General features: G+C 66.3%; 62 protein-coding genes (1 of these 62 running past the window's edge). 49 read left to right on the top strand and 13 right to left on the bottom strand.

Annotated elements, in window-relative coordinates; all coding sequences use genetic code 11:
- The 21 genes from ACTQWE_RS05590 to ACTQWE_RS05490 form a co-directional block, all read left to right on the top strand.
- On the top strand, nt 1-1,256 hold the 3' portion of the coding sequence (locus tag ACTQWE_RS05590; protein ID WP_441856405.1) for an aldehyde dehydrogenase. 280 nt of this gene lie to the left of the window's left edge; the window shows 1,256 of its 1,536 coding nt (coding positions 281-1,536); the start codon falls outside the window, past its left edge; the stop codon is at nt 1,254-1,256.
- 2 nt (nt 1,257-1,258) lie between these two features.
- Nucleotides 1,259-3,799, top strand: a complete 2,541-nt coding sequence (gene cutC, locus ACTQWE_RS05585; RefSeq protein WP_441856403.1) for a choline trimethylamine-lyase — start codon at nt 1,259-1,261, stop codon at nt 3,797-3,799.
- Nucleotides 3,800-3,871: 72 nt separating this feature from the next.
- Nucleotides 3,872-4,816: a choline TMA-lyase-activating enzyme gene (cutD, locus tag ACTQWE_RS05580; protein ID WP_441921403.1), complete on the top strand. Its 945-nt coding sequence runs from the start codon at nt 3,872-3,874 to the stop codon at nt 4,814-4,816.
- 54 nt (nt 4,817-4,870) lie between these two features.
- A complete protein-coding gene (locus ACTQWE_RS05575; protein ID WP_441856400.1) occupies nt 4,871-5,494 on the top strand; it encodes a hypothetical protein in 624 nt (207 codons plus the stop codon).
- A 3-nt stretch (nt 5,495-5,497) separates the two neighbouring features.
- Nucleotides 5,498-6,346, top strand: a complete 849-nt coding sequence (eutJ, locus tag ACTQWE_RS05570) for an ethanolamine utilization protein EutJ (protein WP_441856398.1) — start codon at nt 5,498-5,500, stop codon at nt 6,344-6,346.
- Nucleotides 6,339-6,644 (top strand): BMC domain protein, encoded by a 306-nt coding sequence (locus ACTQWE_RS05565; protein WP_090847175.1) that lies wholly within the window; start codon nt 6,339-6,341, stop codon nt 6,642-6,644. Before eutJ ends, ACTQWE_RS05565 begins: the two co-directional genes overlap by 8 nt.
- Entirely contained in the window at nt 6,631-6,900 is a 270-nt protein-coding gene (locus tag ACTQWE_RS05560) for a EutN/CcmL family microcompartment protein (protein WP_373578380.1), read from the top strand. Before ACTQWE_RS05565 ends, ACTQWE_RS05560 begins: the two co-directional genes overlap by 14 nt.
- Before the next feature lie 15 nt (nt 6,901-6,915).
- The gene (pduL, locus tag ACTQWE_RS05555) at nt 6,916-7,854 is read left to right on the top strand and encodes a phosphate propanoyltransferase (protein WP_441856396.1); all 939 of its coding nucleotides are present in this window, start codon (nt 6,916-6,918) and stop codon (nt 7,852-7,854) included.
- A gap of 59 nt (nt 7,855-7,913) precedes the next feature.
- Nucleotides 7,914-8,201, top strand: a complete 288-nt coding sequence (locus tag ACTQWE_RS05550) for a BMC domain-containing protein (protein WP_090861210.1) — start codon at nt 7,914-7,916, stop codon at nt 8,199-8,201.
- A 66-nt stretch (nt 8,202-8,267) separates the two neighbouring features.
- Nucleotides 8,268-8,555 (top strand): BMC domain-containing protein, encoded by a 288-nt coding sequence (locus tag ACTQWE_RS05545; protein WP_090861211.1) that lies wholly within the window; start codon nt 8,268-8,270, stop codon nt 8,553-8,555.
- A gap of 385 nt (nt 8,556-8,940) precedes the next feature.
- Nucleotides 8,941-9,225, top strand: a complete 285-nt coding sequence (locus ACTQWE_RS05540) for a BMC domain-containing protein (protein WP_154540476.1) — start codon at nt 8,941-8,943, stop codon at nt 9,223-9,225.
- 45 nt (nt 9,226-9,270) lie between these two features.
- Nucleotides 9,271-10,926, top strand: coding sequence for an acetaldehyde dehydrogenase (acetylating) (locus ACTQWE_RS05535; protein WP_441856394.1), 1,656 nt, complete (start codon nt 9,271-9,273; stop codon nt 10,924-10,926).
- 53 nt (nt 10,927-10,979) lie between these two features.
- Nucleotides 10,980-11,258, top strand: a complete 279-nt coding sequence (locus ACTQWE_RS05530) for a BMC domain-containing protein (RefSeq protein ID WP_373576193.1) — start codon at nt 10,980-10,982, stop codon at nt 11,256-11,258.
- A gap of 4 nt (nt 11,259-11,262) precedes the next feature.
- Nucleotides 11,263-12,048, top strand: coding sequence for a tetratricopeptide repeat protein (locus ACTQWE_RS05525; protein WP_441856392.1), 786 nt, complete (start codon nt 11,263-11,265; stop codon nt 12,046-12,048).
- Nucleotides 12,049-12,124: 76 nt separating this feature from the next.
- The gene (locus ACTQWE_RS05520; RefSeq protein ID WP_441856391.1) at nt 12,125-13,066 is read left to right on the top strand and encodes a DUF4037 domain-containing protein; all 942 of its coding nucleotides are present in this window, start codon (nt 12,125-12,127) and stop codon (nt 13,064-13,066) included.
- Nucleotides 13,056-13,793, top strand: a complete 738-nt coding sequence (locus tag ACTQWE_RS05515; protein WP_441856389.1) for a DUF4125 family protein — start codon at nt 13,056-13,058, stop codon at nt 13,791-13,793. The genes ACTQWE_RS05520 and ACTQWE_RS05515 overlap by 11 nt, the downstream gene beginning before the upstream one ends.
- A complete protein-coding gene (locus tag ACTQWE_RS05510; RefSeq protein WP_441856387.1) occupies nt 13,790-14,647 on the top strand; it encodes a MerR family transcriptional regulator in 858 nt (285 codons plus the stop codon). Before ACTQWE_RS05515 ends, ACTQWE_RS05510 begins: the two co-directional genes overlap by 4 nt.
- 4 nt (nt 14,648-14,651) lie before the next feature.
- Nucleotides 14,652-15,743, top strand: coding sequence for a 1-propanol dehydrogenase PduQ (locus ACTQWE_RS05505; RefSeq protein ID WP_441856385.1), 1,092 nt, complete (start codon nt 14,652-14,654; stop codon nt 15,741-15,743).
- 291 nt (nt 15,744-16,034) lie between these two features.
- A complete protein-coding gene (locus ACTQWE_RS05500; protein WP_441856383.1) occupies nt 16,035-16,391 on the top strand; it encodes a BMC domain-containing protein in 357 nt (118 codons plus the stop codon).
- 7 nt (nt 16,392-16,398) lie between these two features.
- Entirely contained in the window at nt 16,399-16,833 is a 435-nt protein-coding gene (locus ACTQWE_RS05495; protein WP_154539322.1) for a BMC domain-containing protein, read from the top strand.
- A 6-nt stretch (nt 16,834-16,839) separates the two neighbouring features.
- Nucleotides 16,840-17,364: a EutP/PduV family microcompartment system protein gene (locus tag ACTQWE_RS05490; protein ID WP_441921401.1), complete on the top strand. Its 525-nt coding sequence runs from the start codon at nt 16,840-16,842 to the stop codon at nt 17,362-17,364.
- Here the strand turns inward: ACTQWE_RS05490 and ACTQWE_RS05485 are convergent.
- Complete coding sequence (locus ACTQWE_RS05485; RefSeq protein WP_441921399.1) at nt 17,351-18,220, bottom strand: class I SAM-dependent methyltransferase; 870 nt, start codon at nt 18,218-18,220, stop codon at nt 17,351-17,353. The genes ACTQWE_RS05490 and ACTQWE_RS05485 overlap by 14 nt on opposite strands.
- 236 nt (nt 18,221-18,456) lie before the next feature.
- Between ACTQWE_RS05485 and ACTQWE_RS05480 the strand changes: the two genes are divergently transcribed.
- Together ACTQWE_RS05480 and ACTQWE_RS05475 are read left to right on the top strand one after the other, a co-directional pair.
- Nucleotides 18,457-19,707: an ammonium transporter gene (locus tag ACTQWE_RS05480; RefSeq protein ID WP_441921397.1), complete on the top strand. Its 1,251-nt coding sequence runs from the start codon at nt 18,457-18,459 to the stop codon at nt 19,705-19,707.
- Nucleotides 19,708-19,751: 44 nt separating this feature from the next.
- Entirely contained in the window at nt 19,752-20,126 is a 375-nt protein-coding gene (locus tag ACTQWE_RS05475) for a P-II family nitrogen regulator (protein WP_441921395.1), read from the top strand.
- A gap of 135 nt (nt 20,127-20,261) precedes the next feature.
- Here ACTQWE_RS05475 and ACTQWE_RS05470 read toward each other — a convergent pair whose 3' ends face one another.
- Nucleotides 20,262-20,819, bottom strand: coding sequence for a ferritin family protein (locus ACTQWE_RS05470; RefSeq protein ID WP_441921393.1), 558 nt, complete (start codon nt 20,817-20,819; stop codon nt 20,262-20,264).
- Nucleotides 20,820-20,939: 120 nt separating this feature from the next.
- Between ACTQWE_RS05470 and ACTQWE_RS05465 the strand changes: the two genes are divergently transcribed.
- From ACTQWE_RS05465 to ACTQWE_RS05455, 3 genes are all read left to right on the top strand, one after another.
- Nucleotides 20,940-21,377 carry a Fur family transcriptional regulator gene (locus tag ACTQWE_RS05465; protein WP_441921391.1) on the top strand — a complete coding sequence of 146 codons (438 nt, stop codon included), beginning with the start codon at nt 20,940-20,942 and terminating at the stop codon, nt 21,375-21,377.
- Nucleotides 21,378-21,446: 69 nt separating this feature from the next.
- Complete coding sequence (locus tag ACTQWE_RS05460; protein WP_090844710.1) at nt 21,447-21,818, top strand: VOC family protein; 372 nt, start codon at nt 21,447-21,449, stop codon at nt 21,816-21,818.
- A gap of 81 nt (nt 21,819-21,899) precedes the next feature.
- On the top strand, nt 21,900-23,780 hold the full coding sequence (locus ACTQWE_RS05455; RefSeq protein WP_441921389.1) for an elongator complex protein 3: 1,881 nt from the start codon (nt 21,900-21,902) through the stop codon (nt 23,778-23,780).
- A 293-nt stretch (nt 23,781-24,073) separates the two neighbouring features.
- On the opposite strand, the gene ACTQWE_RS05450 is transcribed toward ACTQWE_RS05455, so the two are convergent.
- Nucleotides 24,074-24,589 (bottom strand): flavin reductase, encoded by a 516-nt coding sequence (locus tag ACTQWE_RS05450; RefSeq protein WP_441921387.1) that lies wholly within the window; start codon nt 24,587-24,589, stop codon nt 24,074-24,076.
- A 148-nt stretch (nt 24,590-24,737) separates the two neighbouring features.
- On the opposite strand from ACTQWE_RS05450, the gene ACTQWE_RS05445 reads away from it, so the two are divergent.
- The 8 genes from ACTQWE_RS05445 (at nt 24,738) to ACTQWE_RS05410 (ending at nt 29,796) form a co-directional block, all read left to right on the top strand.
- Entirely contained in the window at nt 24,738-25,073 is a 336-nt protein-coding gene (locus tag ACTQWE_RS05445) for a nucleotide pyrophosphohydrolase (protein ID WP_441850849.1), read from the top strand.
- Nucleotides 25,074-25,243: 170 nt separating this feature from the next.
- Entirely contained in the window at nt 25,244-25,780 is a 537-nt protein-coding gene (locus ACTQWE_RS05440) for a hypothetical protein (RefSeq protein ID WP_441921385.1), read from the top strand.
- A gap of 153 nt (nt 25,781-25,933) precedes the next feature.
- Nucleotides 25,934-26,260: an HIRAN domain-containing protein gene (locus ACTQWE_RS05435; protein WP_090861227.1), complete on the top strand. Its 327-nt coding sequence runs from the start codon at nt 25,934-25,936 to the stop codon at nt 26,258-26,260.
- Between the two features lie 350 nt (nt 26,261-26,610).
- Nucleotides 26,611-26,820: a hypothetical protein gene (locus ACTQWE_RS05430; protein WP_441921383.1), complete on the top strand. Its 210-nt coding sequence runs from the start codon at nt 26,611-26,613 to the stop codon at nt 26,818-26,820.
- 213 nt (nt 26,821-27,033) lie between these two features.
- Nucleotides 27,034-27,978: a patatin-like phospholipase family protein gene (locus ACTQWE_RS05425; protein WP_245719353.1), complete on the top strand. Its 945-nt coding sequence runs from the start codon at nt 27,034-27,036 to the stop codon at nt 27,976-27,978.
- Nucleotides 27,979-28,530: 552 nt separating this feature from the next.
- Nucleotides 28,531-28,698, top strand: a complete 168-nt coding sequence (locus ACTQWE_RS05420) for a hypothetical protein (RefSeq protein WP_157692087.1) — start codon at nt 28,531-28,533, stop codon at nt 28,696-28,698.
- A gap of 2 nt (nt 28,699-28,700) precedes the next feature.
- Nucleotides 28,701-29,177, top strand: a complete 477-nt coding sequence (locus ACTQWE_RS05415) for a YbaK/EbsC family protein (RefSeq protein WP_441921381.1) — start codon at nt 28,701-28,703, stop codon at nt 29,175-29,177.
- A 346-nt stretch (nt 29,178-29,523) separates the two neighbouring features.
- Nucleotides 29,524-29,796 carry a hypothetical protein gene (locus ACTQWE_RS05410; RefSeq protein WP_441921379.1) on the top strand — a complete coding sequence of 91 codons (273 nt, stop codon included), beginning with the start codon at nt 29,524-29,526 and terminating at the stop codon, nt 29,794-29,796.
- A gap of 146 nt (nt 29,797-29,942) precedes the next feature.
- Here the strand turns inward: ACTQWE_RS05410 and ACTQWE_RS05405 are convergent, their stop codons facing one another.
- Together ACTQWE_RS05405 and ACTQWE_RS05400 are read right to left on the bottom strand one after the other, a co-directional pair.
- On the bottom strand, nt 29,943-30,752 hold the full coding sequence (locus tag ACTQWE_RS05405) for a hypothetical protein (protein WP_441921377.1): 810 nt from the start codon (nt 30,750-30,752) through the stop codon (nt 29,943-29,945).
- A 208-nt stretch (nt 30,753-30,960) separates the two neighbouring features.
- Nucleotides 30,961-31,770 carry an alpha/beta hydrolase gene (locus ACTQWE_RS05400; RefSeq protein WP_441921375.1) on the bottom strand — a complete coding sequence of 270 codons (810 nt, stop codon included), beginning with the start codon at nt 31,768-31,770 and terminating at the stop codon, nt 30,961-30,963.
- Nucleotides 31,771-32,073: 303 nt separating this feature from the next.
- Between ACTQWE_RS05400 and ACTQWE_RS05395 the strand changes: the two genes are divergently transcribed.
- Nucleotides 32,074-33,696, top strand: coding sequence for an alpha-amylase (locus ACTQWE_RS05395; protein ID WP_090861234.1), 1,623 nt, complete (start codon nt 32,074-32,076; stop codon nt 33,694-33,696).
- 75 nt (nt 33,697-33,771) lie between these two features.
- On the opposite strand, the gene ACTQWE_RS05390 is transcribed toward ACTQWE_RS05395, so the two are convergent.
- A complete protein-coding gene (locus ACTQWE_RS05390) occupies nt 33,772-34,419 on the bottom strand; it encodes an NUDIX domain-containing protein (protein ID WP_441850845.1) in 648 nt (215 codons plus the stop codon).
- The gene (locus ACTQWE_RS05385; RefSeq protein ID WP_441921372.1) at nt 34,412-35,374 is read right to left on the bottom strand and encodes a hypothetical protein; all 963 of its coding nucleotides are present in this window, start codon (nt 35,372-35,374) and stop codon (nt 34,412-34,414) included. The genes ACTQWE_RS05390 and ACTQWE_RS05385 overlap by 8 nt, the downstream gene beginning before the upstream one ends.
- 90 nt (nt 35,375-35,464) lie before the next feature.
- Here ACTQWE_RS05385 and ACTQWE_RS05380 point away from each other — a divergent pair, with 90 nt between their 5' ends.
- Nucleotides 35,465-35,986: a low molecular weight protein-tyrosine-phosphatase gene (locus ACTQWE_RS05380; protein WP_441921370.1), complete on the top strand. Its 522-nt coding sequence runs from the start codon at nt 35,465-35,467 to the stop codon at nt 35,984-35,986.
- Nucleotides 35,987-36,079: 93 nt separating this feature from the next.
- Here ACTQWE_RS05380 and ACTQWE_RS05375 read toward each other — a convergent pair whose 3' ends face one another.
- From ACTQWE_RS05375 to ACTQWE_RS05365, 3 genes are all read right to left on the bottom strand, one after another.
- On the bottom strand, nt 36,080-36,862 hold the full coding sequence (locus tag ACTQWE_RS05375) for an amino acid ABC transporter ATP-binding protein (RefSeq protein WP_090861238.1): 783 nt from the start codon (nt 36,860-36,862) through the stop codon (nt 36,080-36,082).
- On the bottom strand, nt 36,862-37,719 hold the full coding sequence (locus ACTQWE_RS05370; protein ID WP_090844765.1) for an amino acid ABC transporter permease: 858 nt from the start codon (nt 37,717-37,719) through the stop codon (nt 36,862-36,864). The genes ACTQWE_RS05375 and ACTQWE_RS05370 overlap by 1 nt, the downstream gene beginning before the upstream one ends.
- Before the next feature lie 95 nt (nt 37,720-37,814).
- Nucleotides 37,815-38,708 carry an ABC transporter substrate-binding protein gene (locus tag ACTQWE_RS05365; protein ID WP_441921368.1) on the bottom strand — a complete coding sequence of 298 codons (894 nt, stop codon included), beginning with the start codon at nt 38,706-38,708 and terminating at the stop codon, nt 37,815-37,817.
- Nucleotides 38,709-39,018: 310 nt separating this feature from the next.
- Between ACTQWE_RS05365 and ACTQWE_RS05360 the strand changes: the two genes are divergently transcribed.
- Together ACTQWE_RS05360 and ACTQWE_RS05355 are read left to right on the top strand one after the other, a co-directional pair.
- On the top strand, nt 39,019-39,804 hold the full coding sequence (locus ACTQWE_RS05360) for a 5'-methylthioadenosine/S-adenosylhomocysteine nucleosidase (RefSeq protein WP_441921366.1): 786 nt from the start codon (nt 39,019-39,021) through the stop codon (nt 39,802-39,804).
- A 206-nt stretch (nt 39,805-40,010) separates the two neighbouring features.
- Nucleotides 40,011-41,300: an ATP-binding protein gene (locus tag ACTQWE_RS05355; protein WP_441921364.1), complete on the top strand. Its 1,290-nt coding sequence runs from the start codon at nt 40,011-40,013 to the stop codon at nt 41,298-41,300.
- A gap of 11 nt (nt 41,301-41,311) precedes the next feature.
- Here ACTQWE_RS05355 and ACTQWE_RS05350 read toward each other — a convergent pair whose 3' ends face one another.
- Genes ACTQWE_RS05350 through ACTQWE_RS05340 form a run of 3 tightly spaced genes read right to left on the bottom strand, consistent with a single transcriptional unit; the run spans nt 41,312 to nt 44,785 of the window.
- The gene (locus ACTQWE_RS05350; protein WP_441921362.1) at nt 41,312-41,830 is read right to left on the bottom strand and encodes a cupin domain-containing protein; all 519 of its coding nucleotides are present in this window, start codon (nt 41,828-41,830) and stop codon (nt 41,312-41,314) included.
- A complete protein-coding gene (locus ACTQWE_RS05345; RefSeq protein WP_441921360.1) occupies nt 41,811-43,142 on the bottom strand; it encodes an amidohydrolase family protein in 1,332 nt (443 codons plus the stop codon). Before ACTQWE_RS05345 ends, ACTQWE_RS05350 begins: the two co-directional genes overlap by 20 nt.
- A complete protein-coding gene (locus tag ACTQWE_RS05340; protein WP_441921358.1) occupies nt 43,139-44,785 on the bottom strand; it encodes an adenosylhomocysteinase in 1,647 nt (548 codons plus the stop codon). Before ACTQWE_RS05340 ends, ACTQWE_RS05345 begins: the two co-directional genes overlap by 4 nt.
- Before the next feature lie 69 nt (nt 44,786-44,854).
- Between ACTQWE_RS05340 and ACTQWE_RS05335 the strand changes: the two genes are divergently transcribed.
- The 11 genes from ACTQWE_RS05335 to ACTQWE_RS05285 all read left to right on the top strand — a co-directional run bounded on the left by ACTQWE_RS05335 (nt 44,855) and on the right by ACTQWE_RS05285 (nt 53,313).
- Complete coding sequence (locus tag ACTQWE_RS05335) at nt 44,855-45,346, top strand: S-ribosylhomocysteine lyase (protein WP_090844785.1); 492 nt, start codon at nt 44,855-44,857, stop codon at nt 45,344-45,346.
- 4 nt (nt 45,347-45,350) lie between these two features.
- On the top strand, nt 45,351-46,049 hold the full coding sequence (locus ACTQWE_RS05330) for a 5'-methylthioadenosine/adenosylhomocysteine nucleosidase (protein ID WP_441921356.1): 699 nt from the start codon (nt 45,351-45,353) through the stop codon (nt 46,047-46,049).
- A gap of 65 nt (nt 46,050-46,114) precedes the next feature.
- Nucleotides 46,115-46,987: a biotin--[acetyl-CoA-carboxylase] ligase gene (locus ACTQWE_RS05325; RefSeq protein WP_441921354.1), complete on the top strand. Its 873-nt coding sequence runs from the start codon at nt 46,115-46,117 to the stop codon at nt 46,985-46,987.
- A 203-nt stretch (nt 46,988-47,190) separates the two neighbouring features.
- Complete coding sequence (locus ACTQWE_RS05320) at nt 47,191-47,784, top strand: MarR family winged helix-turn-helix transcriptional regulator (protein WP_441921352.1); 594 nt, start codon at nt 47,191-47,193, stop codon at nt 47,782-47,784.
- A complete protein-coding gene (locus ACTQWE_RS05315) occupies nt 47,784-48,761 on the top strand; it encodes a beta-ketoacyl-ACP synthase 3 (RefSeq protein WP_441921350.1) in 978 nt (325 codons plus the stop codon). The genes ACTQWE_RS05320 and ACTQWE_RS05315 overlap by 1 nt, the downstream gene beginning before the upstream one ends.
- A gap of 123 nt (nt 48,762-48,884) precedes the next feature.
- Nucleotides 48,885-49,118 (top strand): phosphopantetheine-binding protein, encoded by a 234-nt coding sequence (locus tag ACTQWE_RS05310; RefSeq protein WP_090861250.1) that lies wholly within the window; start codon nt 48,885-48,887, stop codon nt 49,116-49,118.
- 50 nt (nt 49,119-49,168) lie between these two features.
- Nucleotides 49,169-50,113, top strand: coding sequence for a nitronate monooxygenase (locus ACTQWE_RS05305; protein ID WP_441921348.1), 945 nt, complete (start codon nt 49,169-49,171; stop codon nt 50,111-50,113).
- Nucleotides 50,101-51,057, top strand: a complete 957-nt coding sequence (locus tag ACTQWE_RS05300; protein WP_441921346.1) for an ACP S-malonyltransferase — start codon at nt 50,101-50,103, stop codon at nt 51,055-51,057. Before ACTQWE_RS05305 ends, ACTQWE_RS05300 begins: the two co-directional genes overlap by 13 nt.
- Before the next feature lie 2 nt (nt 51,058-51,059).
- On the top strand, nt 51,060-51,812 hold the full coding sequence (gene fabG / locus ACTQWE_RS05295; RefSeq protein ID WP_090861253.1) for a 3-oxoacyl-[acyl-carrier-protein] reductase: 753 nt from the start codon (nt 51,060-51,062) through the stop codon (nt 51,810-51,812).
- A gap of 33 nt (nt 51,813-51,845) precedes the next feature.
- Nucleotides 51,846-53,099 carry a beta-ketoacyl-ACP synthase II gene (gene fabF, locus ACTQWE_RS05290; RefSeq protein ID WP_090861254.1) on the top strand — a complete coding sequence of 418 codons (1,254 nt, stop codon included), beginning with the start codon at nt 51,846-51,848 and terminating at the stop codon, nt 53,097-53,099.
- A 4-nt stretch (nt 53,100-53,103) separates the two neighbouring features.
- A complete protein-coding gene (locus ACTQWE_RS05285) occupies nt 53,104-53,313 on the top strand; it encodes a hypothetical protein (protein WP_441921343.1) in 210 nt (69 codons plus the stop codon).
- Nucleotides 53,314-53,324 lie beyond the last annotated feature (11 nt).

Raw genomic sequence — 53,324 nt, 5'->3', positions numbered from 1 at the left:
TCATCCGCTCGCGCAACGGCTCCGCGGAGGTGTGCCTGCCCAAGGGCGTGGTCGTGTCGCTGCTTCCGGACTGGCTCGCGGTTCCCACGATGCTCAGCCAGCTGTTCATGGCGGTGCACTCCAAGAGCCCGATCGTCTTCTCGGCAAGCGCCCGCATCCACGCGACGTGCGAGAAGGTCATGGGCGACGTGCTGCAGGTCGCGGAGTTCTGCCACTATCCCACGGAGGCGCTCGGCTTCCTCTCGATCTTCTGCCCCGAGGGCGAGGAGTGGGTCTGCTCGCAGCCGTGCGTCCGCGTGGTCATCGACTCCCGCGAGGAGTCGAACGCCCACGACTTCGACGCCGCCGGCAGGGACGTGTACCACGCGACGCTGGGGAACAACCCTGTCTTCGTGGAGTCGACCGCGGACCTCGCGGCGTGCGCGGACGAGGTCGTGCTCGGTAAGTCGTTCTGCTACGGGATGCTTCCCGGCGCGGAGCAGAGCGTCGTCGTGGAGCGCGCCGTGGACGAGCGCTTCCAGGAGGAGCTTCGCCGGCGCGGGTGCTACTTTCTCACGGACGAGCAGGCGGACCGCCTCGTCGGAACGTTGTTCATGCCGGACGGCACCCCGTACAGGGAGCTCATCGCGAAGAGCGCTTTCGACCTGGCCAGGCGCGCCGACATCACGGTGCCCGAGAGCACGAGGGTGCTCGTCGTCGAGAAGCCGTACGTGAGCGAGTACAGCTTCTTCTCGAAGGCGAAGTTTGGGCCCGTCCTCTCGTACTACGTGGAGGACAGCTGGCGCACGGCGTGCGAGAAGTGCATAGAGCTGATCCTCAATAGCGGCCACGGCAACGCGCTCTCGATCTTCTCGAAAGACCCCGAGGTCATCCGCCAGTTCATCCTGAAGAAGCCCGTCGGCAGGGTCCTCGTGAACGTCAGCACCGGGCTTGGCTGCATAGGCTGCCACAGCGACCTTCCGAAGACGCTCACGGTCACCGGATGGGACTGCGCCACCACGTCCGAGCTCGGGGTCACCTACGGGGACTTCGTGCGCCGCAGGCAGGTGGGAATCGGGGAGGGTCCCGACGCACGGGGCCTGCTCGACAAGGCGAGCTCGTGCGACCACACGCCGGTCGCGGTGAGGGTTCGGGTTCCGGACTCCGGGGACGGCGAGAAGAGCCGCCCTGCGGGGCCGAGGGATACAGGCAAGGAGCCGGGGGACTGGTTCTCCGGCGTAGTACAGGCAATCCGTAACGATTCCGAAGAGGAGTGAGAATGGACATCAAGGAGTTTGCGAAGGAGCTGTCCGAGGCGACGAAGGACATGTCCGACGAGCAGCGCGCTACCGTCCGCAAGATGTTCGAGAAGGTGGCGGACCAGCTCGACGCGCCCGTCGCCTCCACCCACGCGCAGACGGGCGACGAGCCCTACGACGTGCCCGACGGCCCCACCGACCGTCAGGTCCGCCTGAAGGAGAACTTCCTCAAGCAGGTGCCGACGATCACCATGTTCCGCGCCCGCGCGGTCACCGAGCTCACGAAGGCCAACCCCGGCATGCCGAAGATCGAGCTTCGTGCCAAGGCGTTCCGTCGCTGCTGCGAGACCGCCCCGCTCGTCATCCAGGACGACGAGCTCGTAGTCGGTGCGCCGTGCGGCGCGCCTCGCGCCGGCGCGTTCTCGCCCGACCTGGCATGGCGCTGGCTCCGCGACGAGCTCGACACCATCGGAGAGCGTCCCCAGGACCCGTTCTACATCTCCGAGGAGGACAAGCAGTACTGCCGCGACGTGCTGTTCCCGTTCTGGGAGGGCAAGTCCCAGGACGAGATCTGCGAGGACCAGTACCGCGAGGCCGGCGTCTGGGAGCTCTCCGGCGAGTCCTTCGTCTCCGACTGCTCCTACCACGCCATGTCCGGCGGCGGTGACTCCAACCCCGGCTACGACGTCATCCTCATGAACAAGGGCATGCTCGACATCCAGGCCGAGGCGAAGCAGCACCTCGCCCAGCTCGACTATGCCAACCCCGACGACCTCGACAAGATCTACTTCTACAAGAGCGTTATCGACACCACCGAGGGCGTCATGATCTACGCGAAGCGCATGAGCGACTACGCGGCGAAGCTCGCCTCCGAGTGCCACGACGCGAAGCGCAAGCACGAGCTCGAGCAGATCTCCACGATCCTCTCGCACGTTCCCGCCCACAAGCCCAGCACCTTCTGGGAGGCCGTCCAGTCCGTCTTCGTCATCGAGAGCCTGCTCCCGGTGGAGGAGAACCAGACCGGCATGTCGCTCGGCCGCGTCGACCAGTACATGTACCCGTTCTACAAGGCCGACATCGAGGCCGGTCGCATCACGCCGTACCAGGCGTTCGACATCGCGGGCTGCATGCTCATCAAGATGTCCGAGATGATGTGGGTCACCTCCCGCGGCCAGTCCGAGTTCTTCGCCGGCTACCAGCCCTTCGTCAACATGACCCTCGGCGGGGTCACGCGCCAAGGCCACGACGCGACGAACGAGCTGACCTACCTCCTGATGGACGCCGTCCGTCACGTCAAGGTGTACCAGCCCTCCATCGCGTGCCGCATCAACAACAAGTCGCCCGAGAAGTACATGCGCAAGATCGTGGACATCGTCCGCTCCGGCATGGGCTTCCCCGCGTGCCACTTCGACGACACCCACATCAAGATGATGCTCGCCAAGGGCGTCAGCGTCGAGGACGCGCGCGACTACTGCATGATGGGCTGCGTCGAGCCGCAGAAGTCCGGCCGCCTGTACCAGTGGACCTCCACGTCCTACACGCAGTGGCCCATCTGCATCGAGCTCACCCTCAACCACGGCATCCCCCTGTGGTACGGCAAGCAGGTCACTCCCGACCTGGGCGACCCGGCGCAGTACCACACCTACGAGGAGTTCGACGCCGCCGTCAAGAAGACCATCTACTACGTCACCAAGTGGACTGACGTCGCGACGGTCATCTCCCAGCGCGTCGCCCGCGACGTCGCCCCGAAGCCCCTCATGTCCATCATGTACGAGGGCTGCATGGAGCACGGCAAGGACGTCTCGGCCGGTGGCGCCATGTACAACTACGGCCCCGGCGTTGTCTGGACCGGCCTCGCAACCTATGCGGACTCCATGGCCGCCATCAAGAAGCTTGTCTTCGACGAGCACAAGTACACGCTCACCCAGATGTTCGAGGCCATGAAGGCCGACTTCGAGGGCTACGACCAGCTGCGCAAGGACTGCCTCGACGCCCCGAAGTACGGAAACGACGACGACTACGCGGACGATATTGCTGCCGACATCATCGACTACACCGAGCACATCCACCTGGACTTCAAGACGCTGTACTCCCACATGTCCACCGGCACGCTCTCCATCTCCAACAACACCCCGTTCGGCGAGATGACCGGCGCCACCGCGAACGGCCGCAAGGCCTGGACGCCGCTGTCCGACGGCATCAGCCCCACCCAGGGCGCGGACTTCCGTGGCCCCACCGCCATCATCAAGTCCGTCTCGAAGCTCTCGAACGACTCGATGAACATCGGCATGGTTCACAACTTCAAGCTCATGAGCGGCCTGCTCGACACGCCCGAGGGCGAGAACGGCCTCATCACCCTGCTGCGCACCGCCTCGATGTTCGGCAACGGCGAGATGCAGTTCAACTACCTCGACAACAAGACGCTCATCGACGCCCAGAAGCACCCGGAGAACCACCGCGACCTCGTTGTCCGCGTCGCAGGCTACTCGGCGTTCTTCAACGAGCTGTGCAAGGACGTCCAGGACGAGATCATCAGCCGCACCATGCTCAACAAGTTCTAGACGAGAAGAACCGCAATCGGAAGACCAAGGGGGTGCCACGCCGTGGCACGTGGAAAGAAGGGAGAGGCTGCAATGAGCCGCGAGCAGAGTGGTGTTGAGCGCAAGGCGCGCATCTTCAACCTTCAGAAGTACAACATGTACGACGGCCCCGGCGTGCGCTCCATGGCCTTCCTCAAGGGCTGCCCCCTCCGCTGTAAGTGGTGCTCGAACCCCGAGAGCCAGCTTCGCGGGCACGAGGTCATGTTCAAGCGCGCCAACTGCGTCGACTGCGGCGCGTGCGTCGCGGCATGCCCCGTGGGCGTCCACAAGATGGCGGACGGGAGGCACGTCGTCGACCGCGACGTCCAGTGCATCGGGTGCCGCAGGTGCGAGAAGGCCTGCATGTACCATGCGCTGGAGGTCATGGGGGAGGACCGCTCCATCGACGACATCATGGACTTCCTGGACGAGGACGCCGACTTCTACCGCATGTCCGGAGGCGGCATCACGCTCTCCGGGGGAGAAGTGCTCGCGCAGCCGGAGGCGACCCTCTCCATCCTGATGGCGGCGAAGGCCCATGGCTACCACACGGCCATCGAGACCTGCGGGTACGCGCCGACCCCCACCATCATGAGGATCGCGCAGTACGTAGACCTGTTCCTGTTCGACATCAAGCAGATGGACCCCGTGAAGCACAAGTACTGGACGGGCGTGAACAACGAGCAGATCCTGTGCAACGTCAAGGAGCTCCTGGAGAACGGCTACAACGTGCGCGTCCGCATGCCCCTGCTCAAGGGCGTGAACGACTCCAAGGAAGAGATCGACGCGGTTATCGCGTACTTCAAGCCGTATCGCTACCAGAAGAACTTCGACGGCGTCGACCTGCTTCCCTACCACAAGCTTGGCGTCGGCAAGTACGCATCGCTCGGCCGCGACTACGAGATCAAGGACGACCCGTCGCTCGGCGACGACGACCTCAACAGGATCGAGGGTTGGATCAAGGACGCCGACTTCAAGGTGAGCCTGGTCAGGCACTAGAAGACGATGCGCCACCCGCATCCGTGGGACACGAGAGACTGAGAGGAGGATGAAATGCACTACGTCACCGAGGACGAGCTCCGCGAGGCATACGGGGCGCGCCCATTCGAGAAGTACGAGCTTCCCGAGTGTGCTCGCCTCACGCCAAGCGCAAGGCAGTTCCTGATTGACTTCAGGATCGAGTTCGAGGACGACGAGCAGGGGCCGAGGCCCCGCGGCGACAAGCGTGGCGCCCATGGTCGCCCGCATCGCGAGCCGGCGGCGGACCTGGGCGCGCTCGTATTCGACGCGAACCTCCTTGGCGCACGCCTGAGGCTGCTCGCCCGCAGGGCGCTTGGCGTCGACAACACCGTCGCGCGCCGCACCGAAAGGGTCGGTCGCAAGTGGCAAGAGGCGCGCCACGCGTCAGACCTCGTTGCGGACGACGGGCATGCCGACCAAGGCGGACCTCCGCCGGGACCGGCGCCCATCCCGACGTTCGACGCGGGCATACATCCGATCTTCTTCGAGATGGCATGCGTGCATGCGCAGATAGGTCGGTACGCCCGCTCCTGGGCGAGGGCGAAGGAGGGCCTGGGACCCGACGAGGCGAGAATCGCCGCGGCGTGGGTCGGCGAGGCGACGACGGTGTGCGAGCTGCTCGAAGAGGCAATCGGCAATGCGGAAGAGGAGGTGTAGAGGATGGTCGATCTCAAGAAGGCGAACGACAGGCTCGAGGAGCTCCTGGACTGCGTGGACCATCCCAGGAAGGTAAGGGAGGGGCAGCGGCTCTACTGCGGCCTCGACCTGGGCACGGCCTTCATCGTCCTCGTCGTCCTGGACGAGGACGGAAACCCCGTCGACTGCAAGTACCAGTTCGCCAGCGTCGTGAAGGACGGCATGGTCGTCGACTACGTGGGCGCCTGCGACATCGCGAGACGCCTGAAGGAGCAGGTTGAGGGCGAGCTGGGCGTCGAGCTCGAAGAGTGTGCGGTCGCGATCCCGCCCGAGACCGAGGCGCTCGACGGCGGCGTGGTGAAGAACGTGGCCGAGAGCACGGGCCTGGAGTGCACCGCGGTCTTCGACGAGCCCACGGCCGCGAACCTCCTCATCGGCACCACCGACGGCGCGGTCGTCGACATCGGTGGCGGCACAACCGGCATCTCCGTCTTCAAGGACGGCAAGGTCGTGGAGTGCATCGACGAGTCGACCGGAGGGACGCACTTCTCGCTCGTACTTGCCGGCGCGAAGGGGATGACGTTCGACGACGCGGAGGTCTACAAGCGCAACCCCGAACATCACCGGGAGGTGCTCCCCATCGTGTCGCCGACGATCGACAAGGTGACCACGATCATCGAGCGCGCGTGCCGGAACTACGACGTTCCGGAGGTCATCCTGGTCGGCGGAACGGCCGAGCTCACGGGCATCGAGGACAGGGTGCAGAAGCGCCTGGGCATCGAGGTCCACAAGCCGAGCCACCCCATGTTCGTGACGCCGATGGGCATCGCGCTCGGGTGCGTCAAGAAGGCGAGGGAGCGCGACGATGCTTGACGTGAAGGTCATCAAGGCGCCCGCGCCCGGGACCATGCAGATCATCAGGCAGCGAAGCGGCGCCCGCTGGGGCGAGGACTTCAGGCCGGCGGCGGTCGGGCTCGTCCAGGGCAAGCTGATCGAGATGGTGGTCGCGAGCGACATCGCCGAGAAGACCGCGGGGGTCGTCGTGACCGACGTGAGAGGGTCCTGCCCACAGAACATGGTGATGCTCGCCATAGCTGGGGAGACGGCAGAGGTGATGGAGTGCCTCCGAAAGATCCAGGACGGAAAGGACGCGTCCCATGATTGTCGGTAGGCTCATCGGCTCGATCTGGGCCACTCGCAAGTACGACGAGCTGAGTGGGATGAAGCTCATGCGCGTGGAGGTCATCGCGGGCGACGAGGCGGGAAAGCAGCTCATCTGCGTCGACACCATAAGCGCCGGGGTGGGGGACCGGGTGATCGTGACCACGGGGTCTTCCGCATACCACTTCGTGAAGGACGAGTTCCAGAAGAACGCCCCGGTAGACGCGGTGATCGTAGGAATCATAGACGAAGACGTGAATCTGTAAGGAAAGGAGGACGACATGAAGAGACTTGTAAGCGCGAAGGACGTCGTCGCGGCGGCGGCACGACACGAGGACATCTACGTGGACGAGAACACCATCGTGACCGCCCAGGCGAAGGACGTCGCGCGGGAGAAGGGCGTACGCATCACGTGCGGCCCGAAGCCCGAGGAGCCCGCGGCCAAGGAGCACGCGGCATGCGAGAAGGGCGCGGCTGACCACGCCGCGGTCGAGTGCCACAAGGTCGACCTCACCCACGAGGGCAAGGGCGCCGAGCCCGCCCTGACCGCAGCCGAGCTCGAGCATCTTATAGCCGCCGCGTTCGAGAAGGGCATCTGGACGAAGGACGACATCGAGACGCTCCTTGGGAAGAAGGAGTCGGCCATCGACCCGAACGTCGTTCCGGTGGGGGTGTCCGGCCGCCACATCCACCTGTCCCAGCACGACCTCGAGGCGCTGTTTGGCAAGGGCTACGAGCTGACGAAGCTCAAGGACCTGAGCCAGCCCGGCCAGTTCGCGGCAAAGGAGTGCGTCACCCTCGCCGGTCCGAAGGGCGTCATCCAGAAGGTGCGCGTGCTTGGGCCCGTTCGCTCCCAGACCCAGGTGGAGGTGCTCGCGGGCGACACGTTCAAGCTGGGCGTCCCGCAGGAGATCCGCCTTTCGGGACACCTTGAGGGAACCCCGGGCATCACCGTCATCGGCCCGAAGGGGACGGTCGTCCTTCCCGAGGGCGTCATGGTGGCTGCCCGTCACATCCACATGAGCCCGTCGCAGGCCGCGGAGCGCGGCTTCCACGACGGTCAGGTCGTGTCGCTCAAGATCTGCGGCGAGCGTGGCGGCATGCTCGACAACGTGATCGTGCGCGTCACCGAGACCGGAAACCTCGACTGTCACATAGACACGGAAGAGGCGAACGCGTTTCACCTCAAGACGGGCTCAAAGGTCCAGGTAGTTAGATAGCAAGAACAGCCAGGTAGCAAGTACAGCCAGCAGGCAAGTCGACCCAGGGAGGAACAAGCATGGCAAGCACCACTGAGGCTCTCGGCATGATCGAGACCAAGGGCATGATCGGATCCGTCGAGGCGGCGGACGCGATGGTGAAGGCGGCAAACGTCCGCCTCATCGGCAAGGAGCGCGTCGGCGGCGGCCTCGTCACCGTCTTCGTGCGCGGCGACGTGGGCGCCGTCAAGGCCGCGACCGACGCGGGCGCCGCAGCCGCGCAGCGCGTGGGCGAGCTGCTGAGCGTCCACGTGATCCCGCGTCCGGACGGAATGGTGGAGTCCATCCTGCCGCACGCCGCGGAGTAGCGAGCGCGCCCTACCAGACACGAAGAGGCGGGCCAGAGGACCCGCGCATCCCAGGGAGGAAGCAACATGGCAAGCATGACTGAGGCACTCGGCATGATCGAGACCAAGGGCCTGATCGGCTCCGTCGAGGCGGCGGACGCGATGGTGAAGGCCGCGAACGTGAAGCTCGTGGGCAAGGAGCTCGTGGGCGGCGGCCTGGTGACCGTCTTCGTCCGCGGCGACGTGGGCGCCGTGAAGGCCGCGACCGACGCGGGCGCCGCAGCCGCGCAGCGCGTGGGCGAGCTCCTGAGCGTCCACGTGATCCCGCGCCCGGACGGAATGGTGGAGTCCATCCTGCCGCACGCCGCGGAGTAGGCGCATGGCGGCGAAGAAGTCGGGGCAGGAGGGGGAGGGCGCCACGACGCCGACCCCCGGCACCACTCGCGGCCAGGCCAAGGCCGTCGAAGGCGCCAAGGCTTCCGCAGCGACCGGGGCCGCAAAGGCCCCGGCCCCGGCCGGAGGCGAGAAGGGCGTTGCGGGCCACATGAAGGCCGTTGCCAAGAGGCCGGGCCCAACTCGTCCCGCCGCGTCGCGAAAGGCGGGGGCCGCGCGCTCCGAGGCCCCGAAGGACTCCGCGGAGAGTTCCGCGGAGGCCACCGAGAAGACAGAGACGGCGTCCGAGGAAAAGCACCTCGGCGCACCAAAGGAAAAGGCCGAGCCCAAGAAGGCCGCGCCTGCCATGAACAAGGAGGTAACTGCGATGTCGAACACCGTTGAGGCACTCGGCATGATCGAGACCAAGGGCCTGATCGGCTCCGTCGAGGCGGCGGACGCGATGGTGAAGGCCGCGAACGTGAAGCTCGTGGGCAAGGAGCTCGTGGGCGGCGGCCTGGTGACCGTCTTCGTCCGCGGCGACGTGGGCGCCGTGAAGGCCGCGACCGACGCGGGCGCCGCAGCCGCGCAGCGCGTGGGCGAGCTCCTGAGCGTCCACGTGATCCCGCGCCCGGACGGAATGGTGGAGTCCATCCTGCCGCACGCCGAGTAGCGAGGCGCAGCACACCCATTCGTCAGCTAGTCGGAAAGAGGCATCATGCAGGAATTCGATTACGATCTTCAGAGCATCCAGGCCGCGCGTGACCTTGCGCGCAAGGGCCAGGTTGCCGCGAACCAGATCGCCAACTACAGCGTCGAGCAGATCGACCGCATCCTCCGCTCCATGGTCGAGGTTGCCGAGAAGAACGCGAAGCAGCTTGCCGAGATGGCCGTCGAGGAGACGACCTTCGGCAACGTCCACGACAAGATCTACAAGAACCATATGGCCTCCGGCCTGCTGTACGAGCAGATCAAGGACGCGAAGACCATCGGCGTCATCGACGTGGACGAGAAGAAGCAGGTCATCACGATCGCGGAGCCCGTCGGCCTTGTGATGGGCATCGTCCCCTCCACCAACCCCACCTCGACGGTGCTCTACAAGTCGATGATCGCGCTCAAGTCGCGCAACGCCATCGTCTTCTCTCCGCACCCGAAGGCCGCCAAGTGCACGAACCTCGCCATCAAGCTCATGAACGACGCCGCCGTCGCCGCGGGCGCCCCCGAGAACATCATCCAGGGCGTGAGCCTGGCGACGATCGCCGCGACGAACGAGCTCATGCACGCGCCCGAGGTCAAGATGATCATCGCGACCGGCGGCCCCGGCATGGTGAAGGCCGCCTACAGCTCCGGCAAGCCCGCGCTGGGCGTCGGCGCCGGCAACTCGCCCTCGTACATCGAGCGCACCGCGAACGTGCACGACGCGGTTCGCCAGATCATGGCGTCCAAGACGTTCGACAACGGTACCATCTGCGCCTCCGAGCAGAGCGTCATCTGCGAGACCTGCAACCACGACGAGGTCGTCGCGGAGTTCAAGAGCCAGGGCGGCTACTTCATGTCGGAGGAGGAGTGCGGGAAGGTCTGCAAGATCCTGTTCCGCAACGGCCACTCCATGAGCCCGAACTTCGTGGGCCACGCCGCCCTCGACATCGCCAAGGCCGCCGGCATCTGCGTCCCCGCCGACACGAAGGTGCTCATCGGTGAGCAGCATGGCGTCGGTCCCGAGTGGCCGCTCTCCTACGAGAAGCTCACGACGGTCCTGGGCTTCTACACCGTTGCCGACTGGCACGAGGCGTGCGACCTTTCCATCGCGCTGCTCCAGAACGGCATCGGCCACACGATGAACATCCACACCGAGGACAAGGAGATCGTCCGCAAGTTCTCCGTCAAGCCGGCCTCGCGCATCCTCATCAACACCGGCGGAACCCAGGGCGGCACCGGCCTCTCCACGGGTCTGGACGTCGCGCTGACCCTTGGCTGCGGCACCTGGGGCGGAAGCTCCGTCTCCGAGAACGTTGGCCCGCAGCACCTCATCAACGTGAAGCGCGTCGCCAACGGCATCGTCGAGCCGGACATGGTTGCCGCCGCCGACGAGACGTTCGCGAAGTGGCACCCGGAGCTCGCCGCCGAGTACGGCTGCACGTCGCACGCGACGACCGGTTGCACCGCGACGTCCTGCGACGAGGGCGCCAAGAGCGACCTGGGCATCGACATGCCCGTGGGCCACGGCGTGAGCGGCATCAGCTACTCCGTGGGCTGCAACAGCTGCGGCGGCCACGCGGAGCCGGAGCCGCAGGAGCACAAGGGCGACACCATCGACGCGGCCGAGCTCACGAAGATGGTGAACGAGCTCGTCGCAGCCTTCCGCGGCGAGTAGCGCCCGCGGAACGGCATGTCCGCACTTCTCTTAACTAGTCAAGGAGCTTAGTCATGAACGAGGCATTGGGAATGGTCGAGACCATCGGCTGCGTGGGCGCAGTCGAGGCCAGCGATGCCATGGTGAAGGCCGCCGAGGTCACCCTGGTGGGCAAGGTCAACGTGGGTGGCGGCATCGTCACCACCTTCGTGCGCGGCGATGTGGCGGCCGTGAAGGCCGCGACCGACGCCGGTGCGGCCGCCGCAGAGCGCGTGGGCGAGCTTCGCTCCGTCCACGTGATCCCGCGCCCGCATGCGGACGTCGAGAAGATCGTCCCCCACCAGACGGCTTAGGGCGTTGGAGCTCGGGACGTTCTATAGCGAGCTCGACCGCCTGTACGGCGAGCCGGGGGCCGACGTCGAGGGCTTCCTGAGGGAGGCCCTCCGGCGCGCCCGGCTCGTTCGCGACGAGCGCGCCGTCGCCTCTGTCGCGAACGAGCTGGGCAGCGTGCTGAGGCTGCGCGGGGAGCTGCGCGAGTCCGAGGGGCTGTACGACGAGGTGCTGCGCGCGCTCGAGGCCACGGGCGCCGACGAGCGGGACGTGGCGCGGGCGCTCGTGAACCTGGGCGACGTGTACGTGGCGCAGGGGAGGAACGCCGCCGCCATCGAGGCGTTCGACCGTGCGGAGCGGATGCTCGGCGACGGTGACGAGAACCGCCTTGAGCTGAGCGCGATCTGCAACAACCGGAGCAGCGCCTATCGAGGCCTCGGGCGCTTCTCGGACGCGAGGGCAGACCTGCGACGCGCGGGCAGGCTGCTGGACGGGGTGCCCGGAACCGAGGGAAAGCGTGCGACGAACGCGATCAACCTCGCGCAGGTGCTGACCGACGAGGGGAGGATCGAGGAGGCGGCGGAGGTCATCGCCAAGGCACTCGTCACGTACGAGACGCTGGGCGGCGGCCGTGACGTCCATCGCCCCCACGCCCTCGCGACCGCGGCGCGCATAGCGTACCTGCGCGGGGACTACGCGGCGGCCGAGGCGCACTACCTCAAAGCCGCTGAGGTGCTGCGCGAGAAGCTGGGCGACTCGCCGAACGCGGACGCGCTCGAGCGGCGGGCAGGGGACATGCGCGCGCTGAGGTAGGGACGCGAGATCGGCGCGACGGCGCGTAGAGGACGCGGCGCGTAGAGGCGGAGACGACACGAAGGAGAGGTGGGACATGAGGGGCTTGGAGCTGGCCGAGAGGTACTTCGGGACGTTCGCCCCCGTGCTCGTGTCCGGGCTTCCGTACTCCGTGGAGTCGCGCCTCGCGTTCGGCCTCGTCGGGCCGGGCTCGGAGTGCCTGGGCTTCGACGACGAGCTCTCGCGCGACCACGACTTTGGGCCCGGGTTCTGCGTGTGGGTCCCGGCGGACCTGTGGGATTCGTACGGCGGCGAGCTCGCGCGCAGGTACGCGGCTCTCCCTCGCGAGTTTTTGGGCGAGAGGCGCGAGGAGAGCGAGCTTGCGGGCCAGCGCGTGGGCGTGTTCCGCACGGAGTCGTTCTACCGCACGTACACGGGGCTCGAGCGTGCCCCGCAGGGCGTGGCGGAGTGGCTGCGGATTCCCGAGCAGCTGCTTGCCATCGTGTGCGGCGGCGAGGTCTTCCGGGACCCAAGCGGCCAGTTCACGCGCGTTCGCAACGCGTACCGGGGCTTCTATCCCGAGCCCGTCGTGCGCAAGAAGCTGGCCGCGAACATGGCGGTCATGGCGCAGTCCGGCCAGTACAATCTGGGACGCTGCCTTGCGCGGCACGACCTCGTGGCCGCGGACGTCACGCGCGGCGAGTTTCTGTGCGCCGCCATGGCGTCGCTGCACCTGCTCGCCCGCACGTACATGCCGTTCTACAAGTGGTCGTTCAGGTCGTTGCGCGAGCGCGCGCACGTGCCGGCGCCCATCTGTGACGTGGTGGGCAGGGTCGCGGCGGCCCCCGTCGCCAAGGTTTCTTCTGAAGACGTGGAGCTGCTGTGCTCCGTGGTGCTGCGCGGCGCACTTGCGCTAGGCTGGGCAACTTGCGGCTCGGACTTCCTTCTGGACGCGGCGACGTCCATGTGGAGGGGCATACCCAACGAGTATCTCCGCGGGCGTCCGTTGAACGAGGGGGCGTTTTCCCATGGCATGTAGCAGGTGCGGTTGCGCCGCGTGCGCCGGAGGCGGCGACGCGAGGAGGCCGTCGTACGGCCGCAGGCTCGAGCGTCGCGGCGACGTGCGGAGGTTCTTCTCGCTTCCCGCCGTGCGGGGCGTTGCCGCGGAGCGGGGCGTGAGGGGAGACCTGCTCGAGGAGCTCGAGCGCGTCGTCGCGTTGGAGTGGGAGCAGTTCGACGCCGTCCTCGGCATGAACGGCCGGGCGGGCTGCCAGGACGACCTCAGGCGCTTCTCGGCGTATCGCTGCGCCCAATACCTCGCGTTTCCGCACGGGCTCATACCGCGGGTGCTCGCCGAGCTCGAGCAGGCCGAGCTCGGCGGCAGGAACCTTGTGGAGGAGAAGTACGCGCGCATGATGGCCGCTACCGACCCCGCCGAGTTCGACAGGACGTGGGCGAACGCCCTGCCCCTGACGTCGCCGGTGAAGAGGGGAGCCCTCGCCCAGCTGCGCGAGCTGCTTGCACCCGCGCTTGCGCAGGCGGCGCGCGACCTTCCCCAGGCGCACCGCCACGCGCGCCCGGACGTGTCTTCGGCCGGCACGGTCTCGGCGCTGGACTACTTCCTGGCGGAGCTCGAGGGCTACTCGCTCTCGACGATCTTCTACCTTCGCGACGCGCTTGCGCGTCCGGGCGGGGGCGGCAACCCCATCGAGATGAGCTACGTGCTGGCCGCGAGGCTTCTTGAGGCAACGGAGGTTGGTGCATGAACGCAAACGAGCGCGCACGCAGGTGCGGACTGTATCAGATAGGCGAGGTCAGCAAGATCGGGGGCATATCGCAGCGCACGCTGCGGCACTACGACGAGCTTGGGCTCATGCGGCCCGACCTGGTGGGCGACAATGGGTACCGATACTACAGCCTGCAGACGATGCTGAAGATCCCCGTGATCAACTACCTCAAGATGATGGGGCTCTCTCTGGAGGAGATCGCATCCATGATGCAGCACTCCAGTCTCGGGCAGGCGCGCAAGTTCCTGTCCAAGCACCTTGCGGAGTGCGACGAGCAGGCGCGGCTCCTGGCCGAGAAGCGCGAGGCCATCGTGGAGTGGAGCGAGCTCGTGGACGAGGCCAACATGGTGCTGCGCGCGAAGCCCAAGAACGTGAACGTGAAGTACCTGCCGCGGCAGGAGCTGCTTGGCCTGAAGACCAGGTTCTCGGGCAGCTTCGCGGAGTCCATCGTGAGCCTGGAGTTCGCCTCGTACGTGCAGGACGTCGAGAACGCGATCGCCGGCCCCGTGATCCTGCGCTTCCCCTCGGTGGACGACGCCGTCGGCGCGGCGTCGGATGGCGCCGAGTGCGACGTGTGGCTGCTGCAGAAGCCCATCAGGCCGATCGACTCCAAGATCGCGTTCGTGCGCCCGGAGGGCATGTACCTCTCCACGTACCACGTGGGGCCGTTCGAGAAGCTGGACGAGGCGTATCGTCGCCTGACCGACTTCGCGCGCGAAAACGGCTACAAGGTCGCCGGCCCGGCGATAGAGCGCTTCGTGTCGGACTACTGGACCACGTACAACTCGGACCTCTTCGTGGTTGAGGTCCTCCTGCTAACGGAAACGGAGTAAGAAGATGAACGAGTTCTCTCTCAAGGCAAAGCTGTTCTTCGGCCCGCAGGCGGTGGAGCACCTCTCTTCCCTTTCGTGCACCAACGTCCTGGTCGTGACGGACGGCTTCCTGCAGGAGTCCGGCATGGTCAGCAAGATGACCCAGTACCTGCCGTCCGGCGCGCACGTGAGCGTGTACTCCAACGTGCGCCCCGACCCCAGCCAGGAGCTGGTGGACGCCGGCGTCGACATGATCTTGGGCGCGAGGCCGGACGTGGTCATCGCGTTCGGCGGTGGCTCCTGCATCGACGCGACGAAGGCCATCCTGTACTTCGCGGAGCAGAAGGGCCTCGCCCACCCGTACTTCCTGGCGATCCCGACGACGGCCGGCACCGGCTCCGAGGTCACGAACTTCGCGGTCATCACCCGCGGCGATACGAAGGTCGCCCTCATCGACGACGCGCTCGCGCCGGACGGGGCGCTCCTGGACGCGAGCTTCACGCGCTCCGTCCCGCCCAAGATCACGGCCGACACCGGCATGGACGTCCTGACGCACGCGCTCGAGGCCTACGTGAGCAACAAGGCGACCACCTTCACGGACGCGCTCGCCGTCAAGGCGCTGCGCGTCGTGTTCGAGGACCTTCCCGTCGTCTTCCACGACGGCGACGCCATGCGCGCCCGCGGCCGGATGGCCGAGGCCTCCTGCGTGGCGGGCATCGCGTTCACCAACGCCGGGCTCGGCATCAACCACAGCCTGGCGCACGCGCTTGGCGGCCGCTTCCACGTGGCGCACGGCCGGCTGAACGCCATCCTGCTGCCGTACGTGATGCGCTTCCACATGTCTGACGCCAAGTACCGCGAGCCGTACGAGCGCTGCGCCCGCGAGCTTGGCATGGCGGACGCGGAGGACCTGCTGCGCCACGTCACGGACCTGCGCGCCGAGCTGGGGGTCGAGGACCGTCTGGCAGACCTCGGCAGCATCGACGCCACCGCGTTCGAGGAGCACGTCGGCGACATGGCCGAGGCCGCGCTCGGCGACCGCTGCACCCCGACGAACCCCCGCCCCGTCTCGAGGCAGGACCTCGTCAACCTCTATCGCGACGCCTACAACGGCTAGCTAGAGATACCGCCCCTGGCCTCTCTTCCCTGGGCTCGCATGGGGCGGCGGCGACGGCGGCCGTCCTTCTCGCCCGTGGGCACCTGCCCCGGCGCGGGAGGGTGGCCGCCCGCCGATTCCCTGCTTGACACTCACGGTGCGTGAGCGCCTACAAAGAGGTTTGGCAGGCATTCGCAAAATGGGCCCGCGCGATGCCGGCGACCGGCGGGCGTCAGCGCGCAGGCAACCGCAAGATACGTGCCAAGGTGCGGTGGAGAAGGGCTGCCGCCGCACGAGGCTGTGGGAGTGGACATGGAACAGGACCAGATTCGCGTTGTTCAGGAGACCGTCTCGGGCAAGGAGATCACCCTCGCCCACGTCATCGGCGGACCGGAGCCCATCATCTACACGAAGCTGGGGCTGAACCCTTCCGTGGACTACGGCTCCAGCGCCCTTGGCATCATGAACATCACGCCGCCGGAGTCCGCGGTCATCGCGTCCGACATCGCCATCAAGAGTGCGGACGTCTACCTGGGGTTCGCGGACCGCTTTACCGGCACCATGATCATCAGCGGCGAGATCGCGGACGTCACGACGGCCATCACGGAGGTCGTCCGCTTCTTCCACGACACGCTGGGGTACGTGACCTGCAGGGTCACGAAGCGCTAGGCGCGCCATGGCAAGGCAGAGGGTCACGAGGCAGCAGTTCTTCGACGAGGTGTTCCACGGCAACCCACCGCGTGGGGAGAACGGCGAGATTCGCATAACGCGCGTGCGCGTTCCCGGACGCGAGGTGGACCTCGCGCACGTGATGGGGACGTCCGCGCGCCGCACGTGCGAGACGCTTGGTTTGGACATCGGCACGCACGAGGGCGAAGACCACACTGGCGAGGCATTGGGCTTCATGCGCTTCACGCCGTGGGAGGCCGTCGTGGTGGCGGCGGACATCGCCGTGAAGCACGGGTCGGTCGAGCTGGGATTCATGGACCGGTTCAACGGATCGCTCATACTGTGCGGGCAGATAGCAGAGATCGAGAGCGCGGAGCAAGAGATTCTGGATTACTTCGACCACGAGCTCGACTTTCATGTGTGCAAGATGACTCGCAGGTAGGTGGGTATGAAGCGACTGTTTCTGATGGGCAGGAGCGAGGCGGGCAAGACCTCGCTCACGCAGGCCCTGCGCGGCGAGAAGCTGCACTATCACAAGACGCAATACACCTACGCCGACGGTGACACCATCGACACGCCGGGCGAGTACTCCGAGTCGAAGCAGGTGGGCGTCGGGCTCGCGTGCTTCTCGTTCGAGTCGGACGTCGTGGCGATCCTCATCGCGGCGAACGAGCCGTTCACGGTGTTCGCGCCCAACTGCAACGCGTTTCTGAACCGCCCGCTCATTGGCATCATCACCAAGATCAACGAGCCGAACGCGAACGTCCCCATGGTGCGCCAGTGGTTGGAGGAGTGCCGCTGCGAGCGCATCTTCCTGGTGGACAACGCGACGGGGGAGGGCATCCCGGAGCTGCGGGCCTACCTCGAAGAGGACATCCCCTCGATCTCGCTCGAGGAGGCGAAGGCCCGCCAGCGCCGTGGCCTTACGGACTGGGAGAGCGCCTCGCGCCCGACCTTCGTTACGGGCGCCTGAGGACCACGTATGCGTTGAGGTCTCCGGAGCGCCCGTCCGAGGCGAACCTCGCCACGGGACGAGCGACTCCGCCCAGGTCGGAAAGCAGCTCGTCCACCTCCGCATCGTCGAAGCTGTGGCAGTAGCGCCACGCTCCGGGCGCGCCCTGCCATCCAAGCAGGTAGTCGCTCGTGCCTAGGTCCCCTTTGGACATGTCCAGCGCTGCCAGGGCCTCGTGGGTCGTCGCATTCGCCTTCGTGGCAAGCCGCTCGTCCGACATGAACCTCCAGAACGATACGCAGCACATACCGCCCGGACGCGTCGCCGCAAGCATCGCGCGAAGCAGGGCGAGACGCGCCGCGTGCGTCGGGACGTGGTGGAGAAACCCAAAGGCAACCGACAGGTCCGCCTTCGCGGGCCCCGCCGCCGTGCCGCCCCACGCCTGCGCAATGGCAGTGCCCAACTCGTCTTGCAAGTCTCCTGCCAGAAGGGCGTCCACGATGTCCAGGCGCCGTAGGCTCACGTCCCACGTACTCGGAAGCGATGCACCCGCGGCGAGCTCTGGGCAGTCGTCCGTTCCCAGGTAGGAGACGCCCTCGAGGCCGGCGTCCGCAAGGAACCGCGCGAAGCGCAGGTTTCCGCACGCAAGGTCAAGCACGTGACACGTCATTTCGCACGGGGCCGAATGCAAGTCCGTGGCGGCGCCCTCCCTACGCCCGAACTCTTCCAGGCAGCGCTGCCAGCCAGGCCAACCCGACCGCCTCGTCTGCGAGAACGATGCGGCGTTCTCGCGATAGAACCGCGCGTTCAGCGCGTTCATGCGTCGTGCCACGTCGATTCCCATGTCGCGGTGCGCGCCGTCCTCTTGCAGCTGCATGGAGCCTCTCCAGTCGTGCCGCCGTCCTTCTCGCCCATAGCGGCGTTTTTCCTTTGCCCCCCCCCGCACGGACATGTGTCGCGGGTACGCACGCTAAAGGTTACCGCAAGGCTTGTGCCTGCGTCGCCGCGCGATGGTCACAGCATGGGCGTCTCGTCGCAACGGACGCGTCACGTCCTCGCAATGTGCGCGGGCCATCATCTGTGTGCCTTACACCATCGGCGTTAGGGGGATACATGAGTGCCGCAGACACTGGGTTCATGCTCATTTGCGCTGCTCTGGTGCTGTTTATGACACCTGGGCTCGCGTTCTTCTATGGGGGCCTTGGCAGGCGCAAGAACGTGGTCAACAACATCCTCGCGTCCGTGTGCACCATTGGGCTTGAGACCGTGCTGTGGGTCGTCGTGGGCTTCTCGCTCGCGTTCGGGCAGGACCATGGAGGCATCATCGGCGGTCTCGAGTACGTGATGATGAACGGCGTCGGTGCCGCGAAAGCGGGACCGTATGCACCCAGCATCCCGTTTCTTGCATATGCCCTGTTCCAGATGATGTTCGCCATCATCACCCCGGCGCTCGTCACGGGTGCCGTCGCCGGGCGCATGCGCTTCAAGTCGCTCGTACTGTTCGTGCTGTTCTGGACGTTCGTGGTGTACTATCCCGTCGCCCACATGGTATGGGGCCAGGGCGGTGCGCTCGCGGCGATCGGCTCTGTCGACTTTGCGGGAGGCAACGTGGTCCACATTAGCTCCGGCGTATCCGGCCTGGTGCTCTGCATTGTCCTGGGTAGGCGCATCGGGTATAAGAACGTGAACTACAGAGTCCATAACGTGCCACTGGTGGCAATCGGAGCGACCATGCTCCTGCTTGGTTGGTTCGGCTTCAATGCCGGCAGCGCGCTCGCGGCAAACGGGCTCGCGGTGCACGCATTCGCCACGACGGCCCTCTCGTGCGCCGCCGCGGAGCTCTCGTGGATGATGATGGATGTCATTCTCTCCAAGAAGCCCACCCTCGTGGGGGCCTGCACAGGGCTCGTAATCGGGCTGGTTGCCATCACGCCCGGCTGCGGCTTCGTCGCGCTGTGGGCGGCGATTCCCATCGGGTTCGTGGGCAGCGTCATCTGCTATCTCACATGCTCGCGCATGAAGCTGCGCTTCGGCTACGACGATGCGCTCGACGCGTTTGGCTGTCACGGCATCGGCGGCATCTGGGGAGGCGTCGCGACCGGCCTCTTCGCGAGCAAGGCGGTCAATCCGGCGCTGCGCTGGGACGGCTTGCTGTACGGAAGCGCAAGCCTCTTCGGCGCGCAGCTGCTCTCCATCGTCGTCACCATTGCCTGGGCCGTCGCCGGTACGTTCGTCTGCGTCGCCATCGTGCGTGCATGCTGCGGCGGACGCCTGCGCGTGAGCGAGCACGAGGAGCGCGTCGGCCTCGACGTGTCGGAGCACGGCGAGCGCGCCTACCCCTCGTTCGCGGGTCTTGACGACTAGTGCGACCGGGTGCAGATTGGGCGTAACCCAAGGGAGGACACAACATGATCAAGGTTGAGGCGATAGTGAGGGAAGAGCGACTCGAGGACGTGAAAGAGGCCCTGCGAGAGATCGACGTGCGCGGAATCACTGTCAGCCAGGTCATGGGCTGTGGTACGCAGCTTGGCTACACGCATGTTGTCCGTGGCAGCAAGGTCTCGATGAACATGTTGCCCAAGGTGAAGTTCGAGATAGTGGTCTCCAACGAGGACTGGGCACAGCGAGCGACGAACGCCATCGTGAAGGCGGCGCGGACGGGCGAGCCCGGAGACGGCAAGGTGTTCTGGTTCCCCGTGGCCCGTGCCGTCAGGATACGCACGGGCGAGAGGGACATGGAGGCCATCACCCCCGCACCTTCGCAGACGGAGGAGGAGCTGTAACCAGAGCCATCAGTAAAGCCGACGGCTTGTGCAGCGAATTCCATTCGATAGGCGTGGCGCAAAAGGGAAGGGGGCCGCGGCACATGTGCCACGGCCCCCTTCGAACATCAGGCGTGCTTTGCCTCTCGGGCGATCCTAGCCGAAGTAGCGCTTCAGCAGACCGGCGAAGGCCTTGCCGTGGCGAGCCTCGTCACGTGCCATCTCATGGACGGTGTCGTGGATGGCATCGAGGTTTGCGGCCTTGGCGCGCTTGGCAAGGTCGAACTTGCCGGCGGTGGCGCCGTTCTCGGCCTCGACGCGCATCTCGAGGTTCTTCTTGGTGGAGTCGGTCACGACCTCGCCGAGCAGCTCGGCGAAGCGAGAGGCGTGGTCGGCCTCCTCGAAGGCTGCCTGACGGTAGTACATGCCTACCTCGGGATAGCCCTCGCGCATGGCGACGCGGCTCATTGCGAGGTACATGCCGACCTCGGAGCACTCGCCGTTGAAGTTGGCGCGCAGGTCCTCGATGATGTCCTCAGAGACGCCCTCGGCCTTGCCGACGCCCACGACGTGCTCGGCGGCCCAGGTCAGCTCTCCCTCCTGCTTGGTGAAGCGCTCACCGGGGCAACCGCACTGGGGGCACTTGTAGTCGGCGGGCAGCTCGTCGCCGTCGAACTCCTCAACGTAACCGCAAACGGGGCAAACAAACTTCATGTTGGTTCCTCTCCCTAGGTCTGACGTTTTGTCTGTTGCGTTCTTAACAACAACGATTATCATTATGGACAGACGAGGGGTCGTGTCAACGGCAAATCGAAAGTTTTTTGGGAGTCGGTGATGGAAGAGAGAAGAACGCGATCGAGCGCCCCCGTGCGGCGCAACACGAGGCAGCGCCAGATGGTTCTGGAGGAGGTTCGCTCTCGTTGCGACCATCCCACCGCAGAGCAGATATACCAAAGCGTCCACGAACGTGACCCACGCGTGAGCCAGGCGACTGTCTACCGCAATCTTCATCTGCTTGCAGAGGAGGGGGAGATTCTCTCCATCAAGGCCCCGGGCGTCGAGCACTTCGACCTGCGAAGGGACGTTCATCCCCATATGGTTTGCATCCGGTGCGGCTCGGTGGTGGACGTGCCGCTTCCGTTGGGTGACACAGGCCTCGATGGGCGAGCGGCAGATGCGACCGGCTGGAAGGTCCTAGACCATGCGGTATTATTCCGCGGCATCTGCCCCGCGTGCCTGAAGCGAGAACGTGACAACAAAATGGCCTCGTGAGCGCGCCCGCATGCGTTCGCGCTGCCATGGGTATCATGTGACGGTAAACCTCGACGGAAGGAAACCGCCATGCAAGCCAGGTTCGTGCATCGCTGCACCCACGTAATCGACAAGCAAAGGACCATCGAGTTCTACGAGAAGGCGCTCGGCTTTCACGTGGTAAGGGAGAGCGGTCCTGCGGATGGCTCGTGGACGAACACGTTCATGGAAAGCGACGCGTGCCCGTTCCAGCTTGAGCTCACGTGGAACCGCGGCCGCACCGAACCCTACGACAACGGTGGACGGGACCAGCACATCGCGTTCGTCGTGGATGATTTCGATGCCTATCACGAGCTGCACAGGCAGATGGGGTGCATCGATTACGAGAACGTGGCGATGGGACTCTACTTCATCTGCGACCCGGAGGGCCAGCGCATCGAGATTCTGCCGGAGAAGCGCTAGCATCGCCAGCCCGCCGCCATGTCGCCACCGCGTTGTGGACGTGCGTGGTGACATGGTGCTGTGGGCATATAATTGCGACCTATGGAAGAACTGCTGACCGACATACTGGACGAGCTTCGACGCCTGCCTGACAAACCAGGTGAGGGCGCGCTCGGACCGCTCGAGCTTGACCGGATAGTCCGCAGGCACAATCGCGGCATCAGCAACAACTCGAAGCATCTATCGAAGCGCTACATTCTGCTCTTCTACCTACGCGTGAAGCAGGAGGACCCCGCCCGCTGGAAGGGGTGGGCCGTGGACCCTGGGTTGGAGCGGCGCCTACTGCGCACGCTTCGCATGAAGCCGCGTCGCACGGCGTCTGGCGTGGCTACGATTACGGTGCTCACTCGTCCGCAGCCGTGTTCCAGCAACTGCGTGTATTGTCCCAACGACCTGCGCATGCCGAAGAGCTACCTCTCCAACGAACCCGCCTGCCAGCGTGCCGAGCAAAACTTCTTTGATCCATACCTGCAGGTTATGACGCGCCTTACGGCCCTGTACCAGATGGGACACTCCGTGGACAAGGTCGAGCTCATCGTGCTTGGGGGCACGTGGAGCGACTATCCGCGTAGCTACCAGCTCTGGTTCATTCGCGAGCTCTTTCGTGCCCTCAACGACTGGCCCGTCCCCGAGGATGTTCTTGCCCTGCGGCAGTCCCATTACCGCAACCTCGGCATCAGCAACGACCCGCAAGAGATTGCGCGATTCGTGGCGCCAGAGCAGCGTCTTGTCAACGCGGGGCTCGAGTCCTACAACCAGGGGTTTGCGAGGCTGTATGGTGAGGTTCCTACGGACGAAGACCCTTGGGGCGAGAAGAGCGAGCGCTTCCGGCAGGCACAGAGCATTATGCAAGCGACCGAAGAGGAGCTCGCGGCAGAGCAGGCGAGAAACGAGACGGCCGCGCATCGCGTCGTTGGACTGGTCATCGAGACGCGCCCCGATACCATCACGCCAGAGAGCCTCACGCTTTTCAGGCGCCTTGGCTGCACCAAGATACAGATTGGAATCCAGTCCACGCGTCAGGAGATCCTGGACGCAAACCATCGCGCAACAACCATCGCCCAGGTGAAGAGGGCCTTCTCTCTCATAAGGCTCTTTGGGTTCAAGATTCATGCGCACCTCATGGTCAACCTTCTGGGCTCTACGCCGCGGGAGGACAAGGCCGACTTCAAGACGTTCGTGTGCGACCCGGGCTTCCTGCCGGATGAGGTCAAGCTCTATCCATGCGCCCTCGTGGCGGGCACGCGGTTGGTTCCGCGTTACCATTCGGGGGAGTGGCGCCCCTACACGGAGGAGGAGCTCCTGGACGTCCTCGTTGCCGACACGCTTGCGACGCCTCCTTACATGCGTATAAGCAGGATGATTCGCGACATCGGCGCGGATGACATCCTTGTGGGCAACAAGAAGACGAACCTTCGCCAGATGGTGGAGGGACGCATACGTGAGCTCGGCGCTGCGGGACGAGTACGCGACATCCGCTTCAGGGAGATAGCGCGTTCCGAGGTGGACCTGGGGACGCTTGCGATTGACGACGTCTGCTACCAGACAACCGTCACGTGCGAGCACTTCCTCCAATGGGTAACACCGGACGGCCGCATAGCGGGGTTCCTCAGGCTGTCGCTTCCGAAGTGGGATGCTCTGCAGAGCGGTGTGACGGACGTGCGCGCAAGCGAGCTTCCCACGCACCCGGGGGATGCCATGATCCGTGAGGTGCATGTGTACGGACAGGCTGCCCACCTGGGGAAGGCGGACTCCTCCTCCCAGCACCAGGGGCTTGGTCGCGGACTCGTGCGCCGTGCGTGCGAAATCGCTCGCGAGGAGGGCTACACGCGCATACACGTGATCAGCTCCGTGGGAACTCGCGAGTACTATCGCAAGCTGGGCTTCGTGGACGCAGGACTGTACCAGAGCATGAAGCTTTAGCAGACAGAGCACTACGATCACCCCTTCTGCCCGTCATGCCGTGAGGTGCTACATAGGCGGGTGCGCCGAATTGCGGATGGTCTGGCAAGTGTGGACACTCTAGCACAAAAACAGAACAGGTGTTCGTAAAAGGTAAGAATAAAGCCAAGCTAAGGCTTGCGGGCGAGAAGGACGCGTCCATCTCGCCCGCGGGATGTTTCTGGTAGCACGATTGTCGTGCGACACGAATCTCTTGGTTGCGTGCGCGACATCGCTGCGCTGCGCGTGGCACTGGCGTGACGCCGATGCGGCGGCTAGTCTGCCACGAGGACGTGCTCGACGTAACCCACGTACATGGTGTGGTAGTTGCCGGCGTCCGCGCCGGAGTAGTTGCGGGGCTCGACCTCGGGGTCGCAGATGCCCTCTGGCGCGAGCGGGCCGACGTACGCCTTGCGGCACACCAGGATCACGCGCGCCTGGTCGATCACCGGCGTGCCATCTACCAGCGACTGCGTGAGGTCCGTCTTCGCGAGCTTGTCACCGTCGCGTCCAGACACCTTGCCCAGGACGCCCAGCGCGGGGCGCTCCGTTCCGTCGAACAGGTTGACGGAGAACGTGTCGCTGCCATCCAGGAACTGCTTGGTGTAGCGGCTCTGGCGCACGTACGCGGTCGCGACGGGCTTGTTCCACAGGGTGCCGAGGCCGCCCCAGCTGATGGTCATGCAGTTGGACGCCGCATCGTCGCCGGCCGCCAGAAGTGCCCAGCCCCGGTCGAACGTGTCAAAGGGCCTGAGCGTGAGCTCATGCGCGTCTACCTCGTGAAATGCCATGTTCTCCTCCTTGTGCCTGAGCCCGCGCGGGGGCGGTTTCATCTGGCAACACTGTACCCGCTTTTTGGCCGGCGCGGCGGGGGTTTGACGTGCGGCATACAATGGGCAGGTGCCGCGGGGCCGCCGTGGCAAAGCGGGGGAGGCCAACATGACGTTTGACGAGGTAAGGCGCGACATCCTAAGGTTTCGCGACGAGCGCGACTGGGCGCAGTTCCACAATCCCAAGGACCTGGCGATATCCGTCTCGCTCGAGGCGGCAGAGCTTCTGGAGTGCTTCCAGTGGTCTGGGGCGGACCTTGAGTGCGCCGAGCGCGCGCCGCGCATGGAGGAGGAGCTTGCCGACGTGCTGATCTATTGCATAATGCTGGCCGACCGCCTGGGCGTGGACCCCGTGGAGGCCATGCGGCACAAGCTGGAGCAGAACGCACGGAAGTATCCCGTTGAGAAGGCTCGCGGCAGGTCGAGCAAGTATACGGAGCTGTAGGCCTGTCGGCGCCGCGAGCGAGACTTCGAGCAGGAGCCGCGAACGGTTGGATATTGCCTGTGAGCGGTTGGTGCCGGAATTAATGTCCACTGGCCTTCATACCATGTTCCCGTGGCGCACGCTGCATTTGGCGGCGCGGCGTGCGATGACAACGGCATAGGGGGCGGTAGATGTTTACCACTGGTGACTCCGAAGAGGCCTGCGCGCGCCGCAAGCAGGAGATGCTGGCATTTCTGCGGGCGGTGGACGTTCCGCTGGATACGAGCTACCTCAAGCGCGGGAGCTGGGAGTGGTTTGACGACCTGGGACAAGTGGTGGCGCTCTGCATGACGAAGGAGCCGTACGCGCGCGGGGTGGTGCGCAGCGAGGAGGACTGGCGCGCCCTGCTCGACCTTACGGTGAGCATCGTAACGAGCGTGATGAAGACCGCGGCCGACGAAGAGGTCTCGTTTCTAGAGATGGTCATGCTGGCGGTCTTTGCGGCCTCGTGCAAGGCGTATGACAGCCTTTACCAGGGCAAGGTTCCGCCCGAGCTTGCCCGGCGCATGGCGGAGGCGAACCGTTGCATGTACGAGACCGGCAAGGAACTCCGGAAGTTTTCGCAGGAGCTCGAGGACTTCGAGGGCTTTGGGCCCGAGGGTGCAGGTGGCGGCGATGCGGGAGACGGCGCGGATGCGGCCGAGAAGAACGCGGGGCCTGATCGATAGGTGATGCTTCGGCCCGATGGGGCCATGGTGGGCGAGCGGCATGTTTTGGACCGCAAGTGGCGACGATGTGGGGATTAATGTCCACTGAAGCCGATAGAGTGCATGGCAGAAGGACGGACGTGAACGTCGTCACCACGTTGGAAAGGGGATGCCATGTACAAGCGGAGCAGGGAATACATAAGCTGCAACATCGCCGGCCAGTCGCACTGGGACATTGCGGAAGTCTTTGGCGAGTTGAAGCCGGGCAGCAAGCTGAAGTTGAAGGCGGAGTCGGACAACCCCTATGACCCCAACGCGGTTGCCGTGTACTACAAGGGCGTGAAGATCGGCTTTGTGCCCAGGGCGCAGAACGAAACGATCAGCCTGCTTCTGGCCTATGGACACAAGGATGTTTTCAAGGCGTACGTGCTTGCCGTCGACCCGTCGAGGGACCTTGAGCACCGCGTTACCATGCGTATCAACGTGAGGGACGCACGCTAGGAAGCAGTTCTTCTCACAAAATCGCACGTGAGACATGTAGGTGGGGTGCAGGGTGCGTGGCGGAGCGTTGTCGTGGGGGTGCAGATTGTGTGCGCGGCCTTCGCCAGGGCGCCGAAATGCTTCCCGTCATACCGAATTTACTTGACGAATGGCGCCCCTGCTGAGGTGCTGATTTCTTGCCACGAACACATTTCTGAGCGGATTTTGAAGGTAAGGATGTTGTTTCCGCAGATAAATGCGGAGTTAGGAGGGGGATTCTGGCGCGTTCCTCCGGACTCTTCTGGGTAAGGTGTAGTTGTCCCTTACGACGAGTTTGGAAGGAAGGTGTAAGTGTGTTGAGGATCAAGGATATGAGCAAGCAGCAGAGGCGCGTGTTTGACGCCTGCAGCAACGGTTGGTTCGTCAGCGGCGTTTACACCGCCATGTTCGACGGCCACAAGCGTGACTTCGCCGTGGATAGTCTGGGCATGCTCTATGGTGGCGTCGAGAACTGGTTTGGCGAGCATGCTGCCGACCACGGCGACTCTCACCTGTTGGTGAAGTGCGTCAAGGCGCTTTAGTACCTGCGGGTACTCCGCAGCGTTCTGGCGTGGCCACGAGGCGGAAGGCGTGATCTTCTCGCCTGCAAAACTTTGAAATAGAAATTCTGACAACCAAGATCGGCCGTCCTGCGGGGCGGTCGTTCTTATGTCGCGCGAAATGGGTACCAGAACAGGAAGGGCACGACTGCCCGGACCGGTTTGCTTACGACGAAGGGGGTCGTCTTGTCCAAGGTGGATGGGGTTGGCATCGCGTTCTGCGGTGGCGGTTTCAGGTCCTTTGCCGAGGTTGCGGCGATTGAGGATATGCAGAGAAGCGACGTGAGGTACGGTGCCGTGGCGGGAACGTCGATGGGATCATTGGTGGCGGCGCTTGCAGCATCGGGCGTGAGCACCGACCGCATGGCGGAGCTGCTTGTTGCGATGGACAAGCGCACCGTTGAGGAGGGCGTGCTCAGGAACATGCCCCTGAAGGTGCTGAACGTGATATCGAACAAGGGCATGGTGGACAGCGCCATCCTTGAGGACTATGCGCGGGAGGTTCTGGAGGGTGCGGGGATCAGGACGTTTGCCGACTTCGTGATGCCCGTTGCCATTACGGCCGTCGACATTGTGAGTGGTGAGCTCTTTGTGTTTACGAACGACGAGGAGCTCTTTGCGGCGGATGGTGGTAACTGGAACACGGTGTGCGACCTGTCGCTGGACGTTGCGAAGTGCTGCGCGTGCTCGGGCTCGTATCCGCTAGTGATCACGCCGACTAAGTACCTTGGCCGGACGTTCATGGACGGTGGTTGCCGCATGAACCTGCCAACGCCCCTGTTCGACAGGAGCATGGTGGACGCCGTGGTAGGCGTGGGCCTTATCAGGAAGCCGCGACTGGTGGAGGACATCACTCCGCTGAACATTGCCATGCGAACGATGGGCTGCGGGGCGAACCAGCTGGACCGCATTCATGCGAACGCGGCGGACCTTTACATTAACCTGCCCGTGAGCGGCGACGACGCATTCCAGGCGGGCACGGGTGCCCAGGTGATAGACGAGGCTCGCCAGATGCTGCGCGACAATCCACCCGACTGGAACGCCGTGCGCCCGAGCATGCTGGAATCCATCCGCAAACGTGCGGTGGACGCGTTCTACAACATGGTCAAGACGGTGCCGAAGAGCGTGAAGATGTCCTGAGCCACGTGTGGCGAGCGCCCATAACATGTGTGGGTCGTATGAAGATGACTGACAGAATAGCGCCCGGAGGAAGCGGGCGGTGCGCGTGCTGCGAAGGCAAATGGAAGAGAGCTGTCGCACGTTAAGCGCGCGGAACTTCTTTAGGAGCTGCGGCAGGGGAAGAAATGCGCGCCCTATTTCTGAAAGAATATACAGGTAGCTGAAATACACTCAAATATGAGATGGAAACAGGGATGTATATGCACGCACCTGGATGAAACAACATGACTTGGGAAGAGAAATCAAGACAAGTGCAAGATAGGCGAGAACATCGTAACATTCGATTTTTAACCGAAATACGGGAAGGAAACACAAGGTAGTTATTTTGATGTGCCTGCTTCCAGAGGGGCAATCGAGTCGTGATACGAAAGTGACAATAATAAAATTTCAAACCTATTAATCGGCTAGACTTTGCATCTCCGGCGGTCATAATTGTCCGTATGCGACGCTGGGAAACGCCCTGCGCGCGAAGCAGCCTGACGAGCGCGACCCAAATAAGGACGGAGAGACGCGATGGCAGAAGACAAGTTTGTACTTCCCCCGTTGGACACGAAGTATCACTGCACGAACCCGGACCGCGAGATGACGCTGGGGCAGATGCTTGACGGTGTAGATCCCGACATGTGGCCGACGAACGAGGAGATGCTCGAGACGCTCCTGTTCTGCATGGACGCTGAGTAGCCTTGTCGGCGGAATCGACGCGCGCGTACCTGGCTCGCTATGGTCTGGACGAGAAGATCATCACGTACGACGTGCTGACGGCGACCGTGGGGCAGGCGGCGGAGGCATCTGGCCTGGAGCCCGGGCAAATTGGCAAGACGATGGCCTTCGACGTGGACGGCGATGCGGTGCTTGTGGTGTGCGCCGGCGACGCGAAGGTGTGGAACTCCGCGTTCAAAAGGCAGTTTCACACGAAGCCGACCTTCATAAAGCCGGAACAGCTCGAGGAGCGCGTGGGACATCCCATGGGCGGCGTATGCCCGTTTGACGTAAAGCCTGAGGTCAAGTGCTACTTAGACGTATCGCTCAAGCGCTACGACTTTGTGCGACCCGCCGCCGGCAGCGAGAACACAGGCGTCGATACCACGATGGAAGAGCTTGAGCAGGCAAGTCACTCCCTGGGATGGGTGGACGTGTGCAAGGGCTGGCGTGAGGAGTAGGCCCTAACGCCGCGGTGGCGTGACGCTTTGGTGCCACGGTGGACCCACGACGAGAAACGAAGGTGTTTCTCGGCGGAAAAAGGCGGAAATAGTGGCGCCGTAATGTTTGCTGCAACGTTAACAGGAGGAAGACGGATGTCCCTTGCAGCCAACAACATCGTGAGTGCAGGCACCCAGGTGCTCGCTGGCACATGGTGGTGGACAAGGACTGATGGACTTCCGGACTAGCGACGGCCGCCTAACTATACGCATCAAAAGCCCTCGGACTAGCTCCGGGGGTCTTTTTGTATGCCGAGGCGGCATGACACCGCGCGTGCCGCAAGAGACGGGTCACCATTAGACGGACGTGTTCGCTGCGGCGGAGCAGTTCGCGAAGCTCGATACCATCCTGTCCGCGCCGGAGAGCTCGCACGCCATCCTGCAGGCAATCCGCGAGGCAGAGCGCTGCCGCGAGACCGGCGAGGCAAAGACCATCCTGTTTGGCCTCACGGGAACCGGCTACTTCGACATGGTGGCTTACGACAAGTACAACAAGGGCGAGCTCGAGGACCACATCCCCACGGACGAGGAGCTTCAAGTGGGCTTCGATACCATCCCGCACATTCCCGGCCTGCAGTAGGACGCGGCAGTCGGACGGTTACGGCGGCGTAGGGCAAAGAGGCGAGAAGGACGCACGGCCATGGCCACACGTCCTTCTCGCCTGCGTCGCACTAATCGTGACTTGCGCCTTGCTGGGTGGTGCGGATGCTCACCTGCGTGCCGGTGCTACGAGAGCGAGGACACGATCTGCGAGAGTGCGTCGTTCGCTTTCTGGCGGGCGGACTCGATGTCCGAGGACGACACGTTCTGGAAGTCGATGTTGGGCAGGTTGTCGGAGTCGATGGTGATGCCGTCGACGGAGAGGCTGCCAAGCAGGTCGTTCGCGGCGTCCTGGGCGTCCTTCACCTTGGACTTGTCCACCTTTACGTCGTCCGGGACGACGGTCTTGTCCAGCACCTTGCCGTCCTTGCCGACCAGCGTGACGGCGCACTTGACGTCCTTGCCTGTGACCTGCTGGTAGGCGCAGACGGGCAGACCGACGGCGATGGCGTCGTACATGTCCGCCATCTTGAGCTTGTCCGTGCCGAGCGTGATCGTGACCTTCGAGAAGTCCTTGCTGTGCTCCACCTTTGTGACGTTGGGGAAGGCATCGGAGTTTGCCATGGCGTCGAGCGCTGCCTTCACGCTCTTGCGCAGCTTGGACGAGAAGGACTTGTACTGCTCCTTGGTCATGGTGACCGTCCAGCTGCCGTTCTTGTTCTTGACGGCCTTCGTGCCGATGGTCTTCTCGAGCAGCTTCTTGATCTGCTTCGTGGACTTGCCCGCGTACTCGCTTCCCTGGAAGTAGTAGCTGGGGATGGTGACCTTCATGGTGTCGGAGGATTCGTCCTTCTGGCTCTTCTTTGCGGAGCTGACCTCCGTGGCGTCGACCGCCTTGCCGTTGACCGTGCCGCAGGCGACAAGGCCGAGCCCCATGGTGAGCGCGCATGCGACCGCAAGGCCCTTGCGCGCGATGCTGTGAGTGCGCTTGAGCATGTCATCCTCCCGATGTGCCTATGACGTGCTGATGCCGAATGCCCACATTCTACCCATTTGGGGCGGGTTGTGGCCGATGTGCCCACGATGGTGACAAACGTCACGGGTGGCTGAACGAAACGTGAACGGCCCGCCGCGTGTTGTCGCGACGGGCCGTGGAAGGCTTTGCGCATGGGGAAGTTGCGTATGGGGACGTTGTGCGCGCCGGTTAGATGCGATGCTCCATCCAGGCGATGTAGTCCACGATGACCTCGTCGCGGCACCACTCGTTTACGACCTCGTGGTAGCAGTTGCCGTAGATCTTCATCTGCTTGTCCGTGCTCGCGACGGCGGCAAACAGGTCGTAGGTGTCCTCGTAGGAGATGAGGCCGTCCTTCTCGCCGTGCGTGAGCAGCACGGGATACGCGAACTTGCGCTTGTTGTCCGCAAACCACGCAAGGCCGTCCTTCAGGGCATATACCAGGCCAATCGCGAACGTCTTGCGGTTGAGGGGATCCCTTGCGTACCAGTCGCGAACCTCGTCGACGCTGCAGACGCCGCTGCCGAGCTCGTTGGGGAGCTGCGTGTGCGGGTCGACGCCCGTGGGCGTGCTGGCAAACATGCCCGCCTTGTCCTCCGTGAGGCCGCCGTTACAGATGATGCCGCGGAGGTTCTTGTTGGGATACTTCACTCCGTAGAGCGCGACGCAGTAGCCACCCATGCTGTGGCCGAAGAGGAACACGGGACGATCGGGGTTCTCGGCGATGGCGCGGTCGACCACGACGTTGGTGTCGTCCAGAATCTCATCCCAGCGGGAGTAGTATGCGCATTCGCCCTCGCTCTTGCCGTGGCCGCGGTGGTCGAAGCGATACGTGCCGATGCCGGCCTCGTGCAGCTTCTGGGCCATGTAGTCGTAGCGGCCCTGGTGCTCGCACAGGCCGTGCACTATGACGCATACGGCCCTGTCGTCTGCGGTGACCTCTGGGTTGTAGAAGAGCCGCGTGCCGTCGAACGAGGTGATGAACTGGTCGTCTGTCATGGGTGGCCTCCTTGTGGTCGCGTGCGTGGCTCGCGGGCGGAAGCGTCGTGCGCGCTGGGCGTCGGTGGCGCACACGGCGACGCCGCCCGCGAGACCGTTGCATGTTTGATTGTAGGCCGGTCGTGTGGGGTGTCGTGGCCTTCTGGGGAGACGGTCGCGGGCGCGCCGTGGGCGGAGGCGCGGGGCTGTCGCGCTGCCGCGGGAGTGGGCTGCGCGTGCGGCGACGTCGCACTTCTAGAAGTGCGATATGTGGGGACACCTGAAGCGAGCGACTGGGTACGAATTACGAGGGAGGCGGAACTGATGGACAACGGAACCATGCTGCAGGGGTTCAGCTGGTACCTTCCGGCTGACGGCGCGCACTGGAGGCGCCTTGCGAAGAGCGCGCAGCGCCTTGCGGACGAGGGGGTCACGGCGGTGTGGCTGCCGCCCGCGTACAAGGGCCAGGCTGGCGGGTTTGACGTGGGCTACGGCGTGTACGACACGTACGACCTGGGAGAATTTGACCAGAAGGGCACCGTCGCCACCAAGTACGGCACGAAGGACGAGTACCTTGCGTGCATTCGGGCGCTGCAGGCCGCGGGCGTGCAGGCGCTGGGAGACGTGGTGCTGAACCAGCGCATGGGCGCGGATGCGACGGAGGACGTGGTTGCGCGCGAGGTTGCCGCCAACGACCGCAACCGCGTGGTTGCGGGCCCACACAAGATTCGCGCGTGGACCAGGTTCTGCTTCCCGGGCAGGCGCGGGAAGTACTCCGCGTTCACGTGGGACTGGCGCTGCTTTCACGGCGTGGACTGGGACGACGCCACACGGCGCGGCGGGATCTACCTGTTTGACGGCAAGAGCTGGGACAACGAGGTGGATCACGACGACAACGGCAACTACGACTACCTGATGGGCTGCGACGTGGACCTTTCGTACCCGCCCGTGTACGACGAGCTCGTGCGCTGGGGCAAGTGGTACCTGGACACGACGGGGCTCGACGGGTTCCGCTTCGACGCGCTCAAGCACATGGGTCGCGAGTTCTACCAGCGCTGGCTTCCCGAGATGCGCGACTACACCGGGCGCGAGCTCTTCTCGGTGGGGGAATACTGGACGCCGCGCGTGGACGAGCTGGTCTCGTACATAAACGACATGCCGACGATGAGCCTGTTCGACGTGCCGCTTCACTATCACTTCTATAGCGCGTCGTGCTCGAACGGGGACTTCGACCTGTCGAAGCTGTTCGACCGCACGCTGAGCACGTGGAACCCCGTGCGTGCGGTCACGTTTGTGGAGAACCACGACACGCAGCCCGGGCAGGCGCTGCAGTCGCTCGTGCTGCCGTGGTTCAAGCCGAGCGCGTACGCGTGCATCCTGCTTCGCGAGGCCGGCTACCCGTGCGTGTTCTACGGCGACCTGTACGGCATGCCAAACGACGGCAACATCCCCGCGGTGGTGGAGCTGCCACTTTTGATGGAGATCAGGCGGCGCTTCGCGTACGGTCGCCAGCGCGACTGGCTGGACGACGCGGACACCATTGGCTGGACGCGCGAGGGCGAGCGCGGGCGCGAGGGCTCCGGCGTGGCCGTGGTGCTGACGGACCGCGCCGGCGGCGCGAAGCGCATGCTGGTGGGCGAGGGGCACGCCGGCGAGCTGTGGCACTGCGTGATAGGGGAGGAGAAGGACGTTCGCATTGGACCGGACGGCTGGGCGGAGTTTGGCTGCGGCGGCGGGCGGCTGTCCGTGTACCTGAGCGACGCGGCCGCCGGCGTGCTTGAGCACGACTGGGTGAACGCCATCCACACGCCCGACGCGGACCCGTACACGGACGACGACCCCGTGCGCGCGGAGACCGAGGAGGCCGTGCGCGAGCATCCGGAACTCGAGGGCGAGGTGCGGCGACTTGCACGGGAAGGCCTCGACGGCGAGGGCGTCGCGGGCTAGCGTGCGGCCGGCGCCGGCCCGTGCCGGCATTGCCGTCAAGCTCGCTGGCGCTGCCGGTATCTGGGCGAGAAGGGCCTAGAGTCCCTGCAGCGCCAGCCACGCGTCCGCAACGATCTGCGCGTGGTCGAAGGCAAGGCCGTCGCCCTTGACGTCCTGCGCGCGCAGGCGGTGCGTGATGGGCTGCTCGCGCGCCGTGAACTCGCTCGTGAGCGTCGTGCCCTCGTGCGCGAGCGCAAGCGTCACAGAGTCGCCGTCGCTCACGGGCCCCACGAGCGTCGCGGCAACGTCAAACCACGCGGCGCGAGCGGCGTCGTCTGCGGCAACGGGGATGGAGCCCGCGTCGTCCAGCGCGACGAACGCGTACGAGATGGTCCAGCCGCGCGGGTCGCGGCCGGGGGTGCTGTACAGGCCTATGGGCTCGAGCTTCAGGCCTGACACGCAGGTCTCCTCCTCAAGCTCGCGCGCCGCGCAGGCGTCTGCGGTCTCGTCCGGGTTGCAGAAGCCGCCGGGCGTGGCCCAGCGTCCCAGGTAGGGGTGGCCGCCGCGCTGCACCAGCAGCAGCTGCAGACCACCGTCATGCCGACGGAACACGCAGATGTCTGCCGTGAGCGAGGGTTGGGGATACTTCTTCGGCGTGTAGCTTGCAAGGAACTCGGCCTCGGTCAGGCCGTTTTTGTCCCGCAGTTCCGCGCTCTGCGCGGCGCTGGCAGCGTCTCTAGGCATTGGGCTCACCGTCCTTCTCGTCCTGGGCGGCCTTGGCCAGAAACTCGTTCGCCCTGTCGCGGCGCTCGTCCGCGGAAAGGCTCGCAAGCTCGTCCAGCTTGTCGAGCAGCGTCTTCCAGCCGTCGAAGTGCGTGATCGCCCACAGACCCGCTGCCACGTAGCGCGCGTCGTCGAACTTGCCGGCGTTCAGCGTGTCGTTCAGCAGCTCCTGCATGGTGTCGACCGCGAGCTTGGACGGGCCGTAGTTCTCGCCCGCGCGCTTCAGGCGCTGCGCGGCCTCCGCGCTGGAAAGGTGGGCGAGCTTGTGCCCGCGGCCGCTTGCGTGGGCAAGCTCGTGCAGCTCCGCGTGGGGGTCTGCGTAGGCGTCGTCCGGATCGAAGTCCTCGTACACGGCGTAGTGCGCGGCTGCGAGCTCGTACTTGCCCTGCGTCACCAGCACGTTTGCGCGGAACGCGTGGTACCGTGCGAGGTCGGTTGCAATAATGATGAGCGGCCATGCGGTCTCGATGTCGCGCTCCACCGCGTCGAAATCGCCCATGGCCTCGTGCGACATGGCGCGCTCAAGGTAGAGGCCGGCGTCGGCCGTGTTGAAGCGCAGCGCGTTGTCGATGGCGGCCGCGGCGTCCTCGTAGCGCCCCAGCGCGTACAGCAGCGCGGAGTGGATGCCGTACGCGTCCGTGTACGGCGCAACGGTGGGCTTCACGGCGTTGGGGTCGACGTCCGGGTGCGCGTTGAGGTACAGGTACGCCTGCGCGGGGTCCGTGAAGTCCAGACGGTCGGGCAGGCAGTCTGGCTCCTCCTGCGCAGACTTCTGCAAGCGGTCCAGAAGCGGTGTCAGCATGCGCAGCGCCTGATCGGGGTGCTTCATCTGCAGCGCAAACTGCACGCGCCTGAACGTTGCCTGCGCGTCGTCCCGCAGCTTCTGCTGCTCTGCCGTCAGGTCGGTGTCTGCCATGGTTCCTCCTTGTGCGGGACGCGCCCGCCTCGACTTTGCTCCGTTCAGTATAGACTGTGTCTGCAACGTCCGCGCACCGATGGGAGCCCCATGCACAAGCCCGCACACAGCATTCTGTTTGTCTGCCACGGCAACATCTGCCGCTCGACCATGGCGGAGTTCGTGATGCAAGACCTCGTGCGCCGCGCCGGCCTTGCGCAAGACTTTCGCATAGACTCCGCCGCCACAAGCAGGGAGGAGCTGGGAAACGACGTCCACCCCGGAACCCGCGCGAAGCTTGCCGCGGAGGGCGTGCCGTGCGGGCATCACCTTGCGCGCCAGATGGGTCCTGCGGACTACGCCGCGTTCGACCACATCGTGGGCATGGACCAGGACAACATGGACGGCATCTGCCGGCTGCTTCTGGGCGAGAAGGGCTACGGCTTCAGCTGGCGCCCCACCTCCGCGCGCGAGCGCGCCGCGGCCGACCCCGACCACAAGGTGTCGCGCCTGCTTGACTGGGCGGGAGTCGACCGTGACGTTGCGGACCCGTGGTACACCGGCAACTTCGACGCGACGTACGACGACGTGCTGTTGGGGTGCACCGCGATGTTGGACGCGCTCACGCGGTAGGCGCTGCCCAGGTGTCGCGCTCTTCTCGCCCAAAGCAAGAAACCGCCCCACGCGCCAAGGCGTGAGGCGGCTTGCTAGCGGTTGCGCCCGGCGCTACGAGTTGTAGCTGTGGAAGAACGCGCGCGTCTCGGGGTCGGTCGCGTTGTCCATCACGTCTGCCGGGGTGCCGTTCTCCGCGACCTTGCCGCGGCGCAGAAGCACGATGCGGTCCGCGGCCTTGTGCGCGAAGCTCATCTCGTGCGTGGCCATCAGGATCGTGGCGCCCTGGTCCTTCAGCTCGGACACCATCTCGAGCACCTCGCCCACCAGCATGGGGTCGAGCGCGGAGGTGACCTCGTCCAGAAGCAGCAGCTCGGGGTCGCCCATCAGAGCACGGCAGATGGCGACGCGCTGCTGCTGGCCGCCGGAAAGGCGGTCCGGGTACTCGCGGGCCTTCTGGTCCATGCCGATGCGCTTCAAGAGGGCCATGGCCTTCTCCTCCGCGTCCGCGCGGTTCCACTTGAACACCTTGCGCGCGGCGAGCGTCACGTTGTTGAGGACGGTCATGTGCGGGAAGAGGTTGAACTGCTGAAACACCACGCCAATGCGCTTGCGGCACTCGTCCTGGTTGATGCGGGGGTCCGTTATGTCGGTCTCGCCGAGCCAGATCTGGCCGTCGTTCACGCGCTCCAGCATGTTGACGCACTTCATGAGCGTGGACTTGCCCGAGCCGGACGGCCCCAAAAGCGCGACCACCTCGTGCTTGTTCACGTCGAACGAGATGTGGTCGAGCACCACGTTGTCGCCAAAGCGCTTCACCACGTTGTCGATGCGCAGGACCTTCTGCGGCGCGCCACCCTGGGTGGCCGCGGTTCCCTCGTGTGCGATGTCTGGCATTAGACCATGCCTCCCGTCTGCTCGCGGCGGCGCAGCTTTGCGGAGTACCAGTCGTTCAGCAGGATGAACGGCACGCTCAGCAGGATGAAGAGCACGCTTGCGACCACGTACGGCGTGAAGTTGTACGTCTTGGCAACCATGATCTGGGCGGCGCGCACGGCGTCGACGGCGCCCAGGGTCGATATCAGGCCCACGTCCTTCTGCATGGATATGAAGTCGTTCATCAGGGCGGGAGCGATCTTGCGCAGCGCCTGCGGAATGATCACCAGGCGCATGGTCTGGCCGGACGTGAGTCCCAGCGAGCGCGCGGAAGCACGCTGCGACGGGTGCACGTCCTGGAAGCCGGCGCGCAGCACCTCCGCGATGTAGGCGGAGTACGACATGATGATGGCGACGGTACCCAGGATGGCCGGGTCTATGCGGCCAAAGATCCCCAGGCCCGGGATGCCAAAGCCAATCAGGTACAGCACGACCAGCATGGGGATGCCGCGCATGATGGTGGTGTACAGCCGCGCGACCACGCGCAGCGGAAACATGACCGCGGACGTGGTGATGCGGCACAGCGCCAGCGCCGTGCCCAGGATGGCGACGCCGATGACGGCGACCACCAGCACGCGCAGGTTAAGCAGCAGCCCGTCAAGCACCTGCGGCCACGCCTGCGCAAAGTACTCGGGCGAGAAGAACGACTGCTGTACTCGAGGCCAGCCCGGGGAGTTTGAAAGTCCAAACGCCACGAGGCCCACGAGCACGAGGGACGAAACGACGCTCGTGAGGTGCGAGCGTACGTTCTGCTTCCTGCGGTACTCCTCGCGTTCCAGCTCGACGTCGCTCACGGCGTCCTTGGTAGAGCCAGACATTCGGGAAGCCCCCTTCCTTGGGGTGGGTTGCCAAAACGGTTGACGAAAAACGGCCGAGACCAAGGTCCCGGCCGTCGGATGGCGGCGCTTCGTCCCTACTTCTTCAGCGTGGGGATGTCCGTCGTGTACTCTGCAAGCCACTTGTCCTGCAGCTTCTTGACCGTGCCGTCCTTGGTAAGGGCGTCCATGGCCTTCTTCACGTACTTCGTGAGCGGGGAGTTCTTCGCCAGGGTGATGCCTAGGCCCTCCTTGTCCTCGGTGCCGGGGATCTGGCCCACCACAAGGCCGTCGTCGATCTGCTTGGACTGGACCATGTACACGGCCTGTGGCGTGTCGGTCACCAGCGCGTCGCACTGGCCGGAGGTCACGGCCTGCGCCGCGGCGGAGTTGTCGTCGAAGATGCTGATGCCCTCGTCCTTTCCGTCCTTGATGATGTCCTTCACGTAGTCGTACGCGGTGGTGCCCACCATCACGGCGATGTTGGCGTCCGCAAGGTCGGAGCACTTCGTGGCGCTGGCGTACTTGCTGCTCTTCTGCAGGACGACGGCCTGCGTCGGGCGGAAGTACGCGGGCGAGAAGTCCACGGCCTTCTTGCGGTCGGAGTTGATGGACACCTGCTGGATGTTCAGGTCCCAGTCGTGCTCGCCGGGGGCGTATGCCTCGTCAAACGTGGTGCGTACCCACTTGACGTCCTTCTTCGCAAAGCCCATCTCGTCTGCGAGAGCGTAGACGAGGGCGGCCTCGAAGCCCTTGCCGGTCTGGGGCTTGTCGTCGATCACCCACGGGGTGTAGGCGGGGTTGCCGGTCGCGACGGTCAGCTTGCCCTCGGTGTGGGTCAGGCTCTTCACGCCGCCGCTCTTCTTGCTGGAGCTGCCGGAGTCGCTCGAGCTGGACGATCCGCAGGCCGCGAGGCCCAGCGTGGCAAACGCGGAGGCTCCCAGTGCGATGGCCTGGCGCCTGCTGATGGCGGTATCGGTGATGGACTTCATCGCTGTTCCTTTCACGCGTCCCCAAAGGGGGAGGCTCTTCTCATGCGTACGCCCCCACACTAGCAAATGGCGGATTACGGGCCGTGCAATGGCATATAAAACTCGGCATCTTGTTACGCAATGTTGTTATTTCGGGCCTCCTCCAGACTGCATGGTGACGTGCCGTGCGTCTTGGCTTCGCACCGTCCGCCTTGGCGCCGCCCTTGGCTATACTTGCAGAGTCACATTGCAAGAGCCGCATCGCAATCCCATTGGGGCAAACGCCATCGCAGCGCCCGGCGGCGTCCGGGCACATCGTCAGGGGGCTTACATGGTCAAGACCGTCGCCGTGCTCAGCGCGCTTCGCAAGGAGTCGCTCGCGTTCTTCGAGCTTGGGGGAGAAGAGCCGCGCCGTCGCTGCGGCGTGGAGCTTGCGCGCCGATCCGTCGCGGGCCTCGACGTCGTGGCCGCTGCCGGCGGCATGGGCACCATCAACGCGGCGGCCTCCGCCCAGCTGCTCATCGATGCGTGCCAGCCGGACGTCCTGCTGTTTTGCGGCATCGCAGGGAGCCTCAACCCCAGGATCGGCCAGGGAGACGTGGTCGTGGGCGAGCGTCTGGAGTGCCTCGAGGCGGACATGGACATCATCGCGGAGTCAGAGCCTCACCTCACGTCGTTTCCCTCCGACGCGCGGCTCGTGCGCCTGGCGAAGGAGGAGCTGGAGGCGCGGTCGTTTGAGCGCGTGGACAACGTGCGCGAGTCCGGCTCTGACGCGAGCGCTTCTAAGTACGGCACGCTTGCGCCGCACGCGCCGCGCTACGTGTGCGGCGCCATCGCGACGAGCGACCTCTTCAGCACGGCGCCCGATGTGCTGTGCGAGGTGCGCGGCCGCTATGCCGCGGACTGCGAGGAGATGGAGGGCGTGGCGGCGGCCCAGGTGGCAGCACGTGCCGGCGTGCCGTTCCTTGCGATCCGCTCCATCAGCAACGTGTGCGGCGAGCCGTACGAGGAGCTGGACGGCCGCGAGGCGGACCTCGTGGCGACGGCACGCCTTGCCGCGGACGTGACCATGGGCGTCATCGCGAGGCTTGCGGCCGAGGGACTTGGCTTACGGTAGCCAGCGGCAATCTGGGTGGAAAATCCACATCGAGTAGGGTGGAAAAACCACATCGGGTAGGGTGGAAAATCCACATAGGATAGGGTGGAAAATCCACATCGGATAGGGTGGAAAATCCACATCGGACAGGGTGGAAAAACGGTACCATTGGTCTTAGCAGGGGAGATGTCCCCCGTGTGGAATGACCTGATTCTGGAGGGTATCGAATGTCCATCACGCCCGAAGGGTATCTGCCGCGCCTTGTTGACGAGAAGGTTGAGCGGTATCTGCGGATATTTGGCGCAGTGGAAATCGGCGGCGCGAAGTGGTGCGGCAAGACGTGGACGGCCCTTAGGCACGCGAACAGCGTGAGCTACGTTGACCAGAGCCTGGCACTTGCCACGGATGACCCGAGCTCGATGCTCGTTGGAAAAAGACCGCACGTCGTCGACGAGTGGCAGCGTGTCCCAACGATATGGGACTACGTGCGTCACGAGGTAGACAGCGCGAGGGGGGCCAGGGGCTCCTTCATACTCACGGGGTCCTCCTCACCTCTTGTGCGCGAGAAGGACGGTCTGCCGCAGCATAGTGGTGCGGGTCGCATTGGCAGGGTGCGTATGCGGCCTATGTCACTGTATGAGAGCGGGGATTCCGTCGGAAGGGTGTCGCTCGCCGGCCTTTTTGCGGGCGAGTTCGAGCCGGTGCAGGTGAAGACGGACGCGCAGAAGTTGGTGGACCTTGCCTGTAGGGGAGGCTGGCCGGAAGCGATTGATCTTTCTGCCGCGGACGCGCAGCAGATAGCACGAGAGTACCTGCGGCTGTTTCGCATGTCGACGGTGCCCGACCAAGGCAAGGATCCCGAGCTGATGAGGAGGATGCTCTTCTCGCTTGCGAGAAACCTGGGCCAGGCAGCGACGTACAGGACTATTGCCGCGGATGCGGGGGACTCCTCTGCGGGCGAGCCCTTGAGCGAAGGCACCATCTCCTCATACCTCGGCTTGCTGAGGGCGGCATACCTGCTGGACGAGGTTCCGGGGTGGGTTCCGCCAGCACGCTCCGCGAAGCGCGTGAACACGAAGCCGAAGCGCTATCTGGCGGACCCTTCCCTCGCGGTGGCGCAGCTGGCCCTGCTCCCGGGTGCGCTGCTTGCCGACTGGCAGACGTTTGGCCTTGTGTTCGAGAACCTCTGCATGCGCGACCTTCAGGTGTATGCGGAGGCGCAGGAGCTGTGCAGCGACGTGCCCGTGCGGTACTACCGTGACTCCGCAGGTCTCGAGGTGGATGCCATAGTGGAGCTTGCGGACGGTAGGTGGGGCGCGTTCGAAATCAAGACGAGCGAGGCGAAGGTGGAGGAGGGCGCAGCGAGCCTGAGGCGCCTGCGCCGCAAGCTGACGCAGAACCCGAGTGCCCGCGTGAGGCCGCCGGAGTTCATGGCGGTGATAACGGGGGTGTCTGAGTACGCGCACCGCGTGGAGGATGGCATCTACGCGATACCGATTTGCGCACTTACGGCATAGCGCGAAAGCCGTTAGCGGTCTTCCAGCCTGAAACCCGCGTACACGAAGCCCGGGCTCACGACGCATGACACGAGGGCGTCCTCGCCTGAGGGGACGGTGCGCTGCCACACGCCGGCGGGGACCACGAGCTGCGTGAGGGCTCCGTCCTGGTCCACGCGCAGCGTAGTGGCCCTAAGCTGGGCGGGGTCCGGCGCCGCGCCCGAGCCGGCGAGCTCGATGGTGACGGCGCCGGGGCCGTGCCAGAGCCAGAGCTCGTCCGCGTCGACGACGTGCCAGTCGCTGGAGTCGCCGGCGGGCAGCAGGAAGTAGATGAGCGAGGCCAGCGGGCGCGCGGACGTGGAGTTCTCCGAGAGGTCTGCGGCGCCGGCGACGTTGGCAGCGGTTGCTGGCGCGTCGTCGGCGGGCGTGCCGGTTGGCGCCGCGATGGGCGACTGCCACGTGCGGCGGTACCAGCCGCCTTCCGGGTGCGGTGCCAGGTCCAGTGCGTCGATCAGGCGCTGGGCGTACGGGCTAACTCCAGATGCGGTCATATGCGAGCCTTCCCTCGATGACGGTGGCGCGGCAGGTGCCGGAGCCGTGGCGGACGAAGCGCTCCAGCGTGTCCTCGAGCGCCTGAGGCGACGTGACGTCGACCGGTACATCGAAGAACGCGAGGTCGGCGGACGCGCCGACGTTTATCTGGCCGATGCGCTTGGGACCGCAGTTGAGGCCCATGGCCTCCGCGCCGCCGAGCGTCATCATCCTGATGAGGCGGTGCGAGAGGTCGAGCTCCTCGTAGCCCTGGCTGATGGCGAGGTCGTACAGGAACGCGACGTCGTCCAGGACGTCGAGGCTCGGGCTCGAGGAGAGCGAGTCCGTGCCGACGGAGAGGGGGTTGCCCTCCTCGAGGTAGCGCGCGATGGGGGCGTCCGCCTCCGTGCAGGTGATGCGGTTGGAGCGCGGGCAGAGCGCGACCGAGACGCCCCTCTGGCGCAGGATCCTGCGATCTTCTCGCGATGCGTGCACGCCGTGTGCGATGTGGACGTCCGGCCCGAGGACGGCGAGCTGGTCGAGAAACTGGATGGCGCTCGCGCCGGCGCCGGCGCGCTTGAGGTCGTTGAAGCTCTGCCACTCCGTGCGGTTCCACGCCCACGACGTCTGGTTGGTGAGGCGCGACGGCAGTTTGCCGGCCTCGGCCGGGGTCTCGCCCAGGTGGATGTGGAGCCTCATGCCCAGCTGGCGCGCGATGTCCGGCAGGTCGAGCAGCGGGCCGGAGCCAAGCGAGTACGGCGCGTGCGGGCTGATGCCAAGCTCCGTCACGCCCATGGCGCGGATGGCGCGGATCTGGTCTAGCAGGTCTTCCGGACCCTTGCGCCGCCAGTCCTCGTTGTTCCAGTCCATCACCTCCCAGTAGGCGATGCCGTGCATGCCCTGGGACGCGAGCGCGTCGGCCGCCTCCACGTCTGACACGATGTCCGCCGCGGCCGTGGTACCGGCCTCCACCATCTGGCGTGCGCCGTCGTGCGCCCACTGGCGCCACGGCTTGGGCTCCGGGCTGTCGTATATCTTGTTGAACGCGAGCTCCCAGTCGCGAAAGCTTGCGTACGTGCGCGAGCCGACGGACGCCATGCCGGTGTACTGCAGGTGGGTGTGGGCGTTCACCAGGCCGGGCGTGACGAGGCCGCCCCAGCGGCGGAGCTCCACCTGCGAGGGGTCGTCCACGTCCTCCGCGAGCTTCTGCCGCACCCAGTCGCGCGTGCCCACGTGCAGGACGCGGCCGTCGCGCACCGCGACGGCGCCGTCGCAGATGACGGGGCCGGTGACGGGGATCACCAGCGGGGCTTCGTACAGGGTGACGCTCATGCGTGCCTCTTCCGGTTTGTTGGGGAGGTGGTGCCGGCGGTGTCGGCGTAGCGGGTGACGCGCCAGTCCGGCACGAAGGTGGGGGTGGACGGCGCGCTCTCCGTGCGGATGCCGCGCGTCTCGAGCGCGATGGATGCGATGCGGCGGTCTACCTCGGGACCCAGCCGCAGCACCTTTGCGGGAAGCGACCCCGCGTGGCGCAGCAGGTGCTCCACGGCGGCAAGCTGTACGGCGAAGCTCAGGTCCATGATCTCGATGGGGTTGCCCGGGCCGGCGGCGTAGTTCACGCCGTCCCCGGACGCGAGCAGCCTGAGCGTGGGCCCCTGGGGCACGTCCAGCCACGAGACGCCGTCCTTCTCGCCCGGGCGCAGGGTACCGCCCTGGGAAAGCACCTGGTCAAGGGCCACCTCGTTTGCGATGCCGCCTATGACTGCGACGGTGGCGCCGTCTGGCAGCAGGCGGAGAGCGTCTGCGGGGAGCGTGTGGCGCACGCCCGTGGCCGAGACCGCCATGTCCGTGGCGGGAAGCGCGCTGTCGAGCGGGGCGACCGCGAAGCCGGCGAAGCTCGCCTCAAGCGCGCGGACGGGGTCCGCCTCCGCCACGGTCACGCGCGCGCCCAGCGCCCGCACGCGACGGGCGAAGCCCTCGCCAACGGGGCCAAAGCCCACCACGGTGACGCGTGCCCCACCGGCGGCGGAGAAGAACGACGGCCCTACGAGGGACATCGTCGTGGCGGCGCAGGTCTCTCCCGTGCCGTGGCGGTTGTCGAAGCCGGTCTTCAGGCGGGAGTCGTTGACCGCCACGACGGGGAACGGCAGCTCGCCTTCCTGCTGCATGGCCGCGAACGCGCGGACGCCGGAGGTGGTCTCCTCCGCGACGCCCACGAGCCTCGCCGCCAGGGTCGGGCGCTCCATCACCATGAGGCGCGAGAAGTTCGCGCCGTCGTCGATGACGACGTCGGGCCGTATGCGGTCCATGAGGCGGAGCGACCCCTCGCGCTCCTGCGCGGGCGTCCACGTGGCGTCCGCCTCTATGGCGTAGCCGCGGGCGCGGATCTGGTTGGCGATGGCCTGGTCGCATTCGTGCGCGTGGCAGTACACGCCCACGGTGGCACCGGCCGCGGCAAGGCGCTCCACGAGGACGGCCGTCTTTGGCTCCACGATGAGGCTGAGCGCGATGTGGACGCCCGCGAGCAGGCCTTCCGCCGCGATCCGGCGCGCGAGCTCCGCCGAGACGGGCATGCCCCTCTCGGCGCGCGCCCAGGCGTCCGCGGCGGTAAGGTCCTGGCGTTTGGGCAGGTCGGGGTAGGTAAAATCCGCCTGTGCGGCATCGTTCGTAGGGACGAGGCCCCACTCCGCCATGCGCAGGGCAAGCACCCCGCCTCCGCGCGCGAGGTCCTGCGCGTCCACGAGCACGCGCGAGCCCGCAAGCGATGAGTTTGTGGCCTGCGCCCACGCGCAGGCCCAGTGTGCGAAGGTGTCCGTGGTTCCTCCCGGGTCGCATTGCGGCGCGTCCTCGCGGCGCGCGCCGACCGTCGTGGAAACATGATATGCGAAACCGGATGGCGTGGGTTTCTCCCGTGTTTCGGACCGCGTGTGATGCCTTTGGAGAACGCGCGGTCGCACCGCCTGCGGCGGGTACATGAAGTATCGTCACTACGAACGCAAACCGCTCCGCGGGACGACCCCCGGAGCCCAACGACAGGAGACACCATGGAGCAGATCGCAAGCTTCACCATCGACCACCTTCGCCTGGAGCCCGGCGTCTACGTGAGCCGCGTCGACCGCGACCCGGCGTCCGGCGCCGTCATCACCACCTTCGACCTGCGCCTGACCGCACCCAACCGCGAGCCGGTCATGGACACGGCCGCCGTGCACGCCATCGAGCACCTGCTGGCCACGTTCCTGCGCAACGACGAGGAGTGGGCGAGCCGCATCGTGTACTTTGGGCCCATGGGCTGCCGCACCGGCTTCTATCTCATCGTGTTTGGCGAGTGCACGCCCAAGGAGGTGCTGCCGCTGGTCACGCGCGCCTTCGAGTTTGCCCGCGACTTCGAGGGGGAGATTCCCGGCGCAAAGCCGGCGGAGTGCGGCAACTGGCACGACGCGGACCTGAACCAGGCGCACTGGTGGGCCAGGCGCTACCTGGACAACACGTTGTACGCGATCGACGACGCGCACATGACCTACCCCGGCGCGGAGTAGGCGCGTGGCGCTGGGAATCATTGGCGCGATGGACGTCGAGGTGGAGCTGCTGAGGGCCCACCTCGACGGCGTGCGCGTGACGTGCGTGGGTGGCATGGAGTTTAGCGAGGGCCGCCTGGGCGGTACGGACGCGATCGTGGTGCGTTGCGGCGTGGGCAGCATCAACGCCGCCATGTGCGCGCAGACGCTCGCCGTGCGCTTTGGGGCGGACCGCGTGGTGAACACGGGCGTGGCCGGCTCGCTGGACGCGCGCGTGGACATAGGCGACGTGGTGGTCTCAACGGACGCAGTCAACTACGACATGGACGTGCAGAACCTGGGCTACCGGCCCGGCCAGTGCCCCGGCATGGACACGCTTGCGTTTGCGGCGGACCCGACGCTGCGCCAGGCCGCCGTTTGCGCGGCGCGCGCCGTGGCGCCGGAGGCGGGCGTGTTCGAGGGGCGCGTGGCCTCCGGCGACAAGTTCGTGCACGAGGACGCCATGCGCCGGTTGATCGTTGAGGAGTTTGGCGCGCTGTGCTGCGAGATGGAGGGTGCCGCCATCGCGCAGGCGTGCCACGTGAACGGCATCCCGTTCGCGATCGTGCGCACCATATCAGACGAGGCGAACGGAGCCTCCGCCGCGGACTACCCCGCGTTCGAGCGCAAGATGGCCCTGCGCTGCGCGGCGATCGTGGAGCGCATGGCCGCCGGCTTGGCGTAGGCGCCCGCCACGGATCACGTGGCCGCGGCGGCCTTGGCCGCGGCTGTGCCAGGAAGGGGGATCGCATGGCGAGAAGAACGGGCCTCCCGGCCGTGGAGGTGCTTGACGCGTGCGAGTCAACCAGGGCCGCGGCCCCGCGCCGCCCCCCCCCCGGCGCCCCCCACGGCGCGGCCGTCGCCGCGGTGAGGCAGACGCTGGGGCGCGGCCGCAGGGGACACGTGTGGGTGTCCCCGCCGGGCGGGCTGTACCTCTCCGTGGCGCTGCGCCCTGGCGTTGCGCGTGAGTGCCTGCGCGCCATCCCCGTGGCCGCCGGCCTGGGGGCGCTTGACGCGTGCCGTGCGCTCGGCGCGACGACGCCGCGGCTGAAGTGGCCAAACGACCTCGTGGTTCCAGGGCCCGGCGGCGCATGCAAGCTCGGCGGCATCCTGGTGGAGCTCTGCCTGGGGTCGCAGCCTGGGGGCTCGGGCACAGCGGCGGACGGGGTCGCGGGCGTGGGTGACGCCGCCGTGTGCGGCATCGGCGTGAACCTCTCGCGCCCGCAGGGCGACAGCATCCGCCCGCAGGCGGTGCGAGACGGCATGCCCGCCCCGCTTCCCGCCGCGTACCTGGACGAGTGCGGCGCCCCTGCCGCGGCCGGCGACTACGCGGCCGTGGCGACGCTGTTTCGCGACGCCATCGTGCGGCGCGTGGACGCATGGGCCGAGGGCCTCTCCGGGGGCTGCCCGGCCGAGCCGCTCGCGCCCGTGCTGGAAGAGTACCAGGCCAGCCTCCACGGCCTTGGGGGCACGGTCGTGGCCGTCACCCCCGAGGGCGCCGTCGTGGGGCGGGGCACGTTCTTCTCCGTAGACGGAACCGGTCGTGCGGTGCTTGCGCTTCCGGGCGGCGGTACGCTTTCGCTTGCCCCCGAGCAGGCGTCGCTGAGGCCCATTGGGCGCTAAGCGGCGCTACAAACCACCAATTTACGCAATCTGCCTGCAAAAACGTAAGAGCCTGAACCAGAGTGCCCCCGTGTGCGCAATGTGTGTGCCCGGGGGCAAATTCGTCTTTCTCCAAAACTTTATGTTGACACGTCAACATACGTCGCTACACTCGAAATAGTTAGACAGGCTAACTAAATTGGCGACGGGAGGGGAGCGGACCCATGGCTGCACCACAGGAACGCGGCGCGAGCGGCGCACGCGACGGCGCTACGGCGCCCACGCCCGCCCGCGACATCGACGTGAGCGACGGCTACGCGTTCATGTCAGAGATCTCGAGCCTCCTGGGCAGCACGTACGAGTCCATCGACCAGCTGGAGGAGCTCACGCGCCGCGCGCAGGGGATCGACCTCACCGTGGCCGAGCTGAACCTGGTTGAGGTCGTGGGCCGCGCGACGCTGCACAAGGACGCGACCATCACCGTGTCCGAGGTGGCCCGCGCGCTCGACATCCGCGTGCCCTCCGCCACGGCCGCCGTGAACCGCCTGGTGCGGAAGGGCTACGTCCGCAAGCGGCGGGACTCCAGGGACGCGCGCCGCGTGAACGTGGGACTCACGCGCGACGGCGAGAAGGTCCTCCGCCTGCACGTGGTCTTCAACCAGCGCATGGCGGAGGAGGTCTCCGGCGGGCTCTCGCTCGACGAGCGCCGCGTGCTGCTAGACGGCATCAGGCGCCTGGAGCAGTTCTATGCGAAGGCGCAGCAGAAGCAGCGCGACTACCTCAGGCGAACGGCGGGTCAGAAGGGGGGCAGGTCATAGTGGCGTACACCATCGTGGGAACGGGCTCGGCGCTGCCGACGCGCAGCGTCACCAACGACGAGCTCTCGGCGTTCCTGGACACGAGCGACGAGTGGATCCGCACGCGCACGGGCATCCGCGAGCGCAGGGTCTGCACCACGGAGTCGCTGGACCAGCTCGCGGAGGAGGCGTCCCGGCGCGCGCTCGAGTCCGCGGGCGTCGACGCGTCGCAGCTCGACCTCATCGTGTGCTCCACCACTACGGGCGACCACCTGATGCCCGCGGAGGCGTGCGCCGTCGCGGAGCGCCTGGGCGCCGCGTGCCCCGCGTTCGACGTGTCCGCCGCGTGCTCCGGCTTCGTGTTCGCGCTCGACGTGGCCGACGGCTACCTCTCGCGCGGGCGCGCCGCCACGGCCCTCGTGCTCTCCGCCGAGAAGTGCTCGCGCATCATGGACTGGGCGGACCGCTCCACCTGCGTGTTGTTTGGCGACGCCGCCGCGGCCGTCGTCGTGCGCGCCGGCGGCGAGTCGCCGCTGTGGTGCCGCCTGCGCACCATACCCAACGTGGCCGCGCTCGACGTGCCGGGCGTCGCGGGCACGAGCCCGTTCGATGCCACCGCGGGCACGGCCCCGGCAAGCGCGCTCTCCATGCGCGGCAGGAGCGTGTACCGCTTCGCCGTGACGGAGGTCGTGCGCGAGCTCCGCCAGATGGAGCAGGCCACGGGCATCCCCCTGGGCCAGGTGGACCACTTCGTGCTCCACCAGGCAAACGAGAGGATCGTGGACGCCGTGGTCGAGCGCCTGGGACTGGACCCGTCCCGCGTGGTGCTGAACTTGGCGCACACGGGCAACGTCTCCAGCGCGTGCATCCCGCTCGCCCTGGACGGCCTCGCCCGCGCGGGAAAGCTCGCGGAGGGTCAGCTCGTCGCCCTCGTCGGCTTCGGCGCGGGTCTGGACGTGGCGTCCACGCTCCTGCGCTGGGAGGCCGCGCCAAGCTAGGCGCCCGGCGCTTCTCGCCAGCCGCGGCCCCCGCGTCGCGCGTGGCGTCAACAAGGTATCCCGGGTGCCGGATGGCACCCTCGTTCGCGCCGGTTCCCGGCGCCAGAAGATAGGAGATAAACCATGGCAGAGTCCACCTTCGATCGCGTCGTCAGCATCCTCAAGGACCAGGAGGGCCTGGACGACGTCGAGCTCACCCGCGACACCAACCTCGCGAGCGTCGGCCTCGACTCCATGGCCACCGTCGAGGCGGTCATGGCGTGCGAGGACGAGTTCGGCATCGAGATCGACCCCGAGGCCAACCCCCAGACCGTGGGCGAGTTCGTCGACCTGGTCGACGGCCTCCTTCAGAAGTAGGCCGGCTTCCACACTTCCGGCAAACCCCAAACGCTAAGGACCGAACGCACATGATCAGGACCCCCATCTGCGAGCTTCTGGGAATAGAGAAGCCCCTGTTTCAGGGCGGCATGGCGTGGATCGCGGACGCGAGCCTCGCCGCCGCCGTCTCCGAGGCCGGCGGCCTCGGCATCATCTCGGCCATGAACGCCGGACCCGACTGGGTGCGCGAGCAGATCCGGGACGTCCGCACGCGCACGCAGCGCCCGTTCGGCGTGAACGTGATGCTCCAGAGTCCGTTCGCGGCCGAGGTCGCGGACGTCGTGGCCCAGGAGCGCGTTCCCGTGGTCGTTACAGGCGCGGGCAACCCCAGCAAGTACATGCGCGCGTGGAAGGACGCCGGCGTGAGGGTGATCCCCGTCGTGTCCTCCGTCGCACTCGCGCGCCTGTTGGAGCGCGCCGGTGCGGACGCAATCGTCGCCGAGGGCGGAGAGTCCGGCGGGCACGTGGGCGACCTCTCGACCATGGTCCTGGTGCCGCAGGTTGTGGACGCCGTCAAGGTGCCGGTGCTCGCCGCGGGCGGCATCGCGGACGGCCGGCAGGTCGCGGCCACGTTCATGCTGGGCGCGCAGGGCGTCCAGGTGGGCACCCGCTTCCTCGTCGCCACGGAGTGCACGGTGAGCCAGGAGTACAAGGACCGCGTCATCAAGGCGAAGGACCTGTCCACCATCGTGACCGGCCGCAGCATCAACGGCGCGGTGCGCTGCCTGAAGACGCCGTTCTCGCAGGAGTTCGCGCGCAGGGAGCGCGAGGGCGCCACGGCGGAGGAGCTCGCGAGCCTTGGGGCGGGGTCGCTGCGCAAGGCCGCGAAGGACGGCAACTACCAGGAGGGCTCGTTCATGGCCGGCGAGGTTGCGGCCATGGTGCACCAGGAGCAGACGGCCGCCCAGATCGTGGACGACCTCATGGACGGCGCGGAGCGCTGCCTGAAGGGGGCGACGGCATGGGTGTGCTAGGCGCGGAGGCGACCCCACGGCCAAACGTCGCGTTCCTGTTTGCGGGCCAGGGCTCGCAGCGTCCCGGCATGGGGCGTGCGCTGGCCGAGAAGAGCGCGGCTGCCAGGGCCGTGTTCGATGCGGCGGACGCGGTGCGTCCGGGCACGAGCGCCCAGTGCTTCGACGGCACGAAGGAGGAGCTCGCGCTCACGGCGAACACGCAGCCGTGCGTGCTGGCAGTGGACCTTGCGTGCGCGGCGGCGCTCGCGGAGCGCGGCGTCGTTCCGGCCGCCGTCGCGGGCCACTCCCTCGGCGAGCTCGGCGCACTCGCGTTCGCGGGGGCGTTCGACGTCGAGGCGGCCATGCGCCTGGCCGTGGTGCGCGCCTGCCTCATGACCCAGTGCTGCGACGCTCACCCCGGCGCCATGCGCGCCGTGATGAAGCTTGCGCCGGAGCGCGTGGAGGAGCTCGCCTCCCAGGCGGGCGAGGCGTGGGCCGTCAACTATAACAGCCCGCTCCAGACCGTGGTCGCGGGCGCGCCGGACGCGTGCGAGCGGCTGGACGTGCTCGTGCGCGACGCCGGCGGCCGCAGCATGAGGGTCGCCGTGTCCGGCGCGTTCCACAGCCCGTACATGGCGGACGCCGCGACGGGTCTTTCGGCGCACCTTGCGCAGCACGCGCCGGCGTCCCCGCACATGGCATGCTGGGCAAACCTGACGGGGCATCCGTACCCGACGGAGCCCGCGAAGGTGGCGGCAACGCTCGCGAGCCAGGTGAAGAGCCCCGTCCGCTGGGCGGACGAGCTCCGCGGCATGCAGGCGGCCGGCATCGACACGTTCGTGGAGGTGGGCCCCGGCCACACGCTCACGGGCCTCGTCAAGCGCACGCTCGACGGCGTCCGTGCCATGAGCGTGGAAGACCCTGACCAGCTCGAGGCGGCTCTTGCCGCGATTGCGGAGGGCTAACAATGGACGAGAAGGACACCACGCGCCGCTGCGCCCTGGTGACGGGCGGCTCGCGCGGCATCGGTCGCGCCTGCGCGGAGCGTCTCGCACGCGCCGGCTTCGACGTGGCCATCGTGTATGCCGGTAACGCGGAGGCGGCCGCGGACTGCGTCGTCGCGCTCGAGGCGCTTGGCGCGCGCGCGAGGGCGTACCGCTGCGACGTGTCGGACGCCGCCGCCGTGAAGCAGACGGTGAAGCAGGTGACCGACGACTTCGGCCCCGTGTGGGCGCTCGTGAACGACGCGGGCATCACGCGCGACGGCCTGTTTGCGCGCATGCGCGACGAGGACTTCGACCGCGTGCTCGACGTGAACCTGAAGGGCACGTTCAACATGGTGCGCGCCCTCGCGCGCAACTTCGTGCGCCAGCGTGGCGGGCGCATCGTGAACGTGAGCTCCGTCGTCGGGCTCCACGGCAATGCCGGCCAGGTCAACTACGCCGCGTCGAAGGCGGGAGTCATCGGGCTCACGAAGTCCGTGGCACGTGAGCTCGCCGGTCGCGGCGTCACGGCGAACGCCGTCGCGCCAGGCTTCATCGCGACGGACATGACGGAGAAGCTCCCGCAGGACGTCCGCGACGGCTATGCGGCCAGGGTCCCGCTCGGGCGCCTGGGCACGGCCGAGGAGGTGGCCGAGGTGGTGGCGTTTCTCGCCTCCGACGCCGCGAGCTACGTGACGGGCGAGGTCATACGCATCGACGGCGGCCTTTGCATGTAGACGGGCGCCTTTGCGCCCGGGAGGGGAAGTAGGATGGATCGCAGGGTAGTCATCACGGGCATGGGTGCCATCACGCCCGTGGGCAACACGGCCCCGCAGAGCTGGGACGCGCTCGTCAGGGGCGAGTCCGGCATCGGGACCATCACGGCGTTCGACACCACGGGCTTCCGCGTGAGCGTGGCCGCGGAGGTGAAGGGCTTCGACGCGGCGGCCGCCCTTGGCAAGTCCGTCGCGCTGCACAACGACCGCAACGTGCAGTTTGCGCTCGTGGCGTCGGACGAGGCCATGGCGTCGAGCGGGCTCGACGCCGAGGGCGCCATCGAGCCGGAGCGCCTTGGCGTGTACGTGGGCTCTGGCATCGGCGGCATCGGCACCACGGAGGCGCAGGTAAGGCGCCTGGCAGACGGCGGCGCCCGCAAGGTGAGCCCGTACCTGGTGCCCATGATCATCGCGAACATGGCCGCGGGGCAGGTGTCCATACGCCACAACGCGAAGGGCCCGACGCTTCCCGTGGTCACGGCGTGCGCCACCAGCACCAACGCCATCGGCGAGGCGTACCGTGCCATCCGCTACGGCTACGCGGACGCAATCCTGGCCGGCGGTGCCGAGGCGGCCATCGTGCCCGTGAGCATCGCGGGCTTCACCAACTGCCGCGCGCTCACGGTAAACCCCGACCCAAAGACGGCGTGCCGCCCGTTCGACGCGAACCGCGACGGCTTCGTGATGGGCGAGGGCGCGTGCATCCTGGTGCTGGAGGAGCTGGAGCATGCCCTGGCGCGCGGCGCGAACGTCGTGGCGGAGGTGTGCGGCTACGGCAACACCGCGGACGCGTACCACATCACGAGCCCCGACCCCTCCGCGGACGGCATCACCCGCGCCATCAGGCAGGCCGTGGACGAGTCCGGACTGGACGTGGCGGAGGGCCTGTACGTGAACGCGCACGGCACCTCGACGAAGCTGAACGACAAGACGGAGACCCAGGGCCTGAAGCTGGCGCTGGGCGAGAAGGGCGCGCGTGCGGCCCGGATATCCTCCACCAAGTCCATGACCGGACACATGCTGGGGGCGACGGGCGCGGTCGAGGCCATGGCGTGCGCGCTGGCGCTGCGCGACTCCGTGATACCGCCTACCGTGGGCCTGACCACGCCGGACGCGGACTGCGACCTTGACTACACGCCGGGCCACAGCCAGGCGTTCGACGGCAGGTGGGCGCTCTCCACCTCGCTTGGCTTTGGCGGACACAACGCCGTCGTCGCGCTCAGGCGCTTCGACGGGAGGGAGGCGTAGCGGCATGGACACCAGCAGCACGCGCGTGGACGCGCTCGCACAGGTGATGCAGGCCCGCGGCCTTGCGCGCATGAGGATCGAGGAGGGCGACTGCTCCATAGAGATGGAGCGCCCGGAGGCCTTCCCGGCGGGCGTCGCCGTGGCGCAGGCACCGCGCACGGCCGCGGCCCTGTCTCTTATACACATCTCCGAGCCCACGAGACCCAATCATTGATCTGGTTTTGC

Origin of the sequence: Parafannyhessea sp. LCP19S3_B1, from assembly GCF_052121955.1 — a bacterium.
Lineage (GTDB): Bacteria > Actinomycetota > Coriobacteriia > Coriobacteriales > Atopobiaceae > Parafannyhessea.
The sequence above is the reverse complement of the archived record's forward strand: the minus strand, read 5'-3'. Positions and strand labels throughout refer to the sequence as shown.

Excerpts from the sequence above, each read along its gene's own strand:
- cutC (WP_441856403.1), top strand. The coding sequence starts at position 1,259 with ATGGACATCAAGGAGTTTGCGAAGGAGCTGTCCGAGGCGACGAAGGAC.
- cutD (WP_441921403.1), top strand. The coding sequence starts at position 3,872 with ATGAGCCGCGAGCAGAGTGGTGTTGAGCGCAAGGCGCGCATCTTCAAC.
- ACTQWE_RS05575 (WP_441856400.1), top strand. The coding sequence starts at position 4,871 with ATGCACTACGTCACCGAGGACGAGCTCCGCGAGGCATACGGGGCGCGC.
- eutJ (WP_441856398.1), top strand. The coding sequence starts at position 5,498 with ATGGTCGATCTCAAGAAGGCGAACGACAGGCTCGAGGAGCTCCTGGAC.
- ACTQWE_RS05565 (WP_090847175.1), top strand. The coding sequence starts at position 6,339 with ATGCTTGACGTGAAGGTCATCAAGGCGCCCGCGCCCGGGACCATGCAG.
- ACTQWE_RS05560 (WP_373578380.1), top strand. The coding sequence starts at position 6,631 with ATGATTGTCGGTAGGCTCATCGGCTCGATCTGGGCCACTCGCAAGTAC.
- pduL (WP_441856396.1), top strand. The coding sequence starts at position 6,916 with ATGAAGAGACTTGTAAGCGCGAAGGACGTCGTCGCGGCGGCGGCACGA.
- ACTQWE_RS05550 (WP_090861210.1), top strand. The coding sequence starts at position 7,914 with ATGGCAAGCACCACTGAGGCTCTCGGCATGATCGAGACCAAGGGCATG.
- ACTQWE_RS05545 (WP_090861211.1), top strand. The coding sequence starts at position 8,268 with ATGGCAAGCATGACTGAGGCACTCGGCATGATCGAGACCAAGGGCCTG.
- ACTQWE_RS05540 (WP_154540476.1), top strand. The coding sequence starts at position 8,941 with ATGTCGAACACCGTTGAGGCACTCGGCATGATCGAGACCAAGGGCCTG.
- ACTQWE_RS05535 (WP_441856394.1), top strand. The coding sequence starts at position 9,271 with ATGCAGGAATTCGATTACGATCTTCAGAGCATCCAGGCCGCGCGTGAC.
- ACTQWE_RS05530 (WP_373576193.1), top strand. The coding sequence starts at position 10,980 with ATGAACGAGGCATTGGGAATGGTCGAGACCATCGGCTGCGTGGGCGCA.
- ACTQWE_RS05520 (WP_441856391.1), top strand. The coding sequence starts at position 12,125 with ATGAGGGGCTTGGAGCTGGCCGAGAGGTACTTCGGGACGTTCGCCCCC.
- ACTQWE_RS05515 (WP_441856389.1), top strand. The coding sequence starts at position 13,056 with ATGGCATGTAGCAGGTGCGGTTGCGCCGCGTGCGCCGGAGGCGGCGAC.
- ACTQWE_RS05510 (WP_441856387.1), top strand. The coding sequence starts at position 13,790 with ATGAACGCAAACGAGCGCGCACGCAGGTGCGGACTGTATCAGATAGGC.
- ACTQWE_RS05505 (WP_441856385.1), top strand. The coding sequence starts at position 14,652 with ATGAACGAGTTCTCTCTCAAGGCAAAGCTGTTCTTCGGCCCGCAGGCG.
- ACTQWE_RS05500 (WP_441856383.1), top strand. The coding sequence starts at position 16,035 with ATGGAACAGGACCAGATTCGCGTTGTTCAGGAGACCGTCTCGGGCAAG.
- ACTQWE_RS05495 (WP_154539322.1), top strand. The coding sequence starts at position 16,399 with ATGGCAAGGCAGAGGGTCACGAGGCAGCAGTTCTTCGACGAGGTGTTC.
- ACTQWE_RS05490 (WP_441921401.1), top strand. The coding sequence starts at position 16,840 with ATGAAGCGACTGTTTCTGATGGGCAGGAGCGAGGCGGGCAAGACCTCG.
- ACTQWE_RS05485 (WP_441921399.1), bottom strand. The coding sequence starts at position 18,220 with ATGCAGCTGCAAGAGGACGGCGCGCACCGCGACATGGGAATCGACGTG.
- ACTQWE_RS05480 (WP_441921397.1), top strand. The coding sequence starts at position 18,457 with ATGAGTGCCGCAGACACTGGGTTCATGCTCATTTGCGCTGCTCTGGTG.
- ACTQWE_RS05475 (WP_441921395.1), top strand. The coding sequence starts at position 19,752 with ATGATCAAGGTTGAGGCGATAGTGAGGGAAGAGCGACTCGAGGACGTG.
- ACTQWE_RS05470 (WP_441921393.1), bottom strand. The coding sequence starts at position 20,819 with ATGAAGTTTGTTTGCCCCGTTTGCGGTTACGTTGAGGAGTTCGACGGC.
- ACTQWE_RS05465 (WP_441921391.1), top strand. The coding sequence starts at position 20,940 with ATGGAAGAGAGAAGAACGCGATCGAGCGCCCCCGTGCGGCGCAACACG.
- ACTQWE_RS05460 (WP_090844710.1), top strand. The coding sequence starts at position 21,447 with ATGCAAGCCAGGTTCGTGCATCGCTGCACCCACGTAATCGACAAGCAA.
- ACTQWE_RS05455 (WP_441921389.1), top strand. The coding sequence starts at position 21,900 with ATGGAAGAACTGCTGACCGACATACTGGACGAGCTTCGACGCCTGCCT.
- ACTQWE_RS05450 (WP_441921387.1), bottom strand. The coding sequence starts at position 24,589 with ATGGCATTTCACGAGGTAGACGCGCATGAGCTCACGCTCAGGCCCTTT.
- ACTQWE_RS05445 (WP_441850849.1), top strand. The coding sequence starts at position 24,738 with ATGACGTTTGACGAGGTAAGGCGCGACATCCTAAGGTTTCGCGACGAG.
- ACTQWE_RS05440 (WP_441921385.1), top strand. The coding sequence starts at position 25,244 with ATGTTTACCACTGGTGACTCCGAAGAGGCCTGCGCGCGCCGCAAGCAG.
- ACTQWE_RS05435 (WP_090861227.1), top strand. The coding sequence starts at position 25,934 with ATGTACAAGCGGAGCAGGGAATACATAAGCTGCAACATCGCCGGCCAG.
- ACTQWE_RS05430 (WP_441921383.1), top strand. The coding sequence starts at position 26,611 with ATGAGCAAGCAGCAGAGGCGCGTGTTTGACGCCTGCAGCAACGGTTGG.
- ACTQWE_RS05420 (WP_157692087.1), top strand. The coding sequence starts at position 28,531 with ATGGCAGAAGACAAGTTTGTACTTCCCCCGTTGGACACGAAGTATCAC.
- ACTQWE_RS05405 (WP_441921377.1), bottom strand. The coding sequence starts at position 30,752 with ATGCTCAAGCGCACTCACAGCATCGCGCGCAAGGGCCTTGCGGTCGCA.
- ACTQWE_RS05400 (WP_441921375.1), bottom strand. The coding sequence starts at position 31,770 with ATGACAGACGACCAGTTCATCACCTCGTTCGACGGCACGCGGCTCTTC.
- ACTQWE_RS05395 (WP_090861234.1), top strand. The coding sequence starts at position 32,074 with ATGGACAACGGAACCATGCTGCAGGGGTTCAGCTGGTACCTTCCGGCT.
- ACTQWE_RS05390 (WP_441850845.1), bottom strand. The coding sequence starts at position 34,419 with ATGCCTAGAGACGCTGCCAGCGCCGCGCAGAGCGCGGAACTGCGGGAC.
- ACTQWE_RS05385 (WP_441921372.1), bottom strand. The coding sequence starts at position 35,374 with ATGGCAGACACCGACCTGACGGCAGAGCAGCAGAAGCTGCGGGACGAC.
- ACTQWE_RS05380 (WP_441921370.1), top strand. The coding sequence starts at position 35,465 with ATGCACAAGCCCGCACACAGCATTCTGTTTGTCTGCCACGGCAACATC.
- ACTQWE_RS05375 (WP_090861238.1), bottom strand. The coding sequence starts at position 36,862 with ATGCCAGACATCGCACACGAGGGAACCGCGGCCACCCAGGGTGGCGCG.
- ACTQWE_RS05370 (WP_090844765.1), bottom strand. The coding sequence starts at position 37,719 with ATGTCTGGCTCTACCAAGGACGCCGTGAGCGACGTCGAGCTGGAACGC.
- ACTQWE_RS05365 (WP_441921368.1), bottom strand. The coding sequence starts at position 38,708 with ATGAAGTCCATCACCGATACCGCCATCAGCAGGCGCCAGGCCATCGCA.
- ACTQWE_RS05360 (WP_441921366.1), top strand. The coding sequence starts at position 39,019 with ATGGTCAAGACCGTCGCCGTGCTCAGCGCGCTTCGCAAGGAGTCGCTC.
- ACTQWE_RS05355 (WP_441921364.1), top strand. The coding sequence starts at position 40,011 with ATGTCCATCACGCCCGAAGGGTATCTGCCGCGCCTTGTTGACGAGAAG.
- ACTQWE_RS05350 (WP_441921362.1), bottom strand. The coding sequence starts at position 41,830 with ATGACCGCATCTGGAGTTAGCCCGTACGCCCAGCGCCTGATCGACGCA.
- ACTQWE_RS05345 (WP_441921360.1), bottom strand. The coding sequence starts at position 43,142 with ATGAGCGTCACCCTGTACGAAGCCCCGCTGGTGATCCCCGTCACCGGC.
- ACTQWE_RS05340 (WP_441921358.1), bottom strand. The coding sequence starts at position 44,785 with ATGTACCCGCCGCAGGCGGTGCGACCGCGCGTTCTCCAAAGGCATCAC.
- ACTQWE_RS05335 (WP_090844785.1), top strand. The coding sequence starts at position 44,855 with ATGGAGCAGATCGCAAGCTTCACCATCGACCACCTTCGCCTGGAGCCC.
- ACTQWE_RS05325 (WP_441921354.1), top strand. The coding sequence starts at position 46,115 with ATGGCGAGAAGAACGGGCCTCCCGGCCGTGGAGGTGCTTGACGCGTGC.
- ACTQWE_RS05320 (WP_441921352.1), top strand. The coding sequence starts at position 47,191 with ATGGCTGCACCACAGGAACGCGGCGCGAGCGGCGCACGCGACGGCGCT.
- ACTQWE_RS05310 (WP_090861250.1), top strand. The coding sequence starts at position 48,885 with ATGGCAGAGTCCACCTTCGATCGCGTCGTCAGCATCCTCAAGGACCAG.
- ACTQWE_RS05305 (WP_441921348.1), top strand. The coding sequence starts at position 49,169 with ATGATCAGGACCCCCATCTGCGAGCTTCTGGGAATAGAGAAGCCCCTG.
- ACTQWE_RS05300 (WP_441921346.1), top strand. The coding sequence starts at position 50,101 with ATGGGTGTGCTAGGCGCGGAGGCGACCCCACGGCCAAACGTCGCGTTC.
- fabG (WP_090861253.1), top strand. The coding sequence starts at position 51,060 with ATGGACGAGAAGGACACCACGCGCCGCTGCGCCCTGGTGACGGGCGGC.
- fabF (WP_090861254.1), top strand. The coding sequence starts at position 51,846 with ATGGATCGCAGGGTAGTCATCACGGGCATGGGTGCCATCACGCCCGTG.
- ACTQWE_RS05285 (WP_441921343.1), top strand. The coding sequence starts at position 53,104 with ATGGACACCAGCAGCACGCGCGTGGACGCGCTCGCACAGGTGATGCAG.